This is a genomic window from Mesorhizobium sp. ESP-6-4, from assembly GCF_020164735.1.
Classification (GTDB): Bacteria; Pseudomonadota; Alphaproteobacteria; order Rhizobiales; family Rhizobiaceae; genus Mesorhizobium.
The window spans coordinates 56305-112955 of the sequence record NZ_JAIUGS010000012.1 but is presented as its reverse complement, the minus strand read 5'-3'; the positions used below and the strand labels follow the sequence as shown (position 1 = coordinate 112955).

General features: G+C 63.9%; 53 protein-coding genes and 1 tRNA gene (2 of these 54 only partly in view). 28 read left to right on the top strand and 26 right to left on the bottom strand.

Annotation, left to right across the window (positions count from 1 at the left end):
- The 4 genes from LB523_RS20785 to LB523_RS20770 form a co-directional block, all read left to right on the top strand.
- Positions 1-266: the end of a peptide ABC transporter substrate-binding protein gene (locus tag LB523_RS20785; RefSeq protein WP_224606502.1), read on the top strand. 1327 nt of this gene lie to the left of the window's left edge; only the last 266 of its 1593 coding nucleotides appear in the window; its start codon lies beyond the left edge, outside the window; its stop codon occupies positions 264-266.
- A 176-nt stretch (positions 267-442) separates the two neighbouring features.
- A complete protein-coding gene (locus LB523_RS20780; RefSeq protein WP_095766839.1) occupies positions 443-1366 on the top strand; it encodes an ABC transporter permease subunit in 924 nt (307 codons plus the stop codon).
- Positions 1359-2483 carry an ABC transporter permease gene (locus tag LB523_RS20775; protein WP_224606498.1) on the top strand — a complete coding sequence of 375 codons (1125 nt, stop codon included), beginning with the start codon at positions 1359-1361 and terminating at the stop codon, positions 2481-2483. The genes LB523_RS20780 and LB523_RS20775 overlap by 8 nt, the downstream gene beginning before the upstream one ends.
- Position 2484: 1 nt before the next feature.
- Positions 2485-4104: an ABC transporter ATP-binding protein gene (locus LB523_RS20770; protein WP_140845722.1), complete on the top strand. Its 1620-nt coding sequence runs from the start codon at positions 2485-2487 to the stop codon at positions 4102-4104.
- 28 nt (positions 4105-4132) lie between these two features.
- Here LB523_RS20770 and LB523_RS20765 read toward each other — a convergent pair whose 3' ends face one another.
- The gene (locus LB523_RS20765) at positions 4133-4468 is read right to left on the bottom strand and encodes a hypothetical protein (RefSeq protein WP_224606495.1); all 336 of its coding nucleotides are present in this window, start codon (positions 4466-4468) and stop codon (positions 4133-4135) included.
- 199 nt (positions 4469-4667) lie between these two features.
- On the opposite strand from LB523_RS20765, the gene LB523_RS20760 reads away from it, so the two are divergent.
- The gene (locus LB523_RS20760; protein WP_140845724.1) at positions 4668-4961 is read left to right on the top strand and encodes a type II toxin-antitoxin system ParD family antitoxin; all 294 of its coding nucleotides are present in this window, start codon (positions 4668-4670) and stop codon (positions 4959-4961) included.
- 4 nt (positions 4962-4965) lie between these two features.
- On the top strand, positions 4966-5331 hold the full coding sequence (locus tag LB523_RS20755) for a type II toxin-antitoxin system RelE/ParE family toxin (protein ID WP_224529993.1): 366 nt from the start codon (positions 4966-4968) through the stop codon (positions 5329-5331).
- Between the two features lie 59 nt (positions 5332-5390).
- On the opposite strand, the gene LB523_RS20750 is transcribed toward LB523_RS20755, so the two are convergent.
- Positions 5391-5467: transfer RNA gene (locus LB523_RS20750), tRNA-Pro, on the bottom strand.
- Positions 5468-5658: 191 nt separating this feature from the next.
- Between LB523_RS20750 and LB523_RS20745 the strand changes: the two genes are divergently transcribed.
- Positions 5659-7899 (top strand): AGE family epimerase/isomerase, encoded by a 2241-nt coding sequence (locus LB523_RS20745; protein WP_224606491.1) that lies wholly within the window; start codon positions 5659-5661, stop codon positions 7897-7899.
- Here the strand turns inward: LB523_RS20745 and betB are convergent.
- The 5 genes from betB to betI are packed head-to-tail and all read right to left on the bottom strand — an operon-like array spanning position 7893 to position 14168.
- Positions 7893-9356 (bottom strand): betaine-aldehyde dehydrogenase, encoded by a 1464-nt coding sequence (gene betB, locus LB523_RS20740; protein WP_224606488.1) that lies wholly within the window; start codon positions 9354-9356, stop codon positions 7893-7895. The genes LB523_RS20745 and betB overlap by 7 nt on opposite strands.
- A gap of 49 nt (positions 9357-9405) precedes the next feature.
- A complete protein-coding gene (gene betA, locus LB523_RS20735) occupies positions 9406-11058 on the bottom strand; it encodes a choline dehydrogenase (RefSeq protein ID WP_224606485.1) in 1653 nt (550 codons plus the stop codon).
- The gene (locus LB523_RS20730) at positions 11051-12052 is read right to left on the bottom strand and encodes a threonine/serine dehydratase (RefSeq protein ID WP_224529978.1); all 1002 of its coding nucleotides are present in this window, start codon (positions 12050-12052) and stop codon (positions 11051-11053) included. The genes betA and LB523_RS20730 overlap by 8 nt, the downstream gene beginning before the upstream one ends.
- Positions 12052-13581: a choline-sulfatase gene (gene betC / locus LB523_RS20725; protein ID WP_224606482.1), complete on the bottom strand. Its 1530-nt coding sequence runs from the start codon at positions 13579-13581 to the stop codon at positions 12052-12054. The genes LB523_RS20730 and betC overlap by 1 nt, the downstream gene beginning before the upstream one ends.
- A complete protein-coding gene (gene betI, locus LB523_RS20720) occupies positions 13578-14168 on the bottom strand; it encodes a transcriptional regulator BetI (RefSeq protein WP_224606478.1) in 591 nt (196 codons plus the stop codon). Before betI ends, betC begins: the two co-directional genes overlap by 4 nt.
- Positions 14169-14355: 187 nt before the next feature.
- Between betI and LB523_RS20715 the strand changes: the two genes are divergently transcribed.
- Positions 14356-15522, top strand: a complete 1167-nt coding sequence (locus tag LB523_RS20715) for an acetyl-CoA acetyltransferase (protein ID WP_140845732.1) — start codon at positions 14356-14358, stop codon at positions 15520-15522.
- A gap of 53 nt (positions 15523-15575) precedes the next feature.
- Positions 15576-16580 (top strand): asparaginase, encoded by a 1005-nt coding sequence (locus LB523_RS20710; RefSeq protein WP_224606474.1) that lies wholly within the window; start codon positions 15576-15578, stop codon positions 16578-16580.
- Here LB523_RS20710 and LB523_RS20705 read toward each other — a convergent pair.
- Positions 16573-17052, bottom strand: a complete 480-nt coding sequence (locus tag LB523_RS20705) for a GNAT family N-acetyltransferase (protein WP_224606523.1) — start codon at positions 17050-17052, stop codon at positions 16573-16575. The genes LB523_RS20710 and LB523_RS20705 overlap by 8 nt on opposite strands.
- Positions 17052-17333: a DUF1778 domain-containing protein gene (locus LB523_RS20700; RefSeq protein WP_224604796.1), complete on the bottom strand. Its 282-nt coding sequence runs from the start codon at positions 17331-17333 to the stop codon at positions 17052-17054. The genes LB523_RS20705 and LB523_RS20700 overlap by 1 nt, the downstream gene beginning before the upstream one ends.
- Before the next feature lie 180 nt (positions 17334-17513).
- Between LB523_RS20700 and LB523_RS20695 the strand changes: the two genes are divergently transcribed.
- The gene (locus tag LB523_RS20695) at positions 17514-18326 is read left to right on the top strand and encodes a class I SAM-dependent methyltransferase (protein WP_224604794.1); all 813 of its coding nucleotides are present in this window, start codon (positions 17514-17516) and stop codon (positions 18324-18326) included.
- Here LB523_RS20695 and LB523_RS20690 read toward each other — a convergent pair.
- Positions 18323-19699, bottom strand: coding sequence for a TIGR03808 family TAT-translocated repetitive protein (locus LB523_RS20690; protein ID WP_224604781.1), 1377 nt, complete (start codon positions 19697-19699; stop codon positions 18323-18325). The two genes, LB523_RS20695 and LB523_RS20690, sit on opposite strands and share 4 nt — an antisense overlap.
- A gap of 106 nt (positions 19700-19805) precedes the next feature.
- Here LB523_RS20690 and greA point away from each other — a divergent pair, with 106 nt between their 5' ends.
- Entirely contained in the window at positions 19806-20288 is a 483-nt protein-coding gene (gene greA / locus LB523_RS20685; protein WP_140845738.1) for a transcription elongation factor GreA, read from the top strand.
- Between the two features lie 291 nt (positions 20289-20579).
- Here the strand turns inward: greA and scpA are convergent, their stop codons facing one another.
- Together scpA and LB523_RS20675 are read right to left on the bottom strand one after the other, a co-directional pair.
- Positions 20580-22712 (bottom strand): methylmalonyl-CoA mutase, encoded by a 2133-nt coding sequence (gene scpA, locus LB523_RS20680; RefSeq protein ID WP_224606468.1) that lies wholly within the window; start codon positions 22710-22712, stop codon positions 20580-20582.
- Positions 22709-24151: a methylmalonyl-CoA mutase subunit beta gene (locus tag LB523_RS20675; RefSeq protein WP_224606464.1), complete on the bottom strand. Its 1443-nt coding sequence runs from the start codon at positions 24149-24151 to the stop codon at positions 22709-22711. Before LB523_RS20675 ends, scpA begins: the two co-directional genes overlap by 4 nt.
- A 248-nt stretch (positions 24152-24399) precedes the next feature.
- On the opposite strand from LB523_RS20675, the gene LB523_RS20670 reads away from it, so the two are divergent.
- The 7 genes from LB523_RS20670 to LB523_RS20640 all read left to right on the top strand — a co-directional run bounded on the left by LB523_RS20670 (position 24400) and on the right by LB523_RS20640 (position 33697).
- Positions 24400-25923 carry a helicase HerA-like C-terminal domain-containing protein gene (locus LB523_RS20670; RefSeq protein WP_224606461.1) on the top strand — a complete coding sequence of 508 codons (1524 nt, stop codon included), beginning with the start codon at positions 24400-24402 and terminating at the stop codon, positions 25921-25923.
- Positions 25924-26245: 322 nt separating this feature from the next.
- Positions 26246-26746 carry a helix-turn-helix transcriptional regulator gene (locus tag LB523_RS20665; RefSeq protein ID WP_224529945.1) on the top strand — a complete coding sequence of 167 codons (501 nt, stop codon included), beginning with the start codon at positions 26246-26248 and terminating at the stop codon, positions 26744-26746.
- Positions 26747-26927: 181 nt separating this feature from the next.
- Entirely contained in the window at positions 26928-27383 is a 456-nt protein-coding gene (locus LB523_RS20660; protein WP_224606458.1) for a hypothetical protein, read from the top strand.
- Positions 27380-31858: a YadA-like family protein gene (locus tag LB523_RS20655; RefSeq protein WP_224606455.1), complete on the top strand. Its 4479-nt coding sequence runs from the start codon at positions 27380-27382 to the stop codon at positions 31856-31858. The genes LB523_RS20660 and LB523_RS20655 overlap by 4 nt, the downstream gene beginning before the upstream one ends.
- An 8-nt stretch (positions 31859-31866) precedes the next feature.
- Positions 31867-32439 carry an invasion associated locus B family protein gene (locus LB523_RS20650; protein WP_224606452.1) on the top strand — a complete coding sequence of 191 codons (573 nt, stop codon included), beginning with the start codon at positions 31867-31869 and terminating at the stop codon, positions 32437-32439.
- 12 nt (positions 32440-32451) lie between these two features.
- Positions 32452-33171, top strand: coding sequence for a hypothetical protein (locus LB523_RS20645; protein ID WP_224606449.1), 720 nt, complete (start codon positions 32452-32454; stop codon positions 33169-33171).
- Between the two features lie 49 nt (positions 33172-33220).
- Positions 33221-33697: a DUF4189 domain-containing protein gene (locus LB523_RS20640; RefSeq protein WP_095766862.1), complete on the top strand. Its 477-nt coding sequence runs from the start codon at positions 33221-33223 to the stop codon at positions 33695-33697.
- A 49-nt stretch (positions 33698-33746) separates the two neighbouring features.
- Here the strand turns inward: LB523_RS20640 and LB523_RS20635 are convergent, their stop codons facing one another.
- The 3 genes from LB523_RS20635 to LB523_RS20625 form a co-directional block, all read right to left on the bottom strand.
- Positions 33747-34370, bottom strand: coding sequence for an FMN-binding negative transcriptional regulator (locus LB523_RS20635; RefSeq protein WP_224606447.1), 624 nt, complete (start codon positions 34368-34370; stop codon positions 33747-33749).
- Positions 34371-34559: 189 nt separating this feature from the next.
- Entirely contained in the window at positions 34560-35381 is an 822-nt protein-coding gene (locus LB523_RS20630) for a L,D-transpeptidase (protein ID WP_095766864.1), read from the bottom strand.
- 171 nt (positions 35382-35552) lie between these two features.
- On the bottom strand, positions 35553-36218 hold the full coding sequence (locus LB523_RS20625) for a haloacid dehalogenase type II (RefSeq protein ID WP_095766865.1): 666 nt from the start codon (positions 36216-36218) through the stop codon (positions 35553-35555).
- Between the two features lie 151 nt (positions 36219-36369).
- Here LB523_RS20625 and LB523_RS20620 point away from each other — a divergent pair, with 151 nt between their 5' ends.
- Entirely contained in the window at positions 36370-37248 is an 879-nt protein-coding gene (locus tag LB523_RS20620) for a branched-chain amino acid aminotransferase (RefSeq protein WP_224606445.1), read from the top strand.
- 211 nt (positions 37249-37459) lie between these two features.
- Complete coding sequence (locus LB523_RS20615) at positions 37460-38062, top strand: superoxide dismutase (RefSeq protein ID WP_095766866.1); 603 nt, start codon at positions 37460-37462, stop codon at positions 38060-38062.
- Here LB523_RS20615 and LB523_RS20610 read toward each other — a convergent pair.
- Complete coding sequence (locus LB523_RS20610) at positions 38041-38271, bottom strand: hypothetical protein (protein WP_224606443.1); 231 nt, start codon at positions 38269-38271, stop codon at positions 38041-38043. The genes LB523_RS20615 and LB523_RS20610 overlap by 22 nt on opposite strands.
- On the opposite strand from LB523_RS20610, the gene LB523_RS20605 reads away from it, so the two are divergent.
- From LB523_RS20605 to LB523_RS20595, 3 genes are all read left to right on the top strand, one after another.
- Entirely contained in the window at positions 38255-38689 is a 435-nt protein-coding gene (locus LB523_RS20605; protein ID WP_224606441.1) for a c-type cytochrome, read from the top strand. The genes LB523_RS20610 and LB523_RS20605 overlap by 17 nt on opposite strands.
- Before the next feature lie 10 nt (positions 38690-38699).
- A complete protein-coding gene (locus LB523_RS20600; RefSeq protein WP_224606520.1) occupies positions 38700-39644 on the top strand; it encodes a cytochrome c in 945 nt (314 codons plus the stop codon).
- A gap of 137 nt (positions 39645-39781) precedes the next feature.
- The gene (locus LB523_RS20595) at positions 39782-42382 is read left to right on the top strand and encodes an AMP-binding protein (RefSeq protein WP_224606439.1); all 2601 of its coding nucleotides are present in this window, start codon (positions 39782-39784) and stop codon (positions 42380-42382) included.
- A gap of 81 nt (positions 42383-42463) precedes the next feature.
- On the opposite strand, the gene LB523_RS20590 is transcribed toward LB523_RS20595, so the two are convergent.
- Positions 42464-42853 carry an SET domain-containing protein gene (locus LB523_RS20590; protein WP_095766869.1) on the bottom strand — a complete coding sequence of 130 codons (390 nt, stop codon included), beginning with the start codon at positions 42851-42853 and terminating at the stop codon, positions 42464-42466.
- Positions 42854-42955: 102 nt separating this feature from the next.
- Entirely contained in the window at positions 42956-45067 is a 2112-nt protein-coding gene (locus LB523_RS20585; protein ID WP_224606437.1) for a S9 family peptidase, read from the bottom strand.
- A 131-nt stretch (positions 45068-45198) separates the two neighbouring features.
- On the opposite strand from LB523_RS20585, the gene LB523_RS20580 reads away from it, so the two are divergent.
- Positions 45199-45543: an SH3 domain-containing protein gene (locus LB523_RS20580; protein ID WP_224606435.1), complete on the top strand. Its 345-nt coding sequence runs from the start codon at positions 45199-45201 to the stop codon at positions 45541-45543.
- Positions 45544-45961: 418 nt separating this feature from the next.
- Positions 45962-46387 (top strand): MucR family transcriptional regulator, encoded by a 426-nt coding sequence (locus tag LB523_RS20575; protein WP_040991330.1) that lies wholly within the window; start codon positions 45962-45964, stop codon positions 46385-46387.
- A gap of 80 nt (positions 46388-46467) precedes the next feature.
- On the opposite strand, the gene LB523_RS20570 is transcribed toward LB523_RS20575, so the two are convergent.
- Positions 46468-46896, bottom strand: a complete 429-nt coding sequence (locus LB523_RS20570; RefSeq protein WP_095767172.1) for a SufE family protein — start codon at positions 46894-46896, stop codon at positions 46468-46470.
- 173 nt (positions 46897-47069) lie between these two features.
- Entirely contained in the window at positions 47070-47462 is a 393-nt protein-coding gene (locus LB523_RS20565; protein WP_224606433.1) for a DUF5330 domain-containing protein, read from the bottom strand.
- 555 nt (positions 47463-48017) lie between these two features.
- Between LB523_RS20565 and LB523_RS20560 the strand changes: the two genes are divergently transcribed.
- The 3 genes from LB523_RS20560 to LB523_RS20550 all read left to right on the top strand — a co-directional run bounded on the left by LB523_RS20560 (position 48018) and on the right by LB523_RS20550 (position 50934).
- Positions 48018-49754 (top strand): PAS domain-containing sensor histidine kinase, encoded by a 1737-nt coding sequence (locus LB523_RS20560; protein ID WP_224606431.1) that lies wholly within the window; start codon positions 48018-48020, stop codon positions 49752-49754.
- On the top strand, positions 49729-50517 hold the full coding sequence (locus LB523_RS20555; protein ID WP_224606428.1) for a peptidoglycan-binding protein: 789 nt from the start codon (positions 49729-49731) through the stop codon (positions 50515-50517). The genes LB523_RS20560 and LB523_RS20555 overlap by 26 nt, the downstream gene beginning before the upstream one ends.
- A gap of 69 nt (positions 50518-50586) precedes the next feature.
- On the top strand, positions 50587-50934 hold the full coding sequence (locus LB523_RS20550; protein WP_224529885.1) for a DUF1491 family protein: 348 nt from the start codon (positions 50587-50589) through the stop codon (positions 50932-50934).
- 75 nt (positions 50935-51009) lie between these two features.
- Here LB523_RS20550 and LB523_RS20545 read toward each other — a convergent pair whose 3' ends face one another.
- The 6 genes from LB523_RS20545 to LB523_RS20520 all read right to left on the bottom strand — a co-directional run.
- Complete coding sequence (locus LB523_RS20545) at positions 51010-51429, bottom strand: carboxymuconolactone decarboxylase family protein (RefSeq protein WP_224606425.1); 420 nt, start codon at positions 51427-51429, stop codon at positions 51010-51012.
- On the bottom strand, positions 51365-51793 hold the full coding sequence (locus tag LB523_RS20540; RefSeq protein WP_224530034.1) for a MerR family transcriptional regulator: 429 nt from the start codon (positions 51791-51793) through the stop codon (positions 51365-51367). The genes LB523_RS20545 and LB523_RS20540 overlap by 65 nt, the downstream gene beginning before the upstream one ends.
- Positions 51794-51990: 197 nt before the next feature.
- The gene (locus LB523_RS20535; RefSeq protein ID WP_224606422.1) at positions 51991-52998 is read right to left on the bottom strand and encodes a DUF2336 domain-containing protein; all 1008 of its coding nucleotides are present in this window, start codon (positions 52996-52998) and stop codon (positions 51991-51993) included.
- A gap of 396 nt (positions 52999-53394) precedes the next feature.
- A complete protein-coding gene (locus LB523_RS20530) occupies positions 53395-53943 on the bottom strand; it encodes a DUF1254 domain-containing protein (protein ID WP_140845761.1) in 549 nt (182 codons plus the stop codon).
- Positions 53936-54520, bottom strand: coding sequence for a DUF1214 domain-containing protein (locus LB523_RS20525; RefSeq protein ID WP_224545666.1), 585 nt, complete (start codon positions 54518-54520; stop codon positions 53936-53938). The genes LB523_RS20530 and LB523_RS20525 overlap by 8 nt, the downstream gene beginning before the upstream one ends.
- Positions 54521-54599: 79 nt before the next feature.
- On the bottom strand, positions 54600-56651 hold the 3' portion of the coding sequence (locus tag LB523_RS20520; RefSeq protein ID WP_224606419.1) for a transglycosylase domain-containing protein. 108 nt of this gene lie beyond the right edge of the window; the window shows 2052 of its 2160 coding nt (coding positions 109-2160); its start codon lies beyond the right edge, outside the window; it ends in the stop codon at positions 54600-54602.

Below are 56651 nucleotides of genomic sequence, written 5' to 3'. Positions count from 1 at the left end.
GCATCTCGCGCAAGGCGAGCGGCAACAACTACTCGAACTACAACAGCCCTGCCTATGAAGCCGCCATGGACAAGGCGGCTGCCGCAGGCGGCAAGCCCGAGGAGCGCATGAAGGACCTCGCCGCAGCCGAGCGCATCCTCGTCGACGACGTCGGCGAGATCCCGCTTCTCTACTACAGCTACCACGACATCGTTTCCTCAAAGCTGCATGGCTTCGACGACAATGTGATGGACATTCATCCGTCCCGCTTCATCTCCAAGGACTGAAAAAAACCTTGGCCGTGCCGCCGCTCTCTTTTTGGGAGCGGCGGTCGCGGTCTGTCGTCGTGCCGGGCCGAAAGTCGGATTGGATTTTCGGGCTGCCCGGTGCGAAGATCAGAGATGCCGGCGCGCCACGGATCTTCGACTGGAGAGCCTGTCGCCCTGGCTGAAGCGGGGCGCCGATGCTGCGTTATGTCTTCCGGCGGCTGTTGACTGCCATCCCGACGCTGTTCGTCATCGTGACGGTGGCGTTTTTCCTGATCCGCGTCGCGCCAGGCGGCCCGTTCAACCAGGAGCGGGGCTTGAGCCCCGAGATCAGGGCCAATCTCGAAGCCCAGTTCGGCCTCAACGATCCGCTCTGGCTGCAATACGTCCACTATCTCGGCAATCTTTTGCGCGGCAGTTTCGGCCCGAGCTACAATTTGCCGGATTTCACCGTCACCGAACTCTTCGCCAAGGGCCTGCCGATCTCGGTACAGATCGGTAGCTCGGCGCTGGTGCTGGCGCTGCTGTTGGGCTCGATCCTCGGCACCATCGCCGCGCTCAACCAGAACAAAATAGGCGATTATTCGGTGATCGCCTTGGCCACTGCCGGCAGCACCATCCCCACCTTCGTCACCGCGCCGGTGATCCAGCTCGTCTTCGGGTTGTCCTGGAAGCTGTTGCCGATCGGCGGCTGGGGCGACGGCGCCTTGATCAACAAGGTCGGTCCGGTGCTGACGCTGGCCTTGCCGCAGATCGCAATCGTCGCCCGACTGATGCGCGGCTCCATGATCGAGAGCCTGCGTTCGCACCATATCCGCACCGCCCGCGCGCTCGGCCTGTCCGACTGGTCAGTGGTGGTCAAGCACGCGCTGCGCGGCGCCGTGCTGCCGATCGTCTCCTTCACCGGCCCGGCGGCGGCGGCGCTGTTGACCGGCTCGATCATCGTCGAGACGATTTTCTCCATACCCGGGGTCGGCCGCTACTTCGTCGATGCCGCCCTCAACCGGGACTACACGCTTGTCATGGGAACCGTGGTGGTGATCGCGCTCTTCACCATCGTCTTCAACCTGATCGTCGACCTGCTCTATGCGGTCGTCGATCCGAGGGTGCGCTATGACTGACCTCGCCGTCGCCGTGCCCGAGCCGATTGTCGGCCGCTCGCTCTGGGGCAATGCCTGGGCGCGGCTCAAACGCAACCGCGCTGCGATGCTCAGCCTCTATTACTTGGCCTTCATCGCCGTCATCAGCATTTGCGGTCCGTGGGTCGCGCCGCATGCATACACCACCATCTATGGCGACTACGTGCGCATGCCGCCGAGCTTTTCGGCCTATCCGAAACCCGACATGATCCAGGGTGCGCTGGGCGACGCCATCAAGCGCATGCGCGCCGACATCAAGGAATGGCACCAGGACGGCAATCGCGTCATCGTCACCGTCACCTCGACCAAGCCGATCGACGACCGCAACATCCGCTATCTCGACCGCTCCGACGCCTTCGACGACACCAGGATCGAGAACAAGTCGCCCGACGGCCTCGAGGTGACGATGAGCTCGGCCGTGAAGCAGCAATATTTCTTCTTCGGCACCGACAACACCGGCCGCGACCTGCTTTCGCGCACGCTGATGGCCGGACGCATCTCTTTGGCCATCGGCCTGCTCGCCGGCGTCGTCGCCGGCGTCATCGGCGTCATCTACGGCGCGACCGCGGGCTTCTCCGGCGGCAAGGTCGATGAGGTGATGATGCGCATTGTCGACGTGCTCTATTCGCTGCCCTTCATCTTCTTCGTCATCATGCTGGTGGTGTTTTTCGGCCGCAACTTCGTGCTGATGTTCCTGGCCGTCGGCGCTGTGTTGTGGCTCGACATGGCGCGCATCGTGCGCGGCCAGGCTTTGTCGATCCGCAGGCAGGAATATGTCCAGGCGGCGGAGGCCATGGGCGTCGGCCAGCGCGGCATTCTGTTGCGCCATGTCATCCCCAACCTGCTTGGCCCGGTGGTCATCTACATGACGCTCTTGGTGCCGCAGGTTATCATCCTGGAGAGCTTCCTGTCCTTCCTCGGTCTAGGCGTGCAGGAGCCGATGACCAGCTGGGGCGTGCTGATCTCGGTCGGCGCCAAGAACATCGGCTACGCCCACTGGCTGCTTTTGTTCCCGGCCTTCTTCCTCGTCTCGACGCTGTTTGCCCTGAATTTCGTCGGCGACGGCCTGCGCGACGCGCTCGATCCCAAGGACCGCTGAGATGACTGGTTCCGAAACGATCCTCAGCGTCAAGGACCTGCGCGTCCGCTTCCAGACTCTCGACGGCACGGTCGAGGCCGTGAAGGGCATCAACATCAAGGTCAACGCCGGCGAGACGGTCGCCGTCGTCGGCGAATCCGGATCCGGCAAAAGCCAGACGATGATGGCGGCGATGAGCCTGCTTTCCTCCAATGGCGAGGCGACCGGCCAGGTCGACTACCGCGGTCGCAATCTCCTGACGATGTCAAAGAGCGAGCTGAACCAGGTGCGCGGCCGCAAGATCAGCATGATCTTCCAGGAGCCGATGACCTCGCTCGATCCGCTCTACACCATCGGCAATCAGCTGATGGAACCGATCAGCCGACACCGCGGGCTGAACGCGGCCGCGGCGCGGGAAGAGGCGCTGAAATTGCTCAGGCTGGTGCACATTCCCGATCCCGAACGGCGGATGAAATCCTATCCGCACGAGATGTCGGGCGGCCAGCGCCAGCGCGTCATGATCGCCATGGCCTTGGCCAACGATCCGGACATCCTCATCGCCGACGAACCGACGACGGCTCTCGACGTCACCATCCAGGCGCAGATTCTGATGCTGCTTGCCGAACTGCAGCGCAAGCTCGGCATGGCCATCGTCTTCATCACCCACGACCTCGGCATCGTGCGCCGTTTCGCCGACCGCGTCTATGTCATGCGCCTGGGCGAGGTGGTGGAGGAGGGCGATGCGGAAGCGCTCTTCGCCAATCCGCAGCATGCCTACACCAAGATGCTGCTCGCGGCCGAGCCGACGGGCACCAAGGTGGCGCCGCCCGCCAGTGCGCCGGTGCTGCTCGAAGGCCGCAATGTCGAAGTCGTCTTCAAGATCGGCGGCGGCTTTCTTGGCGGCGAGCCATTGATGCTGCGCGCGGTGGACAGGATCTCGATCCGGCTGAAGCGCAACCAGACGATCGGCATCGTCGGCGAGTCCGGTTCAGGCAAGTCGACGCTGGGCCGCGCGCTGCTCAGGCTCTTGCCCAGCGACGGCGTGATCCGCTTTGGCGACCGCGACATTTCGGACGCGGACCGCCAGGCGATGCGGCCGCTCAGGCGCGAATTGCAGCTGGTGTTCCAGGATCCGTTCGGCTCGCTGTCGCCGCGCATGACCGTCGGCCAGGTGATCACCGAGGGCCTTTTGGTGCACGAGCCCTCGCTGACCGGCAAGCAGCGCGACCAGCGCGCCGTCGAGGCATTGCGCGAGGTCGGCCTCGACCCCAACGCACGCAACCGCTACCCGCACGAATTCTCCGGCGGCCAGCGCCAGCGCATCGCCATTGCCCGCGCCATGATCCTGAAGCCGAAAGTGGTGGTGCTCGACGAGCCGACCTCGGCGCTCGACCGTTCCGTGCAGAAGCAGATCGTCGAGCTTTTGCGCAAGCTGCAGGCCGACCATGAGCTGTCCTACCTCTTCATCAGCCACGACCTCGCGGTGGTCCGCGCCATGGCCGACTACATCATCGTCATGAAGCAGGGAAAGATTGTCGAGGAAGGGCCGACGCAAGAAATCTTCGACAATCCGCGCGAAGCCTACACCCAGACGCTGATGAACGCCGCGATCGATACGGCACGGTTCCGCATGAGCGCTTGAAGCCGGGGCAAGCTTAACCTAGCTCGCCTCACGGCGAGGACGGGCACCTCTGGTTTCGCGTCGCGACGATCACCTGCTCCTGTTGCTGCAGCCGTTCGATCCGGGCGGTTTCGCGATTGGCTATCGCCGTCTTCACGCGCTCGCCGCCGAGCAGCCATGTCGGCACGCTGGTGTTGGCGACCTTGCCGCGAGCGATTGCGGTGCGTGAAATATCGGTCGCGGTGTCGCCGACCGCATTGTTGAGCTCGGGGCAGTTCATTTTGTCGTAGTTCGCCGGGCTGATCGACGCGGTGGTCGATGAGCAGCCCGCCGCGAACAAGAGGACCGCAATTGTCGGTAGAATGGCCGTCGGCGTGAACTTCATACTCTCAACCCTGGTTCGCCGTCCTGCGGTCCCGCGCATCCAGGAGCATGGCGGGTTGCCATTAGGCCAAAGTGAGAAACCGTTGTCGAGCGTTGTCGCACGATTCTGTTTTCGAAGATCAGACATCGTTCGAGCGACGGTATTGGCATAATATGCCATCCCCCTATATCATGCCTGTTGAACTGGAGCTGATACCGCGATGCCGACCCGCAATGTTGTCCTGACGGAACACCTCGAAGAGGTGATCGATCGGCTGGTGAAAACCGGGCGTTATCAGAACGCCAGCGAGGTATTGCGTGACGGCTTGCGGCTGATCGAGCAGCGCGAGGCGAGGGAGTCGGCAAAGCTGGCTGCGCTCAGGGAGGCAGCCAGCATCGGTTTCCACGACATCGAGCAAGGCCGTTTCGAGGATATTGCTGGAGACAGTCTCGAAAAATTTATGAATGGCCTGGGGCGGCAGGCAAGCTTACGCGCGAAAAAACCAGGCTTGTAACGCCATGGTCCTGTACCGGCTTTCAGCAGCCGCGAAGGAAGACATCGTTCAAATACTCGCCTACACGGAGGTCAATTTCGGCGAGATCGCGCGTGTCCGTTACGAAGGGTTGCTGATTGCGGCGCTGCGCGACATTGCTGCCGATCCCGAACGGGTGGGCAGCATCGCCCGCGCGGACCTGGGAAACAATATCCGCAGCTATCACTTGCGCTATAGTCGGGATCGAGCACGGACCGAACACGGCATTGTTCTGCGACCACGCCATTTTCTGCTCTACCGGATGACGCTTGAGGTCGTCGGAATTGGCCGCGTTCTCCACGACGCGATGGAACTCCGGCGCCATCTGCCGGAGAGCTACGGCGACGATTGACAGCAGTCCGGATTTCAGACGGATGGCGATTTCGGGAAAGGCCAAGTGCTTGTTTTTTCTGGTCGGAGTGGCAGGATTTGAACCTGCGACCCCCTCGTCCCGAACGAGGTGCGCTACCAGACTGCGCTACACTCCGTGACCAGACCGCGGGCTTATAGCTGCCGCTTTCTGATCCTGCAAGCGGCAATGGCAGTCCTTCTGTCGCATTTCCTTTCTTTCGCGAAGCTTGGCCCAATGGCATACCATTTGGTTGTGAGGTAAAGGTGGGCTTAAAGGCTTTTGTCGTAAGTCCGACCCATGGGAGCCGGACTTTTGACAGGGTCGTTCATGAGCCAGCGCATCGTCAGTTTCGTCATGAGCGGCGGCGTCGGGTCGCGGCTGTGGCCGCTATCGCGCGAGGACAACCCCAAGCAGTTCCACGACTTCTCCGGCGATGGCTCGATGCTGGCCAAGACCGTGCGCCGGCTGGCGGCGCGCACGCAAGGCGAGACGCCGATTTTCCTGATCGCCTCGGAGCGTCACGCCGACCGCGTCCATGCCGACCTTGCCGGCATCGATCTGGCCGGCGGCGGACCGCTGTTCGAGCCGACGGGCCGCAACACGGCCGCCGCCGTGGCGCTGGCCAGCCTGCGCACGCTCTCCGAATATGGCGACGAGCTGGTGCTGGTGGTGCCATCGGATCACGAGATCTCGACGCCTGGCCAGTTCTGGCAAAGCATCGAGGCGGGCGCTGCCGCGGCAAATGCCGGCCGGCTCGTGGTGTTCGGCCTGAAACCGACACAGCCCGAGACCGGCTATGGCTATATCGAGGTCGGGGCAGGCCAGGACGGTGTCTTCGACGTCTCGCGCTTCGTCGAGAAGCCGGATCTCGCCACCGCGCAAGCCTATGTCGACGCCGGCAGCTTCTACTGGAACACCGGCATCTTCCTGTTTCGCGCCGGCGCCATGCGCGACGCCTTCGCGGCCTATGAGCCGAAAATATGGCAGGCGACGGAGGCCGCCTACGAGGCTGCGACCAGCGATCTGTCCGGCCTCTATATGCCGCTGGAACTCTATTCCGCCATCCCGTCGACCTCGATCGATTACGCCATCATAGAACGCGCGAAAGACATCGCCATGGTGCCCGCCGGCTTCCGGTGGAACGATCTCGGCTCCTGGCAGTCGCTGCTCGATGTCGGCCCGTCCGACAAGGGCGGCAACGTCATCGTTGGAGACGTCGTCGCCATCGATTGCGAGAATTCCTATATCCGCAGCGAGGGTCGGCTGCTGTCGGCCATCGGCATGAAGGACGTGGCGATCGTCTCCACGGCCGATGCGACGTTCGTCGCGCCGGTCAGCCACAGCCAGCACGTCAAGAAGATCGTCGAGCAACTGGAGAAATCCGGCCGGCTCGAAACAAGGTTCACGCCGGCGCATGACCGCGTCATCGAGAGCGGCGCCTGGCGGCGCCGCGTGCGCCACTGGCTGTTCGAGGAGACGCTGCCGCTATGGTCGACGCTCGGCGTCGACGAACGCCATGGCGGCTTCCACGAGGCGCTGGGCTTCGACGCCGCGCCGCTGATGAAACCCAAGCGCATGCGCACCCAGGCGCGTCAGGTCTATGCTTTCGCGGTCGCCAAGGAGCGCGGCTGGGAGGGCCCGGCCGACCGGCTGATCGCGCACGGCATCGGCTTCATGGCGGGGCAGGGCCGCACCGATCGCGGCGGCTGGGTGCGCACGCTCAACATCGACGGCTCGGTCGCCGATCCGGTCGAGGATGCCTACGACCATTCCTGCGTGCTTCTGGCGCTCGCCCACGCCCATATGTCGGGCCATCCCGACGCGTTGCGGCTCGCAGAGGAGACATTCGCCTTCCTCGACGCGCATCTGGAGGATGACCGCCTGACCGGCTTTCTGGAAACCTCCGACGGCGCGGAGGAACGGCGCTCCAATCCGCACATGCATCTGCTCGAGGCCTTCCTCGCCTGGCACAAGGCGACGGGCGAGCGCGCCTATCTGCGCCGCGCGGCACGCATCATCGATCTTTTCCGCAGCCATTTCTTCGATGCCGAAAGCTGGACACTGGGTGAATATTTCGACGACGGCTGGAAGCCGGCGGCGGGCGAGAAGCGGAGCTGGACCGAGCCTGGCCATCACTTCGAATGGGCCTCGCTGCTGGTCGATTTCGCCGCTCGCAGCGGCCAGGGCGAACTCACCGCTTTTGCGCGCAAGCTCTATGCCTCGGCCGTTGCCAACGGCCTCAACCGCGCCACCGGCCTCGCCTATGGCGCCGTCTCGCGCCAGGGACTGCCGCTCGACACGGTCTCGCGAAGCTGGCCGCAGGCCGAGGCGATCAAAGCGGCAATCGCGCTGGACGGCTCGGGCGGACCGGACCTCAAGCCCGAGATCGAGGCGCGCGTCGGCCGCCTGTTCCGCTGGCACATAGATCCGGCGCCGCTCGGCCTGTGGATCGACCGCATCGACGAGCGTGGCCGTTCGCTGGCGACCGACGTGCCGGCCAGCATCTTCTACCACCTAGTCTGTGCGCTGACGCAGTATCTGGATGGAACGGCGGAGAAGTCTCAGTAGGGCGCTGCCACGTCCCCCGTCTCGACATAAACCGCCTTCAGCTGTGAATAATGCGCCAGCGCGGCCAGCGAATTCTCGCGGCCGATCCCGGATTGCTTGACGCCGCCGAAGGGCATTTCCACCGGCGTGAGATTGTAGGCATTGATCCAGCAGGTGCCGGCCTGCAATTCGGCGATGACGCGATGCGCGCGCGGCAGGTCGCGCGTGAACACGCCCGCCGCCAGCCCGAATTCGGTGTCGTTGGCGCGCTCGATCACCTCGTCCTCGCTGTCGAATTTGAGCACGCTCATCACCGGTCCGAAAATCTCCTCGCGCGCGATCCGCATGGTGTCGGCGACATTGGTGAACACCGTAGGCTCGATGAAAAAACCACCTTCGAAACCCTGCAGCGACGGCAAATTGCCGCCGCAGGCTAGGCTGGCGCCATCCTGCTTGCCGGCTTCGATATAGGACACGACCTTGTCCTGCTGCGCCTTGCTAACCAGCGGACCCATCTGCGTTTCCGGATCGAGCGGGTCGCCGATGCGGATTTTCTTGGTGCGCTCGACAAGCCGCTCGACGAAGCGGTCGTGCAGGCCCTTCTGCACGAAGACGCGCGTGCCGTTCGAGCAGATCTGGCCGGTGGAATAAAAGTTGCCGAGCATGGCGCCGCCGATGGCGTTCTCGAGATCGGCGTCGTCGAAGATGATCAGCGGCGACTTGCCGCCGAGCTCCATCGTCGCGTGCTTCATTTTCGAGCCGGCAAGCGACAGCACCTTGCGGCCGGTCGGCACCGAGCCGGTCACCGAAACTTTTGCCACGACATCATGGCCGACGAGACCTGCGCCGACATCGCCGTAACCCTGCACGACGTTGAACAATCCGTCGGGCAGCCCCGCTTCGCTGTATATTTCGGCCAGCGCCAGAGCCGAAAGCGGCGTGTTCTCCGACGGCTTGAACACCATGGCATTGCCCATGGCCAAAGCCGGCGCCGACTTCCAGCCGGCAATCTGGACGGGATAGTTCCAGGCGCCGATGCCGACGCAAACGCCGAGCGGCTCGCGTCGCGTGTAGGCGAAGGGTCCGCCGAGATCGATCATCTCGCCATTGAAGGCGGCGACCGCTCCGGCGAAATATTCCAGGCAGTCGGCGGCCGAAGGGGCGTCGGCCACCAGCGTCTCCTGGATCGCCTTGCCGGTGTCGAGCGTCTCTATCCGGGCAAGATCGGCATTGCGCGCGCGCAGGATGTCGGCTGCGCGGCGCAGGATGCGTCCGCGCTCGACCGGCTTCAGCCGCGCCCAGGCCGGCTGCGCGGCGCGCGCGGCCTCGATGGCGAGCTCCAGAACGTTCGGCGTTGCCGAATGCAGCGTTGCGATGGTCTCGCCCGTCGCCGGATAGATCACCGGCAGCGGCGCACCGCCTTCGTCCTCGATGTAGCGGCCGTTGACGTAGTGCGATGCCGTCGGTTGGGCGCGCATGGCTTTCTCCAGAACTGTTGGCCGATCGGGCGGTCTGCCCGACAATGCCCTATCGGTCCGCCACCTGCCAGCGCGGATTGATCCACGGTTCCTGGTTGGATGGCGCCAGCGGCGTTCGGCCAAGGATGTGGTCGGACGCCTTCTCGCCGGTCATGATCGAGGGCGCGTTGAGGTTGCCGTTGGTCACCCGCGGGAAGATCGAGGAGTCGGCGACGCGCAGCCCCTCGACGCCGATCACCCGGCATTCCGGATCGACGACACTGGTCAGGTCGTCGGCGCGGCCCATCCTGCAGGTGCCGCAAGGATGGTAGGCGCTCTCGGCATGGTCGCGGATGAAGGCGTCGAGCTCGTCGTCCGACTGCACATGGCTGCCCGGTGAAATCTCTTTGCCGCGAAAGCCATCGAAGGCTTTCTGGCCGAAAATCTCGCGCGTAAGCCGGATGCAGTGGCGGAACTCGCTCCAGTCGTCCGGATGCGACATATAGTTGAAGCGGATCACCGGCTTGGCCTTCGGATCGGGCGAGCGCAAGCTCACCGAGCCGCGGGACTTCGAGCGCATCGGGCCGACATGCGCCTGGAAGCCGTGCGACTTCGCCGCCGACTTGCCGTCATAGCGCACGGCCGCCGGGATGAAGTGGTACTGGATATCGGGATAGTCGATGCCGGCCTGCGAACGCACGAAGGCTGCCGCCTCGAAATGATTGGTGGCGCCAAGGCCGGTCTTGAAGAACAGCCATTGCGCGCCGATCAGCGCCTTGGAGAAGGGATTGAGCACCGAGTTCAGCGTGATCGGCTTGGTCGATTCCTGCTGGATATAAAGCTCCAGGTGGTCCTGCAGATTGGCGCCGACGCCCGGCCGGTCGGCAACCACCTGGATGCCGTTTTCCTGGAGATGCGCACCCGGGCCGATGCCTGACAGCATCAGGATCTTCGGCGAATTGATCGACGACGCCGCGACGATCACCTCACGGCGCGCCTTAACGACCTGAATCTTTTTGTCAGCTTCGATCTCGACGCCGATCGCGCGTTGATTCTCGATTACCACGCGCCGGGCGAAACCCTTGAGCAGCCTGGCATTTCCGCGTCTGAGAGCCGGCTTGAGATAGGCGTTCGCCGCCGACCAGCGGCGGCCGCCCAGAATGGTCTGTTCCATCGGCCCGAAACCTTCCTGCTTGGAGCCGTTATAGTCGTCGGTGAGCTCGAACCCGGCCTGGCGGCCCGCCTCAACGAAGGCGCCGTAGAGCGGATTTTTCCGAGTGCCGCGCTGCACATGCAATGGTCCGCCTTTGCCTCGCCAGCCGTCCTCGCCGCCGTCGCAATCCTCCATGCGCTTGAAATAGGGAAGCACGTCGGCGAACGCCCAGCCTGCGGCGCCCTGTTCGGCCCAGTGGTCGAAGTCATGCGCATGTCCGCGCACATAGACCATGCCGTTGATCGAGGACGAGCCGCCGAGCACCTTGCCGCGTGGGGTGGCAAGCACGCGCCCGCCGAGATGCGGCTCCGGCTCGCTGGCGAAACCCCAGTCGTAAAGGCTCATATTGAGCGGGATCGACAGCGCCGATGGCATCTGGATCAGCGGCCCCATATCGGTGCCGCCGAACTCGATGACGATCACCGAGTGCTTGCCGTCTTCCGACAGCCGGTAGGCCATGGCCGAGCCGGCGGAGCCGGAGCCGATGATGACGAAATCCGCTTCAAGCATTGTTCATGTGCGCCATAAAGTCGGCGAGCGAGACATTGCCGCCGGTTGCAACCACAAGGACGGTCTTGTCCTTCACATCCACCTTGCCGCCGAGCAGCGCTGCGAGCGATGCCGCGCCCGAAGGTTCGAGCACCAGCTTCATCCGCTCGAACGCGATCTTCATCGCCCGCCGCACCGAGGCGTCGTCGACGGTGACACCGCGCACCCCGGCAGCGCTCACCGCCGCGAAGGGCGCGTCGCCGGGCTTGCGCGCCATCAGCCCGTCGCAGATCGATTTCGGCCCGATCGGCATGGTCTCGATCGCGCCATGCGCCAGCGACGAGCCCATGCCGTTGAAACCTTCCGGCTCGACGGCGATGATCTCGGTCTTGGGCGACAGATAGTGGAAGGCCAGCGAAACACCGCCGATCAGTCCGCCGCCGCCGACCGAGCAGAACACCAGATCGGCATGCGCCTTCTTCATTGCCAGCTGGTCGAGCGCTTCAAGTCCCGCGCCGGCCTGGCCGGCCACGATCTCAGGATCGTCGAAGGGATGCAGCAAGGTGAGGTGCTCGCTCTCGGCGATCTCGCGCGCTTTTGCAGCCGCAACTTCCTCGCGGGCGCGCTCGCCATGGTCGGTCAGCACCACGCGCGCGCCATAACCGGCGGTCGCGTCGCGCTTGGCGGCGGGCGCGTCGATCGGCATGACGATGGTGACGGGAATGCCCAGCGCCTGGCCGGCCGCCGCCAGCCCTTGCGCGAAATTGCCAGAGGAATAGGCGACGACCCCCTTTTTCGCTTCATCCGGCGAAAGCCGGTTCAACCGCCAATAGGCGCCGCGCACCTTGAAGGAGCCGGCCCATTGCAGCGACTCCGGCTTGACGAAGATCCGCGCTGCACCTGTCTCTTTTGCTAGCGCAACCGACTCCAGCAGCGGCGTCACCTGCGTGGCCGTCGAGGTGATGGCATAGGCCTGTTTCAGATGGTCGAGGGTGGGAACGAGAACGTCAGCCATTATTCGCCTCTCGGATAGCGTTTGCTCTCTTCGAGATTGTCGAGGTTCATGTGATTGCGCATGTAGCGTTCCGACGCCTTCTGCAGCGGCTGGAAATCCCACGGGTAGTAGGCGCCGTTGCGCAACGCCGGATAGACAACCCAGCGGCGCGCCTGGCTTTCGCGCACGGCGGCGTCGAAGGCAGCCATGTCCCAGCGGGCCCTGACCTTGTCCATGAACATCGCCACCAGGGCTGCGTTCGCCGGATCCTCGGCGAGGTTGTCACGCTCGAGCGGATCGGTATCGAGATCGAACAGTTGCGGCGCGTCGAGCTCGCAATGGACGAATTTGTATTTGCCGTCGCGCATCGCGACCAGCGGCGCGTAGGAGCCTTCGGCCGCATACTCCATCAGCACCGGCCCGCTTCGCGCCTTGCCGTCGAGCAGCGGCAGCAGCGACTGGCCGTCGGTCCACGGTTCGATCGCGGCGATGTCGATGCCGGCGAGGTCGCAGAGCGTCGGCGTCACGTCGAGATTGGAAACCGGTGCCTTGATCGGCCCGGCCGGAACGCCCTTGCCGGCAATCATCAGCGGCACGCGGGCAGATCCCTCGAAAAAGCTCATCTTGAACCACAGGCCGCGCTCGCCCAGCATGTCGCCGTGGTCCGAGCAGAACAGGACGGTGGTGTCGTCGAGCATGCGGGTACGCTTGAGGACGTCCAGAATCTCGCCCAGCTTGTCGTCGACATAGGAAATGTTGGCGAAATAGCCGCGCCGCGAGCGGCGCACCTGTTCCGGCGTGATCTCGAAGGCCTGATAGTCGCTGGCGCGATAGAGCCGTTGCGAATGCGTATCCTGCTCGTCATGCGGGATGAACGGCGTTTCAGGATCGAGCGCCTGGCAGTTCTCGTAGAGATCCCAATATTGCTTGCGCGCCACATAGGGGTCGTGCGGATGTGACAGCGAAACGGTAAGGCACCAGGGGCGGTGACCCGCATCGTCCTGCTCGCGCGACAGCTGATAGAGTTTTTGCGTGGCCAGGAACACGACCTCGTCGTCATACTCCATCTGATTGGTGATCTCGGCGACGCCGGCGCCGGTGACCGAACCCAGATTGTGATACCACCAGTCGATCCGCTCGCCGGGCTTGCGGTAGTCCGGCGTCCAACCGAAATCGGCGGGATAGATGTCGGTGGTCAGCCGCTCCTCGAAACCGTGCAACTGGTCGGGCCCGACGAAGTGCATCTTGCCGGACAGGCAGGTATAATAGCCGGCGGCGCGCAGATGGTGGGCGAAGGTCGGAATGGAAGACGTGAACTCGGCGGCGTTGTCATAGACCCCGGTGCGCGACGGCAATTGCCCGCTCATGAACGAAGCGCGGCCAGGCGCGCAGAGCGGCGAGGCAGTGTAATTGTTGGCAAAGCGCGCCGAGCGCGCGGCAAGCGCCTTCAGGTGCGGGGCATGCAGGAAGTCCGCCGGGCCGTCTGGAAAGAACGTGCCGTTGAGCTGATCGACCATGACGATCAGGAAATTGGGTCGCCGGGTGGTCAAGGCAGGCTCCGTCCGTTGAGCTTGGTTTCGAGATAGTCTTCCACGAGTGCGATCGCGGTCTGCGCGTCGGGCACGCCGTCCTTCAGCGCGCGGCGGATGTAGAGCCCGTCGATCAGTGCCGCGGTCGCTTCCGCCACGCGGTCGGCCTCGGTCCGAGGCAGGATGCCGGTCAGCCCGCTCATCAGGTTCGAATTGAGCCGCCGCGCATAGATGCGCAGCAGCCGCCGCAGCTCCATCGATTTCTGTGCCTCGACATAGAAGGCGAGCCAGGCGGCGATAATCTGAGGCTGGAACTGGTCGTCGGAAAAGCTGACGGCGACGACGGCCGAGACGCGCTGGCGCGGCGTCACGGCAAGGCCGAACGCGCGTCTGGTGTCGGTGTTGAGCTCGGCCAGGATGTGCCGCATCGTTGCGAAGAGCAGTTCGTCCTTGGCGCCGAAATAGTGATGCGCCAGCGCCGACGAGACACCGGCGCGGCCGGCGATCTCCGACATTGTCACGTCCAGCGATCCGCGCTCGCCGATCGCCGAGATCGTCGCGTCGATCAGCGCCTTGCGGCGCACTGGCTCCATTCCGATTTTCGGCATTTTGGGATCCGGTTCTGCGGTTAGATTATTTTTTATTGACGGATCAATCAATAAAAAATCGACATGGGATCAACCTTTCATTTCGATCTGGCCCATGCCCTGGGGCTGGAAACGGTTCATTATTGAACAATATTGAATCACGTGCCGCGCGCGATCGTGCTAGGCTGCGGCGCAAATGGAGGCTGCTATGACCGCATGCATCGTCGGCTGGGCGCATTCGCGCTTTGGCAAGCTCGAAGGCGAGACGCTGGAGGGCCTGATCACCAAGGTCGCCGTCGAAGCGCTCGACCACGCCGGCATCGGTCCGGACGATGTCGACGAGATCGTGCTTGGCCATTTCAACGCCGGCTTCTCGCCGCAGGATTTCACCGCGAGCCTCGTGCTCCAGGCCGATGACCGGCTGCGCTTCAAGCCGGCGACGCGCGTCGAGAACGCCTGCGCCACTGGCTCGGCCGCCGTCCGTCAAGGCATCCGCGCCATCGACGCCAACGCCGCCCGTGTCGTGCTGGTGGTCGGCGCCGAGCAGATGACGACCACGCCCGGACCCGAGATCGGCAAGAACCTGCTCAAGGCCTCCTACCTGCCGGAAGATGGCGACACGCCGGCAGGCTTTGCCGGCGTCTTCGGCAAGATCGCGCAGGCCTATTTTCAGCGCTATGGCGACCAATCGGACGCGCTGGCCATGATCGCCGCCAAGAACCACAAGAATGGCGTCGACAATCCCTACGCCCAGATGCGCAAGGATTTCGGCTATGAGTTCTGCCGCCAGGAAAGCGAGAAGAACCCGTTCGTCGCCGGTCCGCTGAAGCGCACCGATTGCTCGCTGGTCTCCGACGGCGCCGCGGCGCTCGTTCTCACCGACACGGCGACGGCGCTGAAGATGCGCCGCGCCGTGACTTTCCGCGCCAACGAGCATGTGCAGGACTTCCTCCCGATGTCGAAGCGCGACATCCTCTCCTTCGAGGGTTGCGAGCGCGCCTGGGAGCAGGCGCTGAAGAAGGCCGGCGTGACGCTCGACGACCTCTCCTTCGTCGAGACGCATGACTGCTTCACCATCGCCGAGCTGATCGAATACGAAGCGATGGGGCTCGCCAAGCCAGGCGAGGGCGCCAGGCTGGCGCTGGATGGCACGACCGCAAAGGACGGTCGGCTGCCGGTCAACCCGTCCGGCGGCCTGAAGGCCAAGGGCCACCCGATCGGCGCTACCGGTGTCTCGATGCATGTGCTGACAGCCATGCAGCTCACCGGCGAAGCCGGCGGCATCCAGGTGCCGGGCGCAAAACTCGGCGGCATCTTCAACATGGGTGGCGCGGCGGTCGCCAACTACGTTTCCATCCTCGACCGGATCAGGTAGAAGCGGCCCGCATCAAAGCGCGCCCTCCTTGGGCGGCGCGTGCGGGAGGCAACATGACAAATCCGGTTCTGGTCGAGGTCACGCGCGGCGCTGTGGTCGAAAGCGCGCACCGTGGCGCGGTCTCCGTCTTCGACGCCGACGGCAAGCCCGTCTGGGAAATCGGCGACACGGACCGCCCCGTGTTCCCGCGCTCGGCGGTAAAAGCAATCCAGGCGTTGCCGCTGGTGGAATCGGGTGCCGCCGATGCCTACGGCTTCGGCAACCGCGAGCTGGCGCTGGCCTGCGCCTCGCATTCGGGCGAGCCGGCCCATGTCGAATTGGCCAACGCGATGCTCGCCAGGGCAGGCCTCGACAGGACGGCGCTGGAATGCGGTGCGCACTGGCCCTCGAGCCACGACGCCACCATCGCGCTCGCTCGCGCCGGCAACGTGCCGAACGCCTTGCACAACAACTGCTCCGGCAAGCATTCCGGTTTCCTCTGCACCTGCGTGCATGCCGGCATTTCCCACGCCGGCTATGTCAAAGCCGGCCATGCGCTGCAGGAGATGGTGCGCGACGCCATGCAGTCCGTGACCGGCGCGGCGCATGACGTCGACCATTGCGGTATCGACGGCTGCTCGATCCCGACCTACGCCGTGCCGTTGAAGAATTTTGCTCAGGGCTTTGCCCGTATGGCGACGGGCAGGGGCCTTGCGCCCGCGCGCGCCAAGGCGGCGAAGCGGCTGCTTTCGGCCTGCATGGCCGAGCCGTTCCTGGTCGCGGGCACCGGCAGGGCCGACGTCGCGCTGATGCAGGCAGCACCCGGTCGCATCTTCGTCAAGACCGGCGCCGAAGGCGTCTATTGCGCGGCATTGCCCGAACTTGGCCTCGGCATTGCCTTGAAATGCGATGACGGCGCGGGCAGGGGGGCCGAAGTGATGATCGCCGCAGTACTGGCGAAGTTGCTCCGCGACGATGAGGCGGTTGCGGCAAAGCTCACCGAGCTTGCCGATCCTCCGGTCGAAAGCCGCGTCGGCGCCAAGGTCGGCTTGCTGCGGCCGACGGCGGCGCTCAACTAGCTGTCTTCAGCGACAGCACCAAAGTCATCGGATTTTTTGGGGAAGCCTGGAAGCCATAGCGCTCATAAAACGTTTTGGCTCCATCCGATATGGCATGAACCAGGAGACCGCGAATGCCGAGAATGGCTGCCGCTTGGCCCGTCCGCAGCACCGCGTCCTGCAGCAGAGCAACACCCAGACCCTTGCCTTGCCAGTTCGCATCGACAGCCAAACGGCCAAGCACAGCCATGGGCACGGGATCGGGCATATTGCGCCGGATCGAACCGGGCGCATCCGCCAGGTCAAGTCCGCCCGATGAAAGGCAGTAGTAACCGACGACGCGCGTACCTTCCGCAATCACGTAGGTTCTGGACGCACCGCCGACTTGATTGGCGCGCGCCCGCCGTCGAAGCCATTGATCCAGGCTGTCGGTCCCGCTTTGAAAAAGGTCGAGCTCGTGCGCATCGGCTAAAAGAGCTGGCGCCGAAAGCATCAGTCCTGCCAAGGCTTGGGCGCATTCATCAGGCGGGCGAATCCCTCGCCGCTCGGCGGCTGGTCGAGGATATCGAGATAGTGTCGATAGCTTTCGGCATCGACCTTGACGAGCGTCTGGTCGAGCAGCGTGTCTTCGGCTGCGCGGTAGGCAGCGTCGATCATGAAGTCGGAGCGGGTCTTCCCCCGTATCTTCGCGGCGCGGTCGATCAGGATGCGAATATCCTCGCGGATGCGCAGATTGACGGGCTTGGCGTGAGTGTCCTGGTTTTTGGTGACCATGGCGAAGTATCCTTCCATCACCGATATAGCATTTTTGCATACACAATGTGTATCTAAATCTGAGATTGCCAATTTCATTGCTGGCGACCTGGACTGCGCCGGTTCTACGCAAAACCGAACAGCAGCGAGTTCATGTTTCTGCTAGTCTCCCTAACCATCAATCGATGCTGGGCGCTGGCTATGCTGGAATCGGACAAGGTGTTTGCCGGGTCGATCCCGGAAAATTACGATCGTCATATGGTGCCGCTGATTTTCGAGGCCTATGCCGCGGAGACCGCGCGGCGGGCGGCGTCTTTCTCACCCTTGGCCGTTTTGGAGACCGCCGCGGGCACCGGAGCCGTCACCCGTGCCTTGGCGCCGAAACTCTCTCCTGGTGCCAGCTACATCGTAACCGACCTCAATCAGCCGATGCTCGATTATGCGGCTTCGCGCCAGGGGCCTGACAGCCGCATTACCTGGCGCCAGGCAGATGCCCTGAAGCTGCCTTTCGAGGATGCGGCCTTCGACCTCGTCTGTTGTCAGTTCGGCGCCATGTTCTTTCCCGACCGTTCCGCTGCCTATCGCGAGGCAAAGCGTGTGCTGAAGCCCGGCGGACATTTCCTCTTCAGCGTTTGGGATCGCATCGAGGAGAATATATTCGCCGATGACGTGACGAATGCTCTCGCCAGGATATTTCCGCATGATCCGCCGCGCTTCCTGGCGCGCACGCCGCATGGTTACCACGACAAGGACCTGATCCGCAGCGACCTCGAAGCCGCGGGATTCTCCGATGTGACGATCGACACCAGGGCCGAGCAGAGCCGCGCATCCTCGCCACGCGTTCCCGCCATCGCCTACTGTCAGGGCACCGTGCTTCGCAATGAGATCGAGGCCAGGGAGGCCGGAAGATTGGAGTCGGCAACTGACTACGCCGAAGCCGCAATAGCCGACAGACATGGTAGCGGCGAAATTGCCGCCAAGATCCAGGCGCATATCATCGTGGCCGTGGCCTAACTCACCTTGTTGCGCTCCACGGTGAGATGCGCGTAGCCCGTATCGGTTGACTGCGTGAGGTCCCCGGTCACTGGATCGGCCCAGCGCTGGCCGACAATGGCGCCGTTTTTCGCGCCGTCGATGACATTGTCCGAGATAACGGCGCTGCCTGAACCTTCGACGACCGAAGCGACGATGCCGGTGCCCGCCTTGCGGATGATGTTGCCTGTCGCCACGACATTGCGCAGATAAGGACCCCAGCCGAGCTGCATGCCATAGAGCGGCGCGTTCTCGACGACGTTGCCGGACACCGTCGTGTCGGCCTCGGCGCTGATGCCGACGCCGAAGCCGGGCGGATCGGCGGTGTAGGGGCCGATGGTCGAGAGGTTGCGCACGATATTGTTCGAGCAGACGGCCATCCGCCCGCCTTCGTTGAAATTGACGATCGAGATGCCGTTGGCGGCGCCGTCGACCAGATTGTTGCTGATGATTGCGCCTTCGAAGGAGAATTCCGAATAGATCCCGGTTTCGCCCGAGCGCGAGCAGGTGTTGCCGGTGATCTGCAAATTGCTTGAGCTGTTGGCGCGGATCGCGGTGAAAGCACAGTCGGAGACGACGTTGCCGGAGATGATGACGTTGTCGGCGCGGAAGGCATTGATGCCGTTGCCGTTCTGCCCGGTGCCGCCGCTGCGCGCGCCGATCCTCTGCACTCGGTTGCCGCTGACGATGGTGCCGTCTTCCGCAGCCTGCCAGCGATGCACCAGTATGCCGCCATTAGCGCAGTCCGAAATGTTATTGCCCGAAATCTCCAGCCCGCCGGCCTCGACTGAATAGATGCCGGCATCTGCAGCACCCGAAATATCCGAGCGACCGACGCGACCGACGGCATGCTCGAGCGCCAGCCCGTTCTTGCCGCTGCCGGTCACCTGGCAATTGTCGATGACGAGATGGGCGACACGGCGCAAGTCGAGCAGCCCCTGCGTGTAGTCGGCTAGCCAGCGGTTGGCGCCGTCGAGCACCAGCCCGCTGAGCTCGATATGCTCGGCTTGTTCGGCCATCATCAGATGGCCGTTGCCGCCATAGACGATGCGCGTCGCGCCTGGCACACCCGACAGGCGCACGCGCTCGGGCAGCTTCAGGTTTGAGACGAGATAGCTGCCCGGCGGCAGGAATACCGGCTGGTCGCGGTCGCTGGCCTCGGCCAGCATCCTGGCAAAAACCTTGCTCTGGTCGTCGACCGCGCCCGGCTGCACGCCGATCTCCGTGGCGTTGATCGAGCCGCGCATCGCGGCCATCTCGATGCCCGGCAGCGACTTGGCCGATGCCTTGCCGGCAAAGACGCCGGCAACGGCGAAGCCGGCGGTCCGGGCAAGCAGCGTTCGTCTGTTCAACATCGGCACAGGTCCTGGCGTTTCGCCCTGTCTGTCGCAGGAATCGTGCCAAGGCGGGCTCATCGGCAAACCGCTTGTGCAGTCGCCTCGCCAAGCCTAAGTTCACCGCATGAGCAGAGCTTTCACGCGCGAAGAAGACAGCGAGAACGCCATTGCCGGCGTCGGCGAACGGCCGGTCAGCACGCACCGCAACCTGGTGACGGAGCGCGGCCTGGCGATGATCGAGGACAATCTCGCCGAGCTGCGCGACTTGATGGCCAAGGCTGAAAGGCGCGGCGACCGCGAGCGCCTCGCTGTCGTATCGCGCGACCTGCGCTACTGGACCGCGCGGCGCGAAAGCGCGGAGCTTTCCGTGCCGGAGCCGGGCAGCGATGTGGTGCGCTTCGGCATGGGTGTCACCCTGGAAGGCGATGACGGCAGGAAGGTGCATTGGCGCATCGTCGGCGAGGACGAGGCCAATCCGTCGAAGGGCAGCATTTCCCATGTCTCGCCGATGGCCGTGGCTCTGTTCGGCAAGAAGATCGGCGAGGTCGTGACCGTCAACGGCAAGGAATGGGAAATCGTCAAGCTCTCGGACAAGGTCGAGAACTAGCAGCCAAGCCTAATTGCCAGCTGCTGTAACAACCCAGCTTCGTATTTGTCCACGACATCGCGAGCAGCGTTCATTTCCCGTTTGTAGTTGTCGTGGCGGATTGGCCTTAGAATGACGCCGTCGTCGGTTTCGACGATCTGGAGCTCATCGCCGACCTTGGAGGTTCAAGCTGTCAAGCATTTCGCGTGGCAGTAGCAAGGCCCCCGATCCGTCCTCAAGCCTGTGGATGACTGTCTGAACATCATCGCGCCATGGTTGCATCTATTTCCATAGAACAACCTTTTGGCCAAATCAGCAAGCGTTCACTGATCGGAGCAACCGATCCATCAGCCGGTTGGCCGCCTCCGGTATGACGGTTCCCGGCGGGAAGATCTCCGCCGCGCCCGCCGCCAGCACCGCGTCGTAGTCTTGCGGCGGGATGACGCCGCCGGCGACGATCAGCATGTCGCCATGGCCGAGTTTCTTCAGCGCATCCTTGAGTTCTGGGATCAGCGTCAGGTGCCCGGCGGCTAAGGAGGAGGCGCCGATAATGTCGACATCGTGCTGCACCGCGAGCTTCGCGATCTCGTCCGGCGTCTGGAACATCGGCCCGACGGTCACGTCGAAGCCCAGATCGGCGAATGCGCTGGCGATCACCTTCTGGCCGCGGTCATGACCGTCCTGGCCCATCTTGGCGACCAGGATACGCGGCTTGCTGCCGGATTTCTTTTCGAACGCCTGGATCTTATCCTGCAGCCGCTCAAGCGCCGGGTTGTCGCCGAGCGCCTCGCGATAGACGCCGGAGATCGTCTGCACCGCCGCCGTGTGGCGGCCGAATACTTTCTCCAGCGCCAGCGAAATCTCGCCGACGGTAGCGTTGGCGCGGGCCGCGCGGACCGCGAATTCGAGCAGGTTCTCGTCGCCCTCGGCGGCACGGGTCAGCGCCGCCAGCGCATCCTCCAGCGCCGCGACGTCGCGTGTGCCTTTCAGCCGCTGCAGCTTCGCCAATTGCCTGGCCTTCACCTCGGCATTGTCGATCTTCAGCACATCCACTTCGATATCCGTCTGCGGCCGGTGCGCGTTGACGCCGACCAGCACCTGTTCGCCGGAATCGATGCGCGCCTGCGTGCGCGCCGCCGCCTCCTCGATGCGCAGCTTCGGGATGCCTTTCTCGATCGCCGCCGCCATGCCGCCGAGGCTTTCCACCTCCTCGATATGGGCGAGCGCGCGCTCCGCCAGATCATGCGTCAGCCGCTCGACATAGGCCGAGCCGCCCCAAGGATCGATCATGCGCGTGGTGCCGGATTCCTTCTGCAGGATGAGCTGCGTGTTGCGCGCGATCCGCGCCGAATGGTCGGTCGGCAGCGCCATTGCTTCGTCGAAGGAATTGGTGTGCAGCGACTGGGTGTGCCCCTGCGTCGCCGCCATCGCCTCGATCATCGTGCGGGTGATGTTGTTGTAGGGATCCTGCGCCGTCAGCGACCAGCCCGAGGTCTGGCAATGGGTGCGCAGCGACAGCGAGCGCTCGTCCTTTGGCGCAAAATTCTTCTTCATCAGGTTCGACCACAGCAGCCTTGCGGCCCTGAGCTTGGCGACCTCCATGAAGAAGTTCATGCCGATCGCCCAGAAGAAGGACAGGCGCGGCGCGAAACGGTCGATGTCGAGGCCGGCGGCGACGCCGGCGCGGGCATATTCGATGCCGTCGGCGATGGTGTAGGCAAGCTCCAGATCGGCCGTCGCGCCGGCTTCCTGCATGTGGTAGCCGGAAATCGAGATCGAGTTGAACTTCGGCATATGCCTGGAGGTGTAGGCGAAGATGTCCGACACGATCCGCATCGAAGGTTTCGGCGGATAGATGTAGGTGTTGCGGACCATGAACTCCTTCAGAATGTCGTTCTGAATGGTCCCGGCGAGATCGTTCTGGGCGACGCCCTGTTCCTCCGCCGCCACGATGTACAGCGCCATGATCGGCAGCACGGCGCCGTTCATGGTCATCGAGACCGTCATCTCGTTGAGCGGAATGCCGTCGAACAGCTGGCGCATGTCGAGGATGGAATCGATCGCCACGCCCGCCATGCCGACATCGCCGGCGACGCGCGGATGGTCGCTGTCATAGCCGCGATGCGTGGCGAGATCGAAGGCGACCGACAAGCCTTTCTGGCCGGCCGCAAGGTTGCGCCGGTAGAAGGCGTTGGATTCCTCGGCCGTCGAGAAGCCGGCATATTGACGGATCGTCCAGGGCTGCTGGACATACATGGTCGGGTAGGGGCCGCGCATGAAGGGCGGCAGGCCTGGATAGGTGTCGAGATTGGCAAGCCCCTTGAGGTCGCCTTCCGTGTAGAGATGTTTTACGGCGATGCCTTCCGGCGTCATCCGCTGGCCCTTGATCTCGACCGGCGCGCGACGCGGCTCCGACCAGCCGATCTGGCTGAAATCCGGGATCATGATCCGGCTCCGATCGACTGATCGATGCGCACCGGAAACAGCGGCTCGCAGGTCGCCACGCCTTCGGTCAGCGCTGGACGCCGTTCCCGCGGCAGCGTCTCGACCGGACGCTCCACCGGCGCGCGGTAAAGCGTCGTGCCGACAATGCCGCGCTCGCCCGATCGGTAGGCGCCGTTGCGCTTGGCGGCGGCCGTCTGCACTCGGTTCTGGATATAGCCCTGCTGCAGGCTGGCGAGCACGCCGCCCTCGGCCTCGATGCGCTGGAATTCTTCCCAGGCCGCGGCGCAGAGATCGTTGGTCAGCGCCTCGACCGAACCGGAGCCGCAGGCCGGATCGGCGACACGGCCGATGTGGCTTTCCTCGGCCATGATCAGCTGCGCGTTGCGGGCGACGCGGCGGGCAAAGCCGGCCGGCAGCCCATGCGTGATGGTATGCGGCAGGATCGAGATCGAATCTGCGCCGCCGGTTGCCGCCGCGAAGGCCGCGATCGCCGTACGCAAGATGTTGGTCTCCGGGTCGGCCATCGTCATCATGCGATAGGAGGTCTCGGCATGGATGCTGGCGGTCGAGGCCGGGATAGAGCAGGCTTCCTGGACGCGCGCCCAGAGCTTGCGCAACGCCCGCACCTTGGCCATCGACAGGAACTGGTCCTGGTCCACGCTGAGCGCGAAGCCGATATAGGGCGCCGCATAGACCAGCGGCTGGCGCGCCTTGTCGAACATTCTGAGATAGGACACGACCGATGCCATCATCGTGCCAAGCTCCTGCGCCTCGGTGGCGCCGGCATTGTGGAAGACGCGGCCGTCGGCCTCGAGCAGCACGCCCGGCACGCCCATCGAGAAGAAATGCGCCAGCGACTGCGGCATCGATTCCTGCAGCGCCTCGATCGAGGTGCGCAGCCGCCCGGTTCCGGCGAAGATCGCTGCCGGGTCGATGCCGAAGGAAAGGTTGAGCTTGGCCGGATCGGAGCGGCGGCGGCTCAGGAAAGCCAGCAGCCAGTCGGCCACGGCGCGACTCCAGGGGTGCGCGTCGATGCGCACCTGAACGCGGTTGAGCGGCACGCCGTCGAGCACCCTTTCCAGCGCCTCCGCGGTGCGCGGCAAGCCGTAGCCGAAGGCATTCGGCGCACCTTCGAAGACAAGCGACAGGCCAGTGGCACCTTGGGCGATGTCTTCCAGGGCTTGCGCGCTGGCCCGGGCGACATCCGGGTCGTCGACGCGCTGACTGACGATCCAGGGCGCGGTCGGATTTGTACGCGGCAACGGCTCGGCGGTCGTCGAGCGTTGGCTGAGCGGCTCGATGCGGATGCCGTCATCGGTGTGGGAGACGAGCTTTTCCTCGAAGGAACCGCCGGCAAGCGCCTTTTCCGCCAGCGCCTGCCAACGCTTGGCGTCCGGGTTCGGAAGGTCGACATCCCTGGTCAAGGCGCCGGCGCCCATCGCTCTCCTCGCTTCTCGGTCGCATCAGCCGGTCAAGCCAATCTAAGGTCAGGAACCGGATATCACAATGCATCATCCGGCCGGGTTCTCTCGGCCAGCCAATCGATTGCCAAACATGCACCGAATCCGCAAGCGCCAAAGGCCAAATTCGCTGCTCCCCAAAATCGAGACTGGGCATTGCCGCATGCGACCGGCGTTACTATACCTCGGGTGAGGCCTTTGAGCGGAACAGATTGCGGAGACCGGACATGGTTGACGAGACCAGCATCTTCATCGGCGCCAGCCGCAAGCCCGACGATTCTTATCAGCGCGCCGAAGAGCTGCTGCTGCGCTACGGCAACCGCCACGGCCTTGTCACCGGGGCCACGGGCACCGGCAAGACCGTCAGCCTGCAGATCCTGGCCGAGGGCTTTTCGAATGCCGGCGTGCCTGTCTTCTGCGCCGATATCAAGGGCGACCTTTCCGGCATAGCCATGATGGGCGAGGCCAAGGATTTCCTCGTCAAGCGCGCCGAGCAGGTAAAGCTCGATCCCTACCAGTTCCAGGAATTGCCGGTCATCTTCTGGGACCTGTTCGGGGAGCAGGGCCATCCGATCCGCGCCACCATTTCCGAGATGGGCCCGCTGCTTTTGTCGCGGCTGATGAACCTCACGGAAGCGCAGGAGGGCGTCATGAACATCGCCTTCCGCATCGCCGACGAGGAAGGCCTGCTGCTGCTCGATCTCAAGGACCTGCAGGCGCTGCTCGCCAACATGGCCGATCGCGCCGACCAGCTCAGCGCGCGCTACGGCAATGTCACCAAGCCGTCGGTCGGCGCCATCCAGCGCACGCTGCTCGTGCTGGAGAGCCAAGGCGCGGCGAACTTCTTCGGCGAGCCGGCGCTGCGCATCGCCGACATCATGCGCACCACCCGTGACGGGCGCGGCGCGATCAGCGTTCTGGCGGCCGACAAATTGATGATGAATCCCAGGCTCTACGCCACCTTCCTGCTTTGGCTGATGTCGGAGCTGTTCGAGGAATTGCCCGAGGTCGGTGATCTCGACCGGCCAAAGCTGGTGTTCTTCTTCGACGAGGCGCATCTTCTGTTCGAGGACGCGCCGAAGGTGCTGATCGACCGCGTCGAGCAGGTGGTGCGGCTGATCCGCTCCAAGGGCGTCGGCGTCTATTTCGTCACCCAGAACCCGCTGGACATTCCGGAAAAGGTGCTGGCCCAGCTCGGCAACCGCGTCCAGCATGCGCTGCGCGCCTATACGCCGCGCGAGCAGCAGGCGGTGCGCTCGGCCGCCGAAACCTTCCGGCCCAATCCCGATTTCGACTGCGCCACCGCCATCACCCAGCTTGCCACCGGCGAGGCGCTGGTCTCGATGCTGGAGGACAAGGGCGTGCCGGCCATGGTCCAGCGCACGCTGATCCGGCCGCCGTCATCGCGGCTCGGCCCGATCACGCCCGAAGAGCGCCGCAAGATCATCGCCGAGAGCCCGGTCGCCGGCCAGTACGACGAGGCCGTCGATCGCGAATCGGCCTTCGAAATGCTGCAGAAAAAGGCCAAGGAGGCGCAGGACGCCGAGGCTCAGGCACAACAGCAGAACAGCGGCGGTTCGCGCTGGACCATTCCGGGCTTCGACGATGTCCTGGGGACAGGCAACCGGCGGTCTTCCAACCGCCAGACCGTGGCCGAAGCCGCCATCAAGTCGGTGGTGCGCTCGGTCGGCTCGTCCGTCGGCCGCGCTATCGTGCGCGGAATTTTGGGAAGCCTGGCGCGAGGCCGCTGAAGCAAAGAGACGGTACCGCGCGGAGCGCGACGCGAATCACGCCTGTAAGTTTTGACGTCGGGCGAAACCCGCTTGCCGTCGCGCGAATCCGTCGCGGAAATGCGCCGCCCCGGAAAGCTGCCCTCGTTACCTCGCGACGATCAAATCTTACCTGCCGACGGGTAAGCCGCATCAGCGGCAGCTAAAACTTTTCGCAAGGGAACTTTTCCCAGCAGAACCGCAATTTCATGAAATACCGGACGCGCCAAATCATGGCCTTTGACGTGCTGTTGCCGGGGGGCAAACTGGATAGCGCCGACAGCACGTGCGATCACGAATTATTGTGGCCAGGGAACCGAAAGCGCCCGCTAAGGTTGGGCCAAGACTGCGGAGGGCTGAGCATCAGGAGTCCAAGTTGCGGCGCGATGACGATCTGCAAGCTTGGTATTCGGAAATTCCTCCTGAAAGGCGGCCGCTGCTGAACGCGAAAGGTGGGCTGTCGCTCGGCCACGCTCGCCTCGTGGCGCAATTCCTGAGCGAAAACTTTTCGCGCAAGCTTTCGCTCGCCGAAATGGCCGCTGTGTGCGGGCTGTCGCCTTACCATTTCGCCCGTGCTTTCTCCAAGACGTTCGGCGTGACGCCGCATCAATATGTTCTTGCCCTTCGCCTTGACTTTGCCGAGAAGCTGCTGGCCGACAGGCGCATGTCGATCACGGACATCGCCTATCTGAGCGGCTTCTCGAGCCAGAGCCATCTCACCACCACGATGAAGAAATACCGCGACGTAACTCCAATGCAGGTGCGAGAGAGGCTGGTTCAATCGGGGGCCGGCAGGCAGGGCTAATTCCCGCGCAGTTATCTATGGATCGGCTTATAAAAGGTATTACTAAAGTAATTTTGCGTTAACCCATGGAAGACCTACGGTATATTTTCAGATAAACAGCAATTTGTTGGAATACGAGCCCCGGAAAACCTGTCTTTCTGCAGCAAATCCGGTATTCGGATTCTAAGCTGGCCGAGGGGACATGAGCGACGACACGGCGGTTCGCCGGAGCCTTTCCGAGGAGATCGGTTACTGGCTGGAGTCGGCATCGAGGACGCTTGAGAAGCGCTATGGAGATGGCGTGCCCCTGGCCAAGCAGGACATGCTGCTGGCCCATTATCTCTACGGCCTCACGACCGTCGTTCACGCGCATGACGCACCTGCCGTCCATCTGGCGGCGGTGCGGTCCTATCTCGAGCGGCTGATCCCAACCGAGCGGGTTGCCGCGGCGCTTCAGGCTGTGCCCGAGGCGGGTGACGCCTGGCTTGAAAACACGCTCGATCGCGTCGAGGCGATCGGGGAAAAACAGGGCCACGCGCTGCTCGCGCGCGGCGCCGATGTGATCGTCCCATTTTCGAGCAGACACGCTTTGGCGGCAGGGTCGGCGGAACCTGCCGTTATCGAGCGCGACCCACCAAAGGAGGCATTCTCGCAATGAACTTCAGGCAAGAACGTATCGCTCGGCGCGGGTCGGCCCGATTTGCTGGAAACTGGGTCTCCGGCGCTCCCGAGAGCCGTTCGCTGCGCCGCCGCCTGATGGCGACGCTGCGCAACGCGCATCGCGTGCTCGGCATGCGAGGCAAGGGACGTGGGCTCGGCAAGCTCGGCGTCGGCGCAAGCCTTGGGTATATTGCATCGGCCGCCGCTTTGTTCCTGTTGGCGGCGCCGGCGCAAGCGCAATATGCCGCTGGCGGCGGGTCCGCGACCGCTCCCGAGACCATAGCGATCGGAAATGGCTCAACCGCCAGCCTCAACTGGGCCATAGCGCTCGGCTTCCAGGCTCAATCGACAGCGCAATACTCTGTCGCTATCGGCCGAACCGCGTCGGCCACCGGCCCCGGCGGCGCGGTGGCGCTGGGCTCCGGCACAATTTCGAACAACGTCAATACGGTAGCGATCGGCGTCAGCTCCAGTGCAACCGCCGCAGGCGCCAGCGCCCTGGGAACCTTCTCCGTTGCTTCGGGTGGCAACGCCACAGCCGTCGGCGTCAGTTCCTTGGCCAGCGGCGCCACCTCCTTCGCCGGGGGCTGGGGGACCCAAGCCACCGGGCTGCGCAGTACCGCGATTGGCAATTCATCTGTTGCGTCGGGAATAGATGCCTTTGCTCAAGGTACTTCCGCCACCGCAAGCAACCAGAATGCCATCGCGATCGGCTTCCAGTCGGTCGCTACACAGATCAACTCCATCAATATCGGCGGGCGCACTCTTGCGGGAGCGGGCGCTACTGCGCAGGGCGCCATCGCTCTTGGCACCGATGTGACGGCGTCTCAGCAAAACACCGTTGCCATAGGCATCCTGACCAAGGCAACGGGAACGAGCGCCACGGCTATGGGCAACACAGCCAGCGCCTGGGGCAACCAGTCTATCGCGCTCGGCTTGGGAGCGCAGGCGGGCGTTCAGGCCAATACGGCCCTGCCCAACAGCATCGCGATCGGCACCAATTCGCTCTCTTCGGGCGCTTTCGCCACGGCCATGGGTGCTACTTCAATTGCGAGCGGCTCCGCCAGCACGGCGGTTGGCAACACCGCCGTTGCCAGCGGCCAAAACGCGTCCTCGTTTGGGTCCGGAGCGAATGCGACGGGAGACAATTCGCTTGCTGCCGGCGTGAGCGCCAACGCGGCTGGCGCACAGTCCGTGGCACTCGGCATCGGGACCGTAGCCAGCGCCGACAATTCCACCGCCGTCGGACGTGACACCCGCGCCACTGGACTCAACAGTACCGCGCTCGGCCGCGGCGCCCAAAGCAGCGCCGTGAACTCCATCTCTCTCGGCGCAGGGACGAGGGCGTCCGGGATAGGCGCCGTCTATGTCGGCTCGAGCACTTTTGCAACGAGCGCCAGTGGAGACAACGCCATCGGCATCGGCACGGACGTGACGGCATCTGCGGGCGACGCCCTTGCGATGGGACGCGAGAGCCAGGCGACTGCAGCCAACGCCGTCGCGGTCGGTCTGCAGTCCGCTGCGCTCTCCGCCGACTCCATCGCCATCGGAACGGGCGCGACTACCGATGGCGGCAAGGCCGTGGCCATCGGCGCCGGCAACACCGCCTATGGCGACGGCGCGGTGGCCATCGGCGATCCGAGCTACGCCAGCGGTACCGGCGCCTTCACCGGCGGCGCCAATAACATCGCCAACAGCGACGGCACGGCGACCGCTACCGCCGCCAATATGGCCAACGGCGCCGTTGCCATCGGCAACAGCAACAAGGCGATCGGGCAAGGCTCCGTGGCGCTGGGCAACGGCTCTACCGCGGGCGCCGCCGGTCTCGCCGGCAATGTCGCCCTGGGCGACGGCGCTACTGCGGCGGCAAGCTCCGGCGACGTGGCGCTCGGCTCCGGCTCGGTAACCGCCGCAGCAGTCGGCACCAGCGGCACGACGATCGGCACCACGACCTACGCCTTCGCCGGCACGACGCCGACCTCGACCGTCAGCATCGGCGCTCCAGGCGCGGAGCGGACCCTCACCAATCTCGCCGCGGGCCGGCTCAGCAACGCCTCGACCGACGCCATCAACGGTTCGCAGCTTTTCGCCACCAATCAGCAGGTGACGCAGAACACGACCGATATCGCCAACATCGGGAATACGATCACCAACATCAACACCGGTGCCGGCATCAAGTATTTCCACGCCAATTCGACGCTGCCCGACTCCCAGGCTCTGGGGACGGATTCGGTCGCGATTGGCCCCAATGCCGTGGCCAACAACGCCGGCGACGTGGCAATCGGCCTGAACTCGGTATCCGGCACCACGACCGTGGTCGGCGGCACGACGATCGGCGGTGTGAACTACGCCTTCGCCGGGGGAACCCCGGCGGGCGCATTCTCGGTCGGCTCGGTGGGCGCGGAGCGCCAGATCCAGAACGTCGCGGCCGGGCGGTTGAGCAACTCCTCGACCGACGCGGTCAATGGCTCGCAGCTCTTCGCCACTAACCAGCAGGTGACGCAGAACACTACCGACATCGCCGCCAACACCGCCGACATCACCACTCTCGGCAACACGATCAACAACATCAACACCGGCGGCGGCATCAAATATTTCCACGCCAATTCGACGCTTGCCGATTCCCAGGCTCTGGGGACGGATTCGGTCGCGATTGGCCCGAATGCCGTCGCCAACAATGCCGGCGACGTGGCGATCGGCCTGAATTCGGTTTCCGGAACCACGACCAATGTCGGCGGCACGACGATCGGCGGCGTCAACTACACCTTCGCCGGCGGAACCCCGGCCGGCGCGTTCTCGGTCGGTTCGGTGGGCGCGGAGCGCCAGATCCAGAACGTCGCGGCCGGGCAGTTGAGCAACTCCTCGACCGATGCGGTCAACGGCTCGCAGCTCTTCGCGACCAACCAGCAGGTGACGCAGAATACGACCGATATCGCCGCCAACACCGCCGACATCACCACGCTCGGCAACACGATCAACAATTTTGCCGGCGACACCTCGACTGCATACACGGACGCCAATGGCGACGGCATCCGCTACGTGCGCACCAACGACACCACGCTGCCGATTACCGACGCCTTCGCGCAAGGGGTTGGCTCCTCGGCGCTCGGCTATCAGGCGACCGCATCCGCCGCCAATTCGCTGGCTCTCGGCCGCGGCACAGCGGTCACCATCGCCGACGGCGTGGCGCTTGGCTCCGGCTCGGTCTCGGATCGCGCGGTCGCGCCCGTGTCGGGATCGATCCTCTCCGGCACCGGCCTCATTCCCTACAACACCGCGGACATGACCCTGCTCGGCGCCGTCTCGGTGGGAACCTCCACCGCTTATCGCCAGATCATCAACGTGGCCGACGGCACTCAGGACCAAGACGCGGTCACGCTCCGCCAGTTGAAGGGCGCGCTGAGCTCCTTCGCGGTGACGGGGACCATGTACTTCCACGCCAATTCGTCCGCCCCGGACTCGCTGGCGGTCGGCGCCGAGTCAGTCGCGATCGGTCCGCGCACCACCGTCAACGGCGACAACGGTATCGGCATGGGCAACGGCGCCATCGTCCAACAGACGGCGCCGGGCGGTATCGCGATCGGCCAGAACGCGACCTCCAACCAGGCTGACAGCATCGCCTTTGGCACCAACTCGACCGCCAACGGCGCCCAGTCCATGGCGCTCGGCGCCGGCGCCACGGCCAATGAGCCGGGCAGCGTCGCGCTCGGCGCCGGCTCGACGACCGCCGCGGCAGTCGCCACCACCGGCACGACAATCAACGGCGTCAACTACACCTTCGCCGGAACCGCTCCGACGAGCACGGTTAGCGTCGGCAGCGTCGGCAACGAGCGCACCGTCACCAATGTGGCGGCGGGGCGGATCAGTGCCTCCTCCACCGACGCCATCAACGGCAGCCAGCTCTACGCGACCAACCAGGCTGTCGAAGCAGTGCAGGGAAGTGTCGGCAATCTGAATGAGTTCGCCGTCCAGTATGACAAGAACCCGGACGGCACCAAGTCCAATTCGCTGACGCTCGTCGGTGGCGACGTGAATGCGCCCGTCGTCATCCACAATGTCGGTGCCGGTACCGCCGACACCGACGCGGTCAACGTCCTACAGTTCAATAACGGGCTGGCGACAACGTTCGACAACTCCAAGGCCTACACCAACCAGGTGGCGGCCACCACGCTGCAGCAAGCCAATGCCTACACCGACTCCAAGCTCAGCCAGCTCAACATGGATATGGGCGAGGCTCGGGGCGAGGCGCGTCAGGCCGCCGCGATCGGCCTTGCGGCCGCCTCGCTGCGCTACGACGACCGTCCGGGCAAGTTGAGCGTGGCGGCCGGCGGCGGCTACTGGCGCGGCGAAGGCGCCGTGGCGTTCGGCGCCGGTTACACCAGCGAGGACGGCCGGGCGAGAGCAAACGTTTCGGGTACGACGGCCGGCGGGCACTGGGGTGTCGGCGCGGGCGTCAGCTTTACCCTGAACTGAGTCCATTGATGACCAGGCAGACGGCCCTTGCCGTGATATCCGGGACTTGCCTCCTTCTGTCCGGCGCGCACGCGGCCGGGCAGCAGGCGGCCCAGCCTGCCTATCGGATAAAACCTTCCGACGTCGCGGTGCCCGCGGGCGTGAAGCTTGGCGACTATCAGCGCACCACCCGTCCGTTCGAGAACTGGACGCTGATTTGCGACGAGAACCTGCAGGCCAGGAAGAAGGTCTGCAACATCGGCCAGTCTTTCATCGATCAAAGCCAGGCGTTGGTCTTCAGCTGGTCGCTCGCGGCCGACGAGAAAGGCAAACCCTTCATGATATTGCGGACTCCAAGCGCGGCAGGTAAGGCCAGCAAGCTTTCGCTGAGACTTGCCGGCCGCAAACAGCCGGTCGACGTTCAACTGCAGGGTTGCGATGCGTCGGTTTGCGTCGGCTATGTGCCCGTTGGCCCGGTGCTTCGCGAGCAGATCGGCAAAGAGACCACGGTCCAGGTTTCCTATTCCCTGCCGTCGGGGGCGACCGTCAACCTTGATGCCCCGTTCAAGGGACTCAAGACCGCGCTGTCGGCCATCAACTAGAAAGACTTCGAGATGACACGCCAATCCATCGAGGACAGAATCCTGACGCAGCCGGTCGCGCTGCCGGAGCCGCCGGCAAGTCCGCCGCCACAGCGTTCGCCAGGCTGGCGCCTGGCGCGAAACACGGCGCTGCTCGGCGCGTTCGCGGTCTTGGTCGCGGCGGCGGTGGTCCTGTCGTTCCGTCTCTATCCCGCGCTTGGGACATTCGTCGCCGGCACGGCCTCCGCGCAGGCGCAGGCGCCCATCCAGGGCAAGCCGGCCGAAGCCGTGCCCGCGCCGGCCGACGCCTCGGCAAACAAGAATCCGTTTCAGGCGCATGTCGCGCAGGCAGGTGTCCGCACCTGCGCCAATCTCTTTGCCGCGATGGGGCAGGCTCTGACTGCCGGGTCGACCTATGCGATCCAGACGCAATGGGACAAAACCTCACCCGACACCCATGCCGTGCAGGCCGTCGCCGGGATGAGCTACAACCTGCCGGACTACAAGACGCAGGCCGCGGGCGTCGTTTTCGCCTCGCCTGTCGGCCAGAGCTGCGAGGGTGGCTTCATGCGCGTGGCGCCATTCCCGCGCTCTTGCCAGGAAGTCGCCGGAACGCTCCCGAAGGGCAGCCTGTTGGCGGACAATCTTTCGAACACGATGCTTTTCAACCTGGCCGACAATGCCGGCCAGGCGCTGCTGGTCCCAACCGGCAACACTTGCATCGTCGTCTCGGTCGCGCGCATGGGCGGCTAGAGCCGGGCATGACAGTCGATTGCTGAATAGCTGCAACTGGAGCACGAAGATGCTGATCAATCCCCGCCTTTCGATCCCGCTGCTTGCGGCGCTCGCCGGGCTTACGATTGCGAGCAACGCGGCTGACCTGATCGCCCCGTCACCGCCGGCGCAGACCGGCGAGGAAAAGGGCATCTGGGGCGCGATCGCCTACTCGCCGGGCGACGGCCGTCACGGCTTTTTCTGGGGCGCCGACAAGCGGCAAGAAGCGGAAGACATTGCGCTCAAGCATTGCGAGAATGCAGATGGCAAGGGCTGCCGGGTGGTCGAGGTGTTCCGCAACCATCGCCATTGGGACGATGATGACGGCACCGGCTTTCCCTATGAGCACTGCGCGGCGCTTTCGGTAGGCAAGAGCCGTGGCGAGGCGACGCCGTTCTGGAGTGCAGCATCAGCCGCGACCCGCCGCGAAGCCGAGGAGAAGGCGACAGCCCAGTGCGGAGGCGAGAGCAAGGAGTGCAAGATCCGCGAGTGGGTCTGCACCTGACTTGCTGCGGAACTCAAGCAGCCAAGGCGGTTGGCCGATATCGCGCCGTTCACACTGGAATGAGTGGCGCGACCTCGCGGTCTGAAGGCCGGTCGCTGGATGAGAGGCCGGACACGACACCGGCGCGATCGGCGGCGTTGCGGTTCTGGCTCATCTTGCGCTTGCCTTCGAGCTTTGTGATCGGCATGCGCAGGCCGACAATGCCCTTCAGCTGCGATTGGATGAAATCCGCCGGCGCGTCCGGCACCGCCCAGGGCGCGGCGCGCTCGCCTTCATGCAGGTTGGTCAGGCGGGTCACGACCTCGAGCAGCCTGTCGGCGTCCTCGAAGAATTCGATCGGCCCATGGGCGTGGACGGCGACATAGTTCCAGGTCGGGACGACCTTCCCGGTCTCCCGCTTGGTCTGGTACCAGGCCGGCGTCACATAGGCGTCCGGCCCCATGAAGATCGCCAGGCCGTCGCCCAGCGGCGGCACGCGCCAGTGCGGGTTTGCCTTTGCGACGTGCCCGTAGATCACCCCATGCTCACCCTCGTTCTCGTCGAGCAAAAGCGGCAACGGCGTCGCCAACGGACCTTCCGCCGTGGCGGTGATCAGCGTCGCCAGACGCGCCGCACGGATCGTAGCCATTAGGCTCTCTTGATCGTCGTCGCGGAAGGCAGGCGGGATGTACATGGCGAAAACTCCTTGCAGCATAAAATGCCTGAAGTCCGGCCAGCTTAGAACATCCGCCGTTGAAAGTTTGTATGGTCCAGCCGCACGGCATGGCGTGCCGATCCGGGCTGCCGGGATGATCGATTTCACCGCAGCCCCGGTGGCGGTGCTGGCTATATTTGGCCAAGCACCGCTGGCCTAGGCGCAGGGTCAGAAAATCTCGTTGGTGAGCCGCTTCACCGGGCCGAGCAGGATCGAGCCCGTCGGCACGCCATTGTCGATCGGGATCGCCTTGCGCTCCGGCATGTCCTCTTCAGGCGCGCCGATATTGGCCGTCACGATGACCGGCGTCTTGGTCGGCACGCGGTCGTAGAGGTCGATGATGTCCTGGTTGATCAGACGCACGCAGCCCGACGACACCGACTTGCCGATCGACCACCATTCGGGCGAGCCGTGCAAGCGGTAGAGCGTGTCCTGATTGCCCTGGAAGAGATAGAGCGCGCGCGCCCCGAGCGGGTTCTTCAGGCCGCCTGGCATGCCGCCATTCTTGGCGCTGAATTGCGTCAGTTCCGGCTGGCGGGCCACCATCTCGTCCGGCGGCGTCCATTTCGGCCATTTCTGCTTCCACTGCACGACCGCGTCGCCCGACCATTCGAAGCCGGCGCGGCCGAGGCCGACGCCGTAGCGGATCGCCTGGCCGCCCTCGCGCACCAGATAGAGGAAGTGGCCGGTGGTATCGACGACGATGGTGCCCGGACGCTGTCCGGTCGGATCGGGGACGATCTGGCGCAAGAATCTGTGATCGATCTTGTTGACCGGGATGGCCGGCAGGTCGAAGCCATTGTCCGACATCGCGCCATACATCGTCTCGTAATCGCCGAGCGGCGGCTCGACATAGGCGGGCGGCGGCGGCTGGACGGGGGCTGGTGCAGGACCGGTGGTGGTGCAGGCGGACACGGCGGCCGAGGCAGCGCCGAGGGCTGTGAAATTGAGGAAGCCACGGCGGCTGATGCGGAAGGAAGCGTCTGACATGGTTGCCTTTTCTAGGTCTTAATTCGCAAGAAAGCATGAACCCGCGGGCACGTCGCGGCGGCATTCATAACAGTCGGCGGCGATAGGCGGTTCCAATTCTGGCCTGAGGGTGGACAGAAAAAGGCGAAGCTGTGACCGCGCCACAGCTGTTGCCCTGCAGCAACAGCGGCGTCAGACCTCCGCCAGGAGACCTTCGAGCGAAGGCAAGATCAGCCCCGGCGGGAGGTCGCGATACTCGTCCGGCTGGTTGGTCCGGTTGATCCAGACCGTGCGAAAACCGAATCTCGTCGCGCCGGCGATGTCCCAGCGGTTCGACGACTGGAACGAGACCGCGCCGGGGTAAAGCCGCCAGCCGGTGACCACCATGTCGTACACCGACGGGTCGGTCTTGAAGCGTTTGACCTGGTCGACCGAAAACACGTCGTCGAGGATCTGATCGAGCGCCGCGGATTTGACCGCCGCGTCGAGCATTTCCGGCGAGCCGTTGGAGAGGATCGCAAGCTTCGCGCCCGACGCTTTGAGCGCCTTCAGCACGGCAGGCACCTCGGGGTAGCAATCGAGCCGCCAATAAGCTTCGAGCAATTTCGTCCGCAGCGCCGGATCGGCCGAGGGCACTTTGCACAAAGCGAAATCCAGCGCCTGCTCGGTCAGTTGCCAGAAGTCGGCGTACGCACCCCCCATCAATGTCCGCACCCAGGAATATTCGAGCTGCTTGGCGCGCCAGATTTCGGAGAGAAGCTGGCCGTCCGGGCCGATCTCGCCGGCATGACGGCGCACGGCGGCATGCACGTCGAACAACGTGCCATAGGCGTCGAAGACATAGGCAGCATGATGCATGTCTCAAGTTTTGCGGCGCGCAGGCTTGCCGCGCAAGCATTGATTGCGGCCAAGTGCCTCTGGCCCCAACGATTTTTCCCGATGTCAATTGACGCCAACCGTCAAAGCATCGTCCTATGGCGGACTGAAATCACTCAATTGGACGGCGACCATGACACTGGCGGCGGCGGCGCAAACCGCGACTTGGACCTATGTGGACGGCGACTGGTACGAGGGCAACGTCGCCATTCTCGGGCCGCGCAGCCACGCCATGTGGCTCGGCACCAGCGTCTTTGACGGCGGCCGCTGGTTCGAGGGCGTCGCGCCCGATCTCGAGCTGCACTCCGCTCGCGTCAACGCCTCCGCGATCGCGCTTGGCCTGAAGCCTTCGATGACGACGGAAGAGATCGTCGGCCTGACTTGGGACGGTTTGAAGAAATTCGACGGCAAGACGGCGGTATATGTAAGGCCGATGTATTGGGCCGAGCATGGCGGCTATATGGGCGTGCCGGCCGACCCGGCCTCGACCCGGTTCTGCCTCTGCCTCTATGAATCGCCGATGATCCCGCCATCCGGCTTTTCGATCGGCGTCTCGCCGTTCCGGCGCCCGACCATCGAGACCATGCCCACCAACGCCAAGGCCGGCTGCCTCTACCCCAACAATGGCCGTGCCATTCTGGAGGCCAAGAACCGCGGCTTCGACAACGCTTTGGTGCTCGACATGCTGGGCAATGTCGCCGAGACCGGGACCTCTAACATCTTCCTGGTCAAGGACGGTCATGTGATGACTCCGGCCCCGAACGGCACGTTTCTGTCGGGCATCACCCGCTCGCGCACCATTAGCCTGCTCGGCGACTACGGTTTCAGGACCACCGAGAAGACGCTGTCGGTCCGCGATTTCCTCGAAGCCGACGAGATATTCTCGACCGGCAACCACTCGAAAGTGGTGCCCGTCACGCGCATCGAAAACCGCGATCTGCAGCCCGGTCCGGTGGCCAAGAAGGCGCGCGAGCTCTATTGGGAATGGGCGCATTCGACGTCCGCCGCCTGACCCGCTGGAGCGTTTCACCGTTTCCAGGGAAACGGCGACACGCTCCATCTTCCTGTTTTGCGCAATTCCGCACGGAAAACCGCTTCGCACTTTTCCTGGAATTGCTCTAAAAAGTCGCTCGGCGCTCCATTCCGGAGTTGCCCCGATCCATTCCAGACCTATCTTAGCCCGGTAATATCACCGGACTTTTTTCCTCGAGGGAGTACCATCCATGGCTTTTGAGTTGCCCGCCTTGCCCTATGACTACGAGGCCTTGCAGCCTTACATGTCGAAGGAGACGCTGGAGTATCACCACGACAAGCACCACAAGGCCTATGTCGACAACGGCAACAAGCTGGCGGCCGAGGCCGGAATGGGCGACTTGTCGGTCGAAGAGGCCGTGAAGCAGTCCTTCGGCAAGAATGCCGGGCTCTTCAACAACGCCGCCCAGCACTATAACCACATCCATTTCTGGAAATGGATGAAGAAGGGTGGCGGCGGCAACAAGCTACCGGGCGCGCTGCAGAAGGCCTTCGACAGCGACCTCGGCGGCTACGACAAGTTCAAGGCGGATTTCATCGCCGCCGGCACCACCCAGTTCGGCTCCGGCTGGGCCTGGGTCTCGGTCAAGAACGGCAAGCTGGAAATCTCCAAGACCCCGAACGGCGAGAACCCGCTGGTCCATGGCGGCTCGCCGATCCTCGGCGTCGACGTATGGGAGCACTCCTATTACATCGACTACCGCAACGCGCGGCCGAAATACCTCGAGGCCTTTGTCGACAGCCTGATCAACTGGGACTACGTCCTGGAGCTTTACGAGAAGGCCAAAGCCTGAGTGATTTTGACGAAAAGCCCCGGTTCGCCGGGGCTTTTCTTTTTCAGGAGAAACCCGGCAAAATCGTCGCGGCGCCGGGGAATAATCCCGCCATCACGCCCGTTAACGTCAGAGCAGTTCCAGGAAAAGTGTTGAACGGTTTTCCGTCCGGAATTGCGCCAGCGAACTCTCTTCATCCACGGAGCCAATTGAATGAGAAAGCTTGTCATCGCCATCTCTATGCTTGCCTTTGCCGGCTCGGCCTATGCCGACCCGATCCAGGGTCGCCAGGCCCTGATGAAGGAACGCGGCAAGCTCGCCGGGCAGATCTCGAAGGTGGTCAAGGGCGAGACGCCTTTCGATGCCGCCGCCGTGCTGGACGCGCTGAAGGCACTGCAAGCCAATGCAGAGAAGTTCGATGTCGACACGCTGTTCCCTGCCGGCTCCGACAAGGGCGACACCACGGCCGCGCCGAAGATCTGGGAAGACATGGCGGGCTTCAAGGCGGCCGAGGACAAGTTCCTGGCCGATACCAAGGCCGCGGTCGCTTCGCCGCCGGCCGATGTCGACGCGCTGAAGGCGCAGCTCAACACGCTGGGCGGCGATTGCGGCACCTGCCATCAGACCTACCGGATCAAGAAGAGCTGATCGCTTGACGATGGCCTGGCTGAAGAAGCTTGTCGGCGCCGTCATCGTGCTTGGCGCCGCCGCGGCTGGCGCCAGCTGGGTTCTGTCGGCGCCGGTCAGGCTGGACGCCGGCACCGTCGCTGACCTTGGCCCTGGCGACGCCGCCAGGGGAAAGCGGATCTTCTACGCCGGGGGCTGCACCTCCTGCCACGCCAGACCTGGCGCCCAGGGCGACGTCCGCCTCGAGCTCGTCGGCGGTCTGGAACTCAAGACGCCGTTCGGCACCTTCGTCCCACCCAACATCTCGCAGGACCGGAAGGACGGCATCGGCGCCTGGAGCGAGGCGGACTTCGCCAATGCCATGCTGAAAGGCGTCTCTCCTTCCGGCGAGCATTTCTATCCGGCCTTTCCCTATGCCTCCTACGCGCGCATGAAGCCGGCCGACATCGCCGATCTCTACGCCTTCATGAAGACGCTGCCGGCGATTGCCGGCAAGGCGCCGGATCACAGGCTTTCCTTCCCCTTCACCATCCGTCGCGGCATTGGCCTCTGGAAGCTTGTCTATCTCAGCCCCGAACCGGTGATCGCGCTGCCAGAGGGCGCGCCGGACAAGGTTCTCGCCGGCCGCTACCTGGTCGAGGGTCCGGGCCATTGCGGCGAATGCCACACGCCGCGCGATTTCGCCGGCGGCGTCAAGAAGGCCGAGTGGCTGGCGGGCGCCGTGGCCGCCGAAGGCTCGGGCGTTGTGCCCAATATCACCCCGCAGGGCGGCACCAAGGACTGGTCCGAGGCCGACATCGCCAATTACCTCGAAACCGGCTTCACACCCGATTTCGATTCGGTCGGCGGCTCCATGGTCGACGTGCAGCGCAACATCGCGCAACTGACCGCCGACGACCGCGCGGCGATTGCCGCCTACCTCAAGGCCGTCCCGCCGCACCCCAACGGCTATCCGGCGCGCAAGCCGGCGAGTTAACCTGCGCACGCGACGTCAAACCCGCGACCATACATGATGGCGTAAAGCGATTTGGTTTGCCCAATCGGTGGCGAATTAGTTGACTTGAATACTCATGTATTATAGGCGCTTCGGGCCAATTCCCCGAGGACCGAAGCTTGCCCACGCCCTCCATCGACCTTGTTTCCGAATTCACCCATGACGAGCAGCGCGTGGCGCTTGTCCTCGCCGGCGGACGCATGCTGTCCTACAGGGAACTCGGCGGTCTTGCGCTAGACTTCGCGTCGCAGTTGGGACAAACACAAAAGCGGCTCGTGGCGATTGCGGCGGAAGCTTCCGAGCACGCAGTCGCCGCCTATATCGGAGCCCTGCAGGCTGGGCACGCAGCGGCCATGCTGCCGCCGTGCGACAATAGGCTTTGGGACAATTTCCAGGCAGCCTTCCAGCCGGATTTCACCTACAGGCCAATTGACGGCCGCTGGCGTCTCGTTGAGGAAGCTCGATCCGCTGGAGATGCGGAGCCGCTGCATCCCGATCTCGCGCTGCTGCTGATGACATCCGGCAGCTCGGGCGCTGCCAAGGCGGTCAGGCTTTCCTACGGCAATCTCGAATCCAATGCGCGCTCGATCGCGGCCTATCTCGAGCTCTCTTCCTTCGACCGGGCCGCTCTCGTGCTGCCTCTCCACTATTCCTATGGGCTGTCGGTCCTCAATTCGCATCTGATTGCGGGCGCTAGCGTCCTCTTCACCGGCATGTCAGTCATGGACAGCGACTTCGTCAGCACGATAGACCACGGCGGCTGCACGAATCTGTCTGGTGTCCCGTATTCTTACGAGCTTCTGGAACGGGTGCGTTTCCGCGACGCTGAGCTCAAGGCGTTGCGCATGATGACGGTGGCGGGCGGAGCGCTTGGCCCGGACCTCATCCGCCTTTATCGGAACCACATGGTCGCCAGGGGCGGCCGCTTCTTCGTCATGTATGGCCAGACCGAGGCGACGGCACGCATGGCTTTCGTGCCGCCGGAGAGCCTTTCCGACAAGGAGGATCGGATCGGCGTGGCGATTCCGGGCGGCAGCCTCGGTATCGTCGACGCTGCAGGCGAGCCGATCAGCCAACCAGGCATTCCCGGAGAGCTCGTCTATCGCGGTCCGAACGTAATGATGGGTTACGGCACGCGGCGCCTCGACCTCGCGCGCGGCGCAGAGCTCGAGACCCTGAACACTGGCGACATTGCCGTACGGGACCAACATGGTTTCTTCCGCATCGTCGGGCGCAGAAGCCGCTTCGCCAAGATCGCAGGCCTCAGGATCGGCTTCGATACGATAGAGCAGGCGCTGGAGCGCGCCGGCATTGCCGCCGCGGTGGTTGGCGACGATCGGGGATTGCAGGCCTACGTGATAGGCGCCGACCCTACCGGGAGAGCACGGCGCATTCTTGCCGAGATCAGCCACCTGCCAGCCAATCTGGTTCGGGTTGCGACGCGCGAGGATTTTCCCAGACTTGCCTCTGGCAAGATCGATTATGCCTGCCTCCAGCAGGAGATGTTGGAAGGGCGGACGGAAATCCGCTGTGGGCGGGGTGGCCTGCTCGGTGCCTACGCCCGCGTATTCTATCCCCTCGCGGTCGGCCGCAATGACAGCTTTGTCTCTCTTGGCGGGGACTCCCTTCGATTCCTGCAATTGGCTCTGGAACTCGAGCGTCTCGGCATGAACCTGCCGGACGGATGGGAACGCTTGAGCATTGCCGAGCTGGCAAACCGCCAGGCGGCGGGACTTCCCGAACACCGGCACGCAAGCGAGATGCCGACCGATTTAGTGCTGAGGGTTATCGGGATCCTGCTGGTGGTCGTGCATCACGAAACGCTGTGGCCCATCCCCGGCGGCTCCGGCGTCATGATGCTGCTGGCCGGCTACAGCCTTGCTCGTTTCCAGTCGGCCCATTTCCTTGCCGGTCGAATTGGGCACGCGCTCAAACCAGCGATCGACGTCCTGATCCCGTATTTTCTCATTGTCGCCGCTTACGCTGCAGCCTGGCGGACGATCCCCTGGGCTTCGATGACGCTTACTGGGAATTTCGGCTATGCCGAACCGGAGCGTCACGAGATGATTCCGTACCTTTACTGGTTCATCGAGGCCTATTCGCAGACGCTACTGCTCTTCGCTCTAATCTTTGCCATTCCTGCAGTCCGCAAGCTTGCCCGGGCTCACCCCTTCGTTTTCTCGCTCGGCCTTTTGGGGGTTGCCGCTGTCGCGCGCTTTTCGTCCCCATCGCTCGTCGACTTAGGCAACCGCCAGATATTCACGACCTATTGGGTTTTCCATTTGGCCGTATTCGGTTGGTGTGCCTGTTTCGCCGACACTCCGGCGAGAAAGCTGACTCTGACCGCGCTTGCCGCCGCTGTGCTGGGTTATTTGGCCTTCTGGGAGTCGGTCTGGTTCGGGACGACGGTCAAATATCTGATGATCTTCGCGGCGCTTTTGGTCCTTCTTTACCTGCCGCGCGTTCGCCTGCCGGCCGGGATAGGGCGGCTGGTTGCCCAGGTCGCTGTCGCGGCGTTTCCGATCTACCTTTTCCACCGTTTCGTCCCGGAAATATTGATGGCGCCCGCCGCGGGCAAGCTGCCGGTTCCGATCTTCCAGCTGCTCGCGATCGTCGGTGGCATTGCCTTAGGCATCGTTTCCGGCAAGGCCTTGGCAGGCATCCGAAACCTGCGTGGCAGATTGGCCCTGGGACGCCAGCCGGAATTGCTCTCCGCCTGATCCACGCTCGTGCCGCTCTAAATCAAAGTGATGGAGCATGACGTCGTCCGAAAACCGCTCCACACTTTTCGGCATCATGCTCTACGGGTGGCGGTCGCCCAGGAAGTCGAAGCCGTTCTCGAAAAAGTGGTTGTAGTCGCAGGTCAGTTCCTCGCCGGGCGCGATGTCGCGCAACGCATAGGCCTCTTCCGGAGAGGAGATATCGCAGTTCGGGTCGTCTGCGTGGTTCATATAGCGGGCGTCGTCCGCCTCGAAGACGATGAAGTTGGGATCGCGCCGGTCCGGATAGGAATAGCGGTCGAGATAGGACTTCACCGGGCCGGATTCGCCCTCATAGGTCTCCACGGGAATGCGTCGATCGAACCTTGGATCGAGCTTCCAGATCAATGTGCCCCGCGCAATGCGGTGTTTGGCGAAGACGCCGATGCCCTGGATGGGCGATTTGTCGAGATAGACGTCGACGAGCAGCATAGCGAACCTTGCGAATGTATCTGGACGCGGCCCCGAAATGGCCACAACCGAAAACGACGGCGCATTGCCTAGCGCGCGAGCCGTGCGATTGCGAGTAGAAAATCAGGCCTTGCCTGTCACTTTCAAGGCAAAGGCGTAAATATAGGCGATCTCCTCTAGCCGCGAGAAGCGACCCGAAGCGCCGGCATGGCCGGACTCCATGTTAATCTTGAACAGGACCGGGTTGCCGCCTGCCTTGCGTTCGCGAAGCCGCGCCACCCATTTCGCCGGCTCCCAATAGGTGACGCGCGGATCGGTCAGGCCCGCCAGCGCCAGGATCGGCGGGTAGTCGAGCGCCGCCACATTGTCATAGGGCGAATAGGCCGCGATCGTCTGGTAGTCGGCGGCGGACGCGATCGGATTGCCCCATTCCGGCCATTCCGGCGGCGTCAGCGGCAAGCTGGCGTCGAGCATGGTGGTGAGCACGTCTACGAACGGCACCTCGGCGACGATGCCGCCGAAGCTTTCCGGGGCCAAGTTGGCGATCGCCCCCATCAGCATGCCGCCGGCGGAGCCTCCCTGCGCCACGATGCGGTCGTGCTGTGTGTAGCGCTCGGAAACGAGATGGCGGGCGCAGGCGATGAAATCGGTGAAGGTGTTCATCTTCCTTGCCCGCTTGCCGTCCTCGTACCAACCGTACCCCTTGTCCTTGCCGCCGCGCACATGCGCGATGGCATAGACAAAGCCGCGGTCGACCAGCGACAGGCAATTGGTATTGAAGGCGGAAGGAACGGTGATGCCATAGGAGCCGTAGCCGTAAAGCAGGCAGGGCGCCGAGCCGTCGAGGGGCGTGTCGCGATGATATAGCAGCGAGATCGGCACCAGCTCGCCATCGGCGGCGGGCGCCATCAGCCGGCGCGTGACATAGTGCGCAGGATCGTGGCCGGAGGGCACTTCCTGCGTCTTCAAAAGCACGCGTTCGCGGCTGCGCATGTTGTAGTCGAACACCTGCGCCGGCGTCGTCATCGACGAATAGGTGAAGCGCATCACTTCGGTGTCGTATTCGTAGGAGCCGGAGAGACCGAGCGAAAAAGCTTCCTCGTCGAAAGAGATGAAATGCTCCTCGCCGCTGGCGCGCTCGCGCACGACGATGCGCGGCAGGCCTTCCTTGCGCTCGAGCCGGACCATGTGATGCTTGAAGCCGAGCACCGACAGGATCAGCCGGCCGGGCTCGTGCGGCACCAGTTCCTGCCAGTTGGCGCGCCCGGGATTGTCGACCGGCGCGGTCATGATCTTGAAGTCCTTGGCGCCGTCGGCATTGGTGAGGACGAAGAAGACGTCGCCGCCTTCTTCCAGATCGTATTGCAGGCCGGTCTCGCGCACCGCCACAAGCTTCGGCTCTGCGGTTGGATCATTGGCGGGCAGCAGGCGGTATTCCGACGTTTCATGATCGTTGATGCCGATCATGATCCAGTCGTTGGCGCGCGTGCCGCCGACATCCATGAAGAAGCCCGGATCGGTCTCCTCATAGATCAACCGGTCGTTTTCAGACCTGTCGCCCAGCGCGTGGAAGAACACTTTCGACGGACGATGGTTGTCGTCGAGACGAGTATAGAAGAAGCCGCCGTCGCCGGCGTCCCAGACCCCGCCGCCGCCCGTATCCGGGATCTGGTCGGCAAGTTCTTTGCCGCTCGCAAGATCGCGCACGCGCAGCGTGAAGAACTCCGAACCCTTGTCGTCGAAGCCCCACAGCAGCTTCCCGTGGTCGGCCGAATGGTCGACGCCGCCAAGCCGGAAATAGGGCTTGCCCTCGGCTTCCGCGTCGCCGTCGAGCAGGATCTCCTCAGTGCCGCCGTCGCGCGGCGTGCGGAAATAGCGCGGCTGCTCGCCGCCCTGCCGGAACGACGATCCGTAGGCATAGCGGCCGTCCTTCATGGGCACCGTCGAGTCATCCTCCTTGATGCGCCCCTTCATCTCGGCAAACAGCCTGGCGCGCAGGTCCGCGGTGCCGGCCATGAGCGCGGCCTGATAGGCGTTCTCGGCATTGAGATGGGCGCGGATGCGGCCGTCGAGCAGGGAAGGGTCGCGGAACACGGCCTGCCAGTTGTCGGCCCGCATCCAGGCATAGTCGTCGCTGCGGGTGATGCCGTGATGCGTGTCCGAAACCGGGTGTTTCTCAGGGGTCGGCGGGCTGGCGGCCGGGAAGGCGGAAGTCAAGGCGGAAGCTCTGGTCATTACGTCTCGCTGCGGAATTTGCTTGAATGACGAATGAACACGCCGCTCAGCGGCGGTTCAACGGGCGCGGTTCAAGGTGGTACAGAAGCTAAGTCGAAGGGGGAAAGATGAAATCCTGTGTTTCTACCGCAATGTCAGTTGCCGTCGTAGCGGCAGGTCTGGCTTTTTCCAGCCAGTCTCATGCAACCGTCTTTGCCGCCTGGCAAGTGGCGGGCGTGCCGTTCGGTGATACGCTCAATGCTCGAAAATATCCGTCCAATACATCGCAGAAACAGGCCGCCTATCCGAACGGCACCGTGCTGCAGATGACCGGCCGCTGCACCGGAGGTGTAAACCTGCTCGATATCGGCCGGCAGCCACAATGGAAGCAGCGCCAGGCGATCCGCTATCGCTGGTGCGAGATCTGGCACGATCCGGCGCAGAATGGTCATTTCGTCACCGGCTGGGTCTACGGCAAATACATCGCGCCTTACTGATGAATCCCGTCGCGTCGCCTTGTCGGGTCCAGCCGCCAAGGCGGTATCCTTGCGCTTCGCTGTGCCGCAGGATTCGTTGTGCAGGCGAAAGGGCACCCAAGCATTAGCCAAGCATTGAACGTGGTGTCGAGTGGCGATCGGATGTCTAACATGCGGATGACGCAACGTCATGCCATGCTGGTCTGACCAGAAAAATCTCGCGAAGTTACACGGCGCACGAATTTTTGAAGCTGAATCGGCAATAGTTGATGAATATCGACCAATATAAGTCAATATGCGAATTGACTTACTTTCAATGCGGCGTCATTAAGATAACCGACGCGAATCTCAGAGCCTTTCCTGAACGAAATCCGCGCGATGCCCGATCCATAAAAAAGGGCGCAGTTTTAGAAACAACTCTCGTTGGGGCCTTAGCACTATGGAAATCGTCGAAACACCTTCGAAAAACGGTGACGCGCTGATCGAGCTGACCGCCGATGTCGTCGCCGCCTATGTCAGCAACAATCCGGTGCCGGTTGGGGAACTGCCGAACCTTATCGCCGACGTCCATGCCGCGTTGGGCCGCGTCGGTGGCTCGTCGGAGCAGCCGTCGGCTGAGAAGCAGAAGCCGGCCGTCAATCCGAAGCGCTCGGTCCATGACGACTACATCGTCTGTCTCGAGGACGGCAAGAAGTTCAAGTCGCTGAAGCGGCATCTGATGACCCACTACAATCTCACGCCGGAAGAGTATCGTGAGAAGTGGGGCCTGGACGCCAACTATCCGATGGTCGCCCCAAATTATGCTGCCGCCCGCTCGCAGCTCGCCAAGAAGATGGGTCTGGGCCGCAAGCGCAAGGGCCGTTGATAGGTCTCAGCTCGTCAAGCAGTTCGACGGCGCCCTTGCGGCGCCGTTTTGCTTTCCTGATGGGAGCGATATCGGCCGGATCAGGCCGTCTGCTTCAGCGCCGCTTCCGCATCGCGCTTGATGCGCTTGACCATCGAACGGAGGCCGTTGGCGCGCTGCGGCGACAGATGTTCGTCAAGGCCGAGCTCCTTCAGGGTCGCTTCGGCGTCCGTGTTCTGGATTTCGCTTGCCCGCCGGCCCGAAAACAGCGCCAGCATGATGGCGACGAGGCCGCGCACGATATGGGCGTCCGAATCGCCCTGGAAGCCGATCACCGGATCGGCGCCCGCTCCCTGCTTGGTGGTGAGCCACACCTGGCTCACACAGCCAGGCACCTTGTTCGCAGCCGTGCGCTCCTCCTCAGGGAAAGGCGGCAGGCTCTCGCCGAGCTCGATCACATAGCGATAACGGTCCTCCCACTCGTCGAGCAGGGAAAAGTCGTCGCGGATGGTCTGAATCGAGGTGGCCATTGCCCGCATATAGTGGCCCGACACGGCCGCGTCACGGAAAAAGAAAGACGCCGCGGGCGTCGAGAGGTCGGACGGGGCCCGCGGCGTTAGAGCAATTCTGGGAAACGTGCGTAGGCGGTTTTGCGCCAGGAATGCACTAAAATTGAAGTGCCGGGCGAACGGCCGGAAAGAATTCAGTTCTTGGCCGTCAACATCACCGGAATGTTGACCTTGGTCGGCAACACGATGTCCTCGGCGACGCTGCCGGTGGTCGTGACGGAGCCATCCGCGACCTTCGTTTCGGGCGTGCCTGCCGGCCCGGACTGCTGGTCGTCGATCATGGCCGCGGCGATCTTGGCCGTTTCCTTGGCGCGAACGGTGATGGTGTACATGGCCGATTTGCCGGTCTCGCAGACATCGGGCTTGCGCTCGCAGAGCCCTGCAATGTCGCCGACCGCCTCGCGCGCCGCAAACAGCGCCTGGATCGGTCCGACGCTCTGCTGGCCGTTCTCGCCCGGGCCGACGCCGAGCGGCAGCGCCAGCAGCACCAGCGAAAACCAGAAAGCCATCCTGATCAGAAAGCCCATCTTACTTGCCTCTCATCCGGGATGGAATGATGCATCCATCCGTGACGGATCACGCATCCATCGGCATGACCTCTTTTATGGGCACGATAGTGGCACGGTCACGCAAAGGACGGCTTGCACCGAAGCCGCGAATTTTCCTCAAATTTTAGGCAAATTCGAAAGGATCGGTTTTGACATGGGCTTGTGTTGAATCTCATCGACACCGTTAACTTCATGATAACCATATATCGCGTTGTTATCAAACGATTTTGTTCCAGGAAGAACTTAGCCGGTTCAAGTTTCGGCCCGTTTTGGCACAGGCCTTGCGGCTAACCCGCCGTTTACCATGGCGCCAACTCGGCATGCTTTGCCGGGCTAGCATCACAATATTTGCCTTGGCGCGGTCGCCGGCTTCGCCAGCCTTATCCATTCCTTAAACGCTGGATGCGAGTTTCAAGCCAATTGATGAGTCACCTGCCAGGCAGGCGTTTTTCACGACCGGGTACGCGTGCGTTGAGTTCTATTTCAGCCAGATACGTTCAATTGCCTGGCGCGGTTTCCGCCGGCTGCGAACGCATGGTTCACCCGACCGTGACGGGTGAGGCGGAACGCCTGCGCCAGCGCCGCTTCATCGGCGTCATGCTCGCCGCGCCCTTCCTTGCCGCGGGCGCCGCGGTCACGCTGGTCACTTCAAGTCTCGGCGCTGCCGTCACGATAGCCGCGATCTTTGCCGCTTTCGGCCTGTGCTGGTTCGCGGCGCTTCTGGTGGCGGCCACCGGCCATATGGCGCTTGCCGGCCGCATGGCGGTCGTGTTGGGTGGGCTTGCCCTAGCCGGCGCTATCGCTGCGGCGGGCGGATTGGCCTCGCCGGCGGCACTCCTTGCTGTCGCATTGCCGGTCGAAAGCTGGTGGGTCTCAGGGCCGCGGCGCGCCGCGCTGACGGGCGCGCTGGCGGCGCTTGCCGCTATCGTGCTGCAGCCCTTTGCCGGGCAGTTGCTGCCGCTCGGCGAGACCGCCGCCTGGCATTGGCTGCTGCCGCTCGCCTGGGCGCTGACGCTGTTGCCGCGGGCCGCCGCCTTCGTCAGCCCGGCCGGCTTGCGGTCGGCGGAGCCTGCCGGCGATCGTCTCGAGGACGTCATCGACGCCGTCGTGCTCCGCCTCGGGCGCCAGGGCGAAGTGGTCGACGCGTCCGCCAAGACGCGTTCGATCCTGAAATTGGCGCCCGAGCTTCTGCTCGGCACCGGCCTGTTCGACCGCATCCATCTTTCCGACCGCGTCGCTTATCTCACCGCTCTGGCCGACATGCGCGAGGGCGCGCCGAAGCGCCGGCTTGATCTGCGCATCCGCTTGCCGCGCGAGGGTTCTGGCGCGGTCGACAATTTCCGCCCGTTCAGCCTCGAGCTGCTGCGCGGCGCAGTCGACTGCGACGTCTTCACCCTGGTTCTGCGCGAAAATGACGATGTCGCAGCACTTCGCGAGGAGCTTGCGCAGGCGAGGGAAGCCGCTGCGGCTGCCGAAGTGGCCAAGGGCCGCTTCCTGGCCGTGGTCAGCCACGAGCTGCGCACGCCGCTCAATGCGATCCTCGGCTTTTCCGACATGCTCCTGCATGAGATGTTCGGGCCCTTCAAGGATCCGCGTCAGAAGGAATATGTCGGCCTGGTCAGGGAGTCCGGCCAGCATCTGCTGTCCGTCGTCACCTCGATCCTCGATGTTTCGCGCATCGAGGCGGGCGCCTATGCGACCGAGCTGGAGCCGTTCCGCTTTGTCGAGGCCGTCGACATGTGCCGCTCGATGATGCGACCGCTGGCCGACGCCAAGAGCATAGTTCTTGCCACGCAGATTGCCCCGGATGCGGGCGAGATCAATGCCGACCGCCGGGCGGTCCAGCAGATTCTGATTAATCTCGCCTCGAACGCGGTGAAGTTCACGCCCGATGGCGGCAGCGTGGTGATCGGCGCCAAGCGCGTCGGCTCGCACCTGCATTTCTGGGTGAGCGACACCGGTATCGGCATCGCCGAGGAGGACATGGCCAATCTTGGCAAGCCGTTCATGCAGATCCAGAACGACTACACGCGTCGTTTCGAGGGAACCGGACTCGGCCTGTCGCTGGTCAAGGGCCTGGTGGCGCTGCACGAAGGTACGATGTCGATCGAGAGCGCGCCGGGTGAGGGCACCACGGTGACGATCGGCCTGCCGGTGAACGGGCCGAAGCGGCGATCCGGTGCGCCATCCGGCGTGCTGGCCATGCCGGCGGCCAAGCCGAAGGGGGACGCAAATGGGGAGAGGAATGGCTCGCTCCGCAAAACGGCCTAAGGTGGTCGAACCCGAGCGCGGCGTTCTTGCCGAGGGCGCGGTTGCCGTCGGTCAACTGATCGCCAGCAACCCGGTTCTGGTCGGCGGCTCGACCGCTTTCCTGGTGACGCTGTTCTACGTCTCGGCCAACGCGCTCTGGTATCAGCCCTTTCCGCATACCGGCGCGTTCTTCGCCACCCGAAGCATCGAGAACTTCCCGCATACGGTCTCCGACGAGCCGGAGACCACCATCAACATCGTGCGCCAGGCGCCGGCCCAGCCCGCGGCCAAGCCGGATCCGGTCGTCCAGCAGGTGCAGGGCATTCTGAAGGACCTCAACTTCTACGACGGCACGGTCGACGGCCTCAGCGGACCGGCCACGCGCAAGGCCATCCAGACCTATCAGCTGAAAGTGGGGCTGCCGGGGTCGGGCGAGATTGACGGCGCGCTGCTCGACCAGCTTGGCGCCCGCCAGACGACGGCGGCCATTCCCCACCCGATGCCGCGGCCGGCCGATGGCGCAGTCGCCGCGTCTGCCAAACCGCAGGTGATCCAGGTCTCCGCTCCGGCCGATGGCGCCACGCAGCCGCCCGACGCCCGCATCGTCAAGATCCAGGCCGGCCTCAAGGCGTTCGGCAATGGCGACATGCAGCTCGACGGCAAGGTCGGTGCCCGCACCAAGGCCGCGATCAAGGAATTCCAGGCCTTGTTCGGGCTGCCCGAGACCGGCGAGCCGGACGAGGCCGTTTATGTCAAAATGCGCGAGATCGGCCTGACGAACTGAGCGGCAGCGATCGTTTCGGTTCTTTGATCCTTGCTGTAAGAAACCGCGCATGACATCCAGGACCTTCCCGTGCGCGTGACCACCGATCTCTGGGTATCGGCCCTTGTGCGCCGCGTGTTCGGCGCCGGCGGCTTCGCCGCCGTCGTCAAGCGCGGCGCGACCGAGGCTGGCGCCGTCTTCGTCTTGTCGCGCGGGCGTCTGGGGGAGGTGACCTTCTACGGGCCGGCGCCGCAGACCAGCTACGATTCGGCCAAGCCCGATGAGCGCTTTTTCGCTGTGCTCGGGACGAGTGACGACAGCTCGGCCTTCGATGCGCGGCTGGAGCGGGAGAAGAAATTCGATCCCGACATTTGGGTGGTCGAGATCGAGGGCGGGACCGTTCCCGTCGAGGAGCTTCTTTCGGTGAAGGCCGACTAGGGCGTTTTACCGTCTACGGGAATCACCATGAGAGCAAGAGCGCCGGCCGCGGGCTAAGGAAGCGCAGAAGGTTCATCACGCCGCTTCCCCGTTCTGGGCGGGAAACCGTGCGGCGAAGACTTCTTTGGCCGCAAACAACCCGTTGAGCGCCGCGGGAAAGCCGGCATAGACCGTCATTTGGATGATGGTTTCGACGATTTCGTCCTTGGTCAGCCCGACATTGAGCCCCGCCTCGATATGGACTTTCAGTTGGGGGGTAGCGGTTCCCATCGCTGTCAGCGCCGCGATGGTCGCGATCTCACGGGCGCGCAGATCGAGACCGGGGCGGCTGTAGATGTCGCCAAACGAGAACTCGAACACGTAGTTCGCGAAGTCGGGGGCAATGTCAGCAAGAGCGGCAATGACTTTGTGGCCGGCTTCGCCGTCGATTTCAGCGAGCGCCCGCTTGCCGCGTTCCAGCCGGCTTTCGCCGATGTTCGTGGATTGATGCGTCATAGTCCTTCATCCTCTGTTTCACGCCGGCATATCCGGCGATCTTGGTGTCGAGGACGAGAAGGCAGGCTTGCAGTTTGGCCACATGCGCACGGACACGCTCACGGTGCTGCTTGAGCAGCGCGCCGCGCTCCGCTTCCGTGTCGGCGCCGCGCTCCCGCAAGGCCGCGTAACGCAGCATTTCCCGAATAGGCATCCCGGTCGTTTTGAGCCGGTCGAGAAATTCTATCCAGGTCAGGATTGATGCGTCGTAGTCACGTTGGCCCGATTGGTCCCTCTCGGCATGGGGAAGCAGCCCGATCCGCTCATAGTAACGGATTGTGTAGGCAGACAGTCCCGAACGCTTCGCCAGCTCGCCAATCTTCATCAATGCCATTCTTTCGTCACGACGCCCAGAAAGCTACGAGTTAGAACGCACTCTAAGTCAAGAGGCGTTGTCACTTTGTCGTGTCGCGGAAATGCCCGGTCTCGCGACGAACATCGGCTCGTTGATTTTAAAATAAAAAACAAACGCTTGAAGCGCGTCGCCACCGGGTTCCTTCAGCGCGAGGCGCTTTAAACCGATCAGGATGCCTTGACGCTGGCACTCGCCGCGTCGCTGTTCGAGGCTGCGCGGCTCTCGATGTCAACCGCATCGGAAGCACTGCCGCGGATCGCCCGCGAAAGCGTCTCGGCCTTCCAGGCACGTACCTTGTCCAGCGCCGTCTCGCGGTGCAGCAGCCGATAGCTGTCGAGGAACAGGCGGATCGCCTGCGGATGCGGGAACTCGCCGGGATAGACCGCGACTGCGATCAGGAAGGCCCTGTCTTCGCTGAGGTCGAGGGCACGCAGCGCCGCAAGCAGCGCGACATAGCCCGATTGCCCGGTCACCGAGCGGGCCGTCGCGAAGTCGATCTCCAGCGCATCGGCCAGCGCGGTCTGGAAGAATGCCAGGTTCCCCGTCAGCGCCGTCTCGCGCAACTTCACATAGGTCGGCTGGCCAAGGAAGGTGTTGACGTCGGCAGCGTCGCCGGTCGGGCGCATCATCGCCCGCAGGCGGCGCCGCGCGTGCTCCGCGGCTTCGCCTGGCGCGGGACGGTCGGTATCCGCCTTGGCCACCGGCTCGGGTTTCGGCGCAAGCCTGGTGACCGTCTCGGGCGGCCGTGCCTTGACCAGCGTCGGCCTTTCCAGCACGCGGATCAGGTCAGCGATCGTCGGGTTGAGCTCCTTGCGGCGCGCAATGGCGCGCGCATGCGGCAGGCCGTGCCGGCCGATCAGCGCGATGAGGTCGATGTCGCTCAGCGCGTTGGAGCGGGTGAGCAAGGGGGCTGCGATCTCGACCGGCTCTTCAGCCAGCCGCCGCACCAGCGCGGCCGGCGCGTAGTCGCATTCGGAAAGGGCGGCAGCGACGTAGCGGCGCGACTCGACCGAGACTTCGTCGAACAGCGGCAGCGTCAGGTCTTCGAGCTGGGCGATCTCGCGGCGCGAGGGACGCGTCAGCGAGCAGAAGGCCGACACGGCGGCGCGGAACAGCCTTTCGGCCTTTCCCGCTTCGGTCCGGATAGCGATTTGCCTGAAATCGGAAGATGACACGGAGGATACGCCCGATACTCGACACAATCCCGAACCGCGCAATCCGGCCGGGCCGGTTTCGCACCTTCAGGAAAACAAACGTCAAATTAGCCGCGATCCGTTAGCGCTCCGTTAACCCTCTAAGCCCCTTAATCAACTTTGGAGGCGTTGCGTTGTGCTCCGGTCAAACCGAGAGGAATGCGCGAACCATGGGCATGGTCCTGTCTTTTGTGCCGCGAGCGGCACCAGTAAATCGAGCAAGTCACGACACCACGACGGCGGCGGCGGTCATCATTTTCCCCGGCGTCCGTTACGAGTTGCATCCGCAGGCCGGTGAGGCACGGCCCGGCGACAGCAGCTCCGACAGGCCGGGCTCTCCGCCTCCTGCCAAGCCGCATCACTGATCGGGCGCCTTTCTCAGTAGTCCTGCAATTCGCAGGCGCCCTGATCGAGGAAGCGTGACACGATCGGCTTCCAGCTACCGTCCGGCACAAAGGCGCGGACGACGAAAATGCCTTCCTCGATCGGCGCCTCGACGAAGATCGCGCCCTGCAGATCCTCCGGAAGGTCGCGCCGCACGTCGATCATCTGCGCCGGCGTCAACACCACCGCGTCGAGCTTCTCGCCATTGGCGTTGTGGTCGTTGAAGGAATAGATGTTGTGGCCGTTGCGGTCGTAGACCGAGGCCGACCAGAACGGCACGTCGCCCGGCGCCCTGATCCTGACCAGCCCGTCGGCAAGGTTGAAGCGGCAGGCGGCCGCATAAAACAATGGATCCACCGATTTCACCACCGGCGCGCCGCCGGCCTCAGCGTCTAGCCGCGTCATCTTGTAGAAATCGGATGCCATCGCCAGGCGCGACCAGGCATCGCGTTCGGAAAATTCCGGCACCAGGAACAGCACGACGATGTGCACGATGCCGGCGCCGAGCAGGCCGAGGATCAGGGCATGCAGCAGTCTACGCATTGCAGCCCGCCTTCAGGATGCGCGGCAGTGTCACGTCCGAGAGGCCGGTGCTCGAGGCGATCGGCGTGTCGTAGAAGGTCAGCACGAAATACATCTTGCCGGAGCCGCCGGTCAGCAGCCAGTTTCCGGGCGCCGGCCGGCTGCCGACGGAGATGACGACGGAATTGTCGGGCTGGCGCAGCACTTCGTAGGATTGCAGCGCCGACTGCCTCGGCTTGCCTGTGTCGATCACGCCAAGCGACTGGTCGGCGGCGTAGAGCGTCCAGAAGCGGGCGGTCGGATAACCGCCTTCGATCGTATAGGTGCATTCGCGTTTCAGCGGCTCGCCGGCATCGTCGCGCTCAGCGACGAAGGCAAGTCCCTCGGCCTGGCCGAGCGCCAGCACGCCCTCGCGTGCCACGCGCGCCTTGGAATAAGGGTCGGCGGCCAGTGTCCCGACTTCCGGGAAAGCGGTCCATTGGCCGATGCGGATCGCGCCCACGCCGTCCTGCGCGTTGAGCGCATACCAGACGCTGTAGCCGCCAAGCCCGATGGCTATGGCAAGCGAAAGCAGCGTCAGGATGGCGTTCTTGAGCATGAGAGCCGCAACAGAGGAGGTTGCCCGGGATATCGCGGCGCGGGGTGCCGTGGCAAGCCGGCTTCACGCGACGGCCGCCCTAAAGCGCCGAAAGCGTCTCCGGCATGGTGGGCGCAACGAGCGCCGGCGCGGCCTGGAACGCCTTGGTCATGTCCCGTAACGTTTGGCTTGTGCGGCTGGAAAGCACCGGCGGGCGCTCGGCCTCGGCTTGCGCCGCCGCTGCGTCGGCTTCCTTCTTGGCCGCTTCCTCGGCCTTGGCCGCGACCTCCGGATCGACCCAAGGATTGTCGAGACCGGGGATCGGCTTCAGATCAATGTTCTGATGCGCGTAGACCATCAGCCGCTGCCAGACCATCGCCGGCAGGGAGCCGCCTGTCATCTTGTTGGTCGCCGTGAAGTCGTCATTGCCGAGCCAGACGGCGGCTGTGTAATTGCCGGTGAAGCCGACGAACCAGGCGTCGCGGTAGGATTGCGTCGTCCCGGTTTTGCCGGCAACGACGATGTTCGGAAGCTGGGCGCGTCTCGCGGTGCCGATAACCGGCACCGCCGCCAGCATGGTGTTCATGTATTTCAGCGCCTTTTCCGACAGCACGCGGTGCGGTGGCGGCGCGTCCTTGGCCCAGTCATAGACCACGTCGCCGGTGCGGGTGACGAGCTGGGTGATGCCGTGGCGCGAGCCGACGAAACCGTTCTGCGCAAAGACGCTGTAGCCCGTCGCCTGGTCCATCACCGTCATGCCGGATGTGCCGAGCACCATGGTCTTGTGCGCTTCCAGTGGCGATTCCACGCCCATCGATTCGGCCATCGCCTTGATCGGGCCGATGCCGAGGTAATCCTTGGCGAGCCGCACCGGCACCGTGTTGATCGACTTGGCGATCGCCGTGAGCAGCGTCACGTTGCCGGCCGATCCGCCGCTGTAATTGTGCGGCGACCAGCTGCCCCAGCTGATCGCGCCGCCGGAAACCACCGAGTCCGGCGTGAACCCGTGCTCCATCGCTGTGGCGTAGACATACGGTTTGAAGGATGAACCGGTCTGGCGCAGAGCCTTGGTGGCGCGGTTGAACTGGCTGGCGCCATAATCCCGGCCGCCGACGATGGCGCGCACCGCGCCGTTGGTCTCGATCACCACCACCGCGCCTTCGGTGACATTGTATTCCTTGCCGAACTGGCGAAGATGGAACTCGACCGACTCCTCGGCCGCCTTCTGGATGTTGGCGTCGAAAGTGGTGTGGGCGACCAGCGAGTGCTGGCCGGGCTTGGCGATCTTCTTGACCTCGTCGAAGGCCCAGTCGAGGAAATAATCCGGGCTCTTCTGCTCGCCGCGATCGACGACGTCGGCCGGATGCAAGCGCGCCTGCAGCACCTGGCCCTCGGTCATGAAACCCGCATCGACCAGGTTTGATAGCACCACATTGGCGCGGGCACGGGCCGCCGGCAGGTTGATGTGCGGGGCGTATTTGGTCGGCGCCTTGAACAGGCCGGCCAGCATCGCCGCTTCGGCGAGGCTCAAATCCTTCACGCTCTTGCCGAAATAGAAATCCGCCGCCGCCTCGATGCCGAACGTGCCGCCGCCCATATAGGCGCGGTCGAGATAGAGCTGCAGAATCTCTTTCTTGGACAGGTTCGCTTCCAGCCATAGCGACAGGAAGGCTTCCTTGATCTTGCGCTCCAATGTGCGCTCGTTGGAGAGAAACAGGTTCTTGGCGAGCTGCTGCGTGATGCTGGAGCCGCCCTGGACCACGGAGTTGGCGCGCACATTCTCGAAGATCGCGCGCGACAGGCCGAGGACATCGATGCCGTAATGGTCGAAGAAACGCCGGTCCTCGGTCGCCAGCACCGCCTTGATGACGATGTCGGGCATCTCGTCGACCGGCACGGAATCGCGCTGGATGATACCGCGCTGGCCGATCTCGTTGCCGTAGCGATCCAGGAAGGTCACGGCGAAGTCGCCCTGGCTGCGCCAGTCGCCGGTGGTGATGTCGAAGGCGGGCATGGCGAGCGCGAGCAGCACCACGAAGCCGCCGGCGCCCATGGTGAACCCTTCGCTCAGCACCTCGATGACCGTGCGGCGCCAGCCATGCACCCGGAAACGGCGGGAAAAGATGGTCGCCGCTTCCCAGAATTCGCGGGC

Excerpts from the sequence above, each read along its gene's own strand:
- LB523_RS20700 (WP_224604796.1), bottom strand. The coding sequence starts at position 17,333 with ATGGTCACCAAAAACCAGGACACTCACGCCAAGCCCGTCAATCTGCGC.
- LB523_RS20630 (WP_095766864.1), bottom strand. The coding sequence starts at position 35,381 with ATGTCAGACGCTTCCTTCCGCATCAGCCGCCGTGGCTTCCTCAATTTC.
- betI (WP_224606478.1), bottom strand. The coding sequence starts at position 14,168 with ATGCCGAAAATCGGAATGGAGCCAGTGCGCCGCAAGGCGCTGATCGAC.
- LB523_RS20650 (WP_224606452.1), top strand. The coding sequence starts at position 31,867 with ATGACCAGGCAGACGGCCCTTGCCGTGATATCCGGGACTTGCCTCCTT.
- LB523_RS20530 (WP_140845761.1), bottom strand. The coding sequence starts at position 53,943 with ATGCGTAGACTGCTGCATGCCCTGATCCTCGGCCTGCTCGGCGCCGGC.
- LB523_RS20655 (WP_224606455.1), top strand. The coding sequence starts at position 27,380 with ATGAACTTCAGGCAAGAACGTATCGCTCGGCGCGGGTCGGCCCGATTT.
- LB523_RS20710 (WP_224606474.1), top strand. The coding sequence starts at position 15,576 with ATGACAAATCCGGTTCTGGTCGAGGTCACGCGCGGCGCTGTGGTCGAA.
- LB523_RS20615 (WP_095766866.1), top strand. The coding sequence starts at position 37,460 with ATGGCTTTTGAGTTGCCCGCCTTGCCCTATGACTACGAGGCCTTGCAG.
- LB523_RS20620 (WP_224606445.1), top strand. The coding sequence starts at position 36,370 with ATGACACTGGCGGCGGCGGCGCAAACCGCGACTTGGACCTATGTGGAC.
- LB523_RS20770 (WP_140845722.1), top strand. The coding sequence starts at position 2,485 with ATGACTGGTTCCGAAACGATCCTCAGCGTCAAGGACCTGCGCGTCCGC.
- LB523_RS20545 (WP_224606425.1), bottom strand. The coding sequence starts at position 51,429 with ATGACGCATCAATCCACGAACATCGGCGAAAGCCGGCTGGAACGCGGC.
- LB523_RS20525 (WP_224545666.1), bottom strand. The coding sequence starts at position 54,520 with ATGCTCAAGAACGCCATCCTGACGCTGCTTTCGCTTGCCATAGCCATC.
- scpA (WP_224606468.1), bottom strand. The coding sequence starts at position 22,712 with ATGATCCCGGATTTCAGCCAGATCGGCTGGTCGGAGCCGCGTCGCGCG.
- LB523_RS20540 (WP_224530034.1), bottom strand. The coding sequence starts at position 51,793 with ATGAAGATTGGCGAGCTGGCGAAGCGTTCGGGACTGTCTGCCTACACA.
- LB523_RS20660 (WP_224606458.1), top strand. The coding sequence starts at position 26,928 with ATGAGCGACGACACGGCGGTTCGCCGGAGCCTTTCCGAGGAGATCGGT.
- greA (WP_140845738.1), top strand. The coding sequence starts at position 19,806 with ATGAGCAGAGCTTTCACGCGCGAAGAAGACAGCGAGAACGCCATTGCC.
- LB523_RS20560 (WP_224606431.1), top strand. The coding sequence starts at position 48,018 with ATGGTTCACCCGACCGTGACGGGTGAGGCGGAACGCCTGCGCCAGCGC.
- LB523_RS20585 (WP_224606437.1), bottom strand. The coding sequence starts at position 45,067 with ATGACCAGAGCTTCCGCCTTGACTTCCGCCTTCCCGGCCGCCAGCCCG.
- LB523_RS20765 (WP_224606495.1), bottom strand. The coding sequence starts at position 4,468 with ATGAAGTTCACGCCGACGGCCATTCTACCGACAATTGCGGTCCTCTTG.
- LB523_RS20600 (WP_224606520.1), top strand. The coding sequence starts at position 38,700 with ATGGCCTGGCTGAAGAAGCTTGTCGGCGCCGTCATCGTGCTTGGCGCC.
- LB523_RS20780 (WP_095766839.1), top strand. The coding sequence starts at position 443 with ATGCTGCGTTATGTCTTCCGGCGGCTGTTGACTGCCATCCCGACGCTG.
- LB523_RS20745 (WP_224606491.1), top strand. The coding sequence starts at position 5,659 with ATGAGCCAGCGCATCGTCAGTTTCGTCATGAGCGGCGGCGTCGGGTCG.
- LB523_RS20590 (WP_095766869.1), bottom strand. The coding sequence starts at position 42,853 with ATGCTGCTCGTCGACGTCTATCTCGACAAATCGCCCATCCAGGGCATC.
- LB523_RS20575 (WP_040991330.1), top strand. The coding sequence starts at position 45,962 with ATGGAAATCGTCGAAACACCTTCGAAAAACGGTGACGCGCTGATCGAG.
- LB523_RS20675 (WP_224606464.1), bottom strand. The coding sequence starts at position 24,151 with ATGGGCGCCGGCGCCTTGACCAGGGATGTCGACCTTCCGAACCCGGAC.
- LB523_RS20610 (WP_224606443.1), bottom strand. The coding sequence starts at position 38,271 with ATGACAAGCTTTCTCATTCAATTGGCTCCGTGGATGAAGAGAGTTCGC.
- LB523_RS20755 (WP_224529993.1), top strand. The coding sequence starts at position 4,966 with ATGGTCCTGTACCGGCTTTCAGCAGCCGCGAAGGAAGACATCGTTCAA.
- LB523_RS20775 (WP_224606498.1), top strand. The coding sequence starts at position 1,359 with ATGACTGACCTCGCCGTCGCCGTGCCCGAGCCGATTGTCGGCCGCTCG.
- LB523_RS20695 (WP_224604794.1), top strand. The coding sequence starts at position 17,514 with ATGCTGGAATCGGACAAGGTGTTTGCCGGGTCGATCCCGGAAAATTAC.
- LB523_RS20730 (WP_224529978.1), bottom strand. The coding sequence starts at position 12,052 with ATGGCTGACGTTCTCGTTCCCACCCTCGACCATCTGAAACAGGCCTAT.
- LB523_RS20605 (WP_224606441.1), top strand. The coding sequence starts at position 38,255 with ATGAGAAAGCTTGTCATCGCCATCTCTATGCTTGCCTTTGCCGGCTCG.
- LB523_RS20670 (WP_224606461.1), top strand. The coding sequence starts at position 24,400 with ATGGTTGACGAGACCAGCATCTTCATCGGCGCCAGCCGCAAGCCCGAC.
- LB523_RS20565 (WP_224606433.1), bottom strand. The coding sequence starts at position 47,462 with ATGGGCTTTCTGATCAGGATGGCTTTCTGGTTTTCGCTGGTGCTGCTG.
- LB523_RS20690 (WP_224604781.1), bottom strand. The coding sequence starts at position 19,699 with ATGTTGAACAGACGAACGCTGCTTGCCCGGACCGCCGGCTTCGCCGTT.
- betA (WP_224606485.1), bottom strand. The coding sequence starts at position 11,058 with ATGCTTGAAGCGGATTTCGTCATCATCGGCTCCGGCTCCGCCGGCTCG.
- LB523_RS20715 (WP_140845732.1), top strand. The coding sequence starts at position 14,356 with ATGACCGCATGCATCGTCGGCTGGGCGCATTCGCGCTTTGGCAAGCTC.
- LB523_RS20705 (WP_224606523.1), bottom strand. The coding sequence starts at position 17,052 with ATGCTTTCGGCGCCAGCTCTTTTAGCCGATGCGCACGAGCTCGACCTT.
- betB (WP_224606488.1), bottom strand. The coding sequence starts at position 9,356 with ATGCGCGCCCAACCGACGGCATCGCACTACGTCAACGGCCGCTACATC.
- LB523_RS20570 (WP_095767172.1), bottom strand. The coding sequence starts at position 46,896 with ATGGCCACCTCGATTCAGACCATCCGCGACGACTTTTCCCTGCTCGAC.
- LB523_RS20645 (WP_224606449.1), top strand. The coding sequence starts at position 32,452 with ATGACACGCCAATCCATCGAGGACAGAATCCTGACGCAGCCGGTCGCG.
- LB523_RS20625 (WP_095766865.1), bottom strand. The coding sequence starts at position 36,218 with ATGCATCATGCTGCCTATGTCTTCGACGCCTATGGCACGTTGTTCGAC.
- LB523_RS20760 (WP_140845724.1), top strand. The coding sequence starts at position 4,668 with ATGCCGACCCGCAATGTTGTCCTGACGGAACACCTCGAAGAGGTGATC.
- LB523_RS20635 (WP_224606447.1), bottom strand. The coding sequence starts at position 34,370 with ATGTACATCCCGCCTGCCTTCCGCGACGACGATCAAGAGAGCCTAATG.
- LB523_RS20580 (WP_224606435.1), top strand. The coding sequence starts at position 45,199 with ATGTCAGTTGCCGTCGTAGCGGCAGGTCTGGCTTTTTCCAGCCAGTCT.
- LB523_RS20640 (WP_095766862.1), top strand. The coding sequence starts at position 33,221 with ATGCTGATCAATCCCCGCCTTTCGATCCCGCTGCTTGCGGCGCTCGCC.
- LB523_RS20555 (WP_224606428.1), top strand. The coding sequence starts at position 49,729 with ATGGCTCGCTCCGCAAAACGGCCTAAGGTGGTCGAACCCGAGCGCGGC.